52 protein-coding genes, 5 tRNA genes and 1 other RNA gene (1 of these 58 running past the window's edge) are annotated in these 57,671 nt (G+C 53.6%); 41 read left to right on the top strand and 17 right to left on the bottom strand.

The features are described 5' to 3' along the window. The 3 genes from glnS to chiQ form a co-directional block, all read left to right on the top strand. Positions 1-1,444, top strand: partial view of a glutamine--tRNA ligase gene (gene glnS / locus ACKI5T_RS02755; RefSeq protein ID WP_407435366.1) — the 3' portion only. 224 nt of this gene lie to the left of the window's left edge; 1,444 of the gene's 1,668 nt are visible here — the last part of the coding sequence; the start codon falls outside the window, past its left edge; it ends in the stop codon at positions 1,442-1,444. 440 nt (positions 1,445-1,884) lie between these two features. Continuing rightward, entirely contained in the window at positions 1,885-3,282 is a 1,398-nt protein-coding gene (gene chiP, locus ACKI5T_RS02750; protein WP_012016596.1) for a chitoporin ChiP, read from the top strand. 54 nt (positions 3,283-3,336) lie between these two features. Then, a complete protein-coding gene (chiQ, locus tag ACKI5T_RS02745) occupies positions 3,337-3,666 on the top strand; it encodes a ChiQ/YbfN family lipoprotein (RefSeq protein WP_133631132.1) in 330 nt (109 codons plus the stop codon). Positions 3,667-3,792: 126 nt separating this feature from the next. On the opposite strand, the gene fur is transcribed toward chiQ, so the two are convergent. The 4 genes from fur to ybfF all read right to left on the bottom strand — a co-directional run bounded on the left by fur (position 3,793) and on the right by ybfF (position 6,408). Next, positions 3,793-4,239 carry a ferric iron uptake transcriptional regulator gene (gene fur / locus ACKI5T_RS02740; RefSeq protein ID WP_012016598.1) on the bottom strand — a complete coding sequence of 149 codons (447 nt, stop codon included), beginning with the start codon at positions 4,237-4,239 and terminating at the stop codon, positions 3,793-3,795. A 291-nt stretch (positions 4,240-4,530) separates the two neighbouring features. Further along, positions 4,531-5,061: a flavodoxin FldA gene (gene fldA / locus ACKI5T_RS02735; RefSeq protein ID WP_012016599.1), complete on the bottom strand. Its 531-nt coding sequence runs from the start codon at positions 5,059-5,061 to the stop codon at positions 4,531-4,533. A 157-nt stretch (positions 5,062-5,218) separates the two neighbouring features. Beyond that, complete coding sequence (gene ybfE / locus ACKI5T_RS02730) at positions 5,219-5,506, bottom strand: LexA regulated protein (protein ID WP_012016600.1); 288 nt, start codon at positions 5,504-5,506, stop codon at positions 5,219-5,221. Positions 5,507-5,634: 128 nt separating this feature from the next. After that, on the bottom strand, positions 5,635-6,408 hold the full coding sequence (gene ybfF / locus ACKI5T_RS02725; RefSeq protein WP_407435363.1) for an esterase: 774 nt from the start codon (positions 6,406-6,408) through the stop codon (positions 5,635-5,637). 183 nt (positions 6,409-6,591) lie between these two features. On the opposite strand from ybfF, the gene seqA reads away from it, so the two are divergent. Both seqA and pgm read left to right on the top strand, forming a co-directional pair. Next, the gene (gene seqA, locus ACKI5T_RS02720) at positions 6,592-7,134 is read left to right on the top strand and encodes a replication initiation negative regulator SeqA (RefSeq protein WP_407435360.1); all 543 of its coding nucleotides are present in this window, start codon (positions 6,592-6,594) and stop codon (positions 7,132-7,134) included. Between the two features lie 24 nt (positions 7,135-7,158). Beyond that, positions 7,159-8,799, top strand: a complete 1,641-nt coding sequence (gene pgm / locus ACKI5T_RS02715; RefSeq protein WP_407435358.1) for a phosphoglucomutase (alpha-D-glucose-1,6-bisphosphate-dependent) — start codon at positions 7,159-7,161, stop codon at positions 8,797-8,799. Between the two features lie 111 nt (positions 8,800-8,910). Here pgm and potE read toward each other — a convergent pair whose 3' ends face one another. From potE to kdpF, 9 genes are all read right to left on the bottom strand, one after another. Then, positions 8,911-10,224 carry a putrescine-ornithine antiporter gene (potE, locus tag ACKI5T_RS02710; RefSeq protein ID WP_407435356.1) on the bottom strand — a complete coding sequence of 438 codons (1,314 nt, stop codon included), beginning with the start codon at positions 10,222-10,224 and terminating at the stop codon, positions 8,911-8,913. Next, complete coding sequence (speF, locus tag ACKI5T_RS02705) at positions 10,221-12,419, bottom strand: ornithine decarboxylase SpeF (RefSeq protein ID WP_407435354.1); 2,199 nt, start codon at positions 12,417-12,419, stop codon at positions 10,221-10,223. The genes potE and speF overlap by 4 nt, the downstream gene beginning before the upstream one ends. Positions 12,420-12,674: 255 nt before the next feature. Continuing rightward, positions 12,675-12,779 carry a leader peptide SpeFL gene (gene speFL / locus ACKI5T_RS02700; protein ID WP_106875989.1) on the bottom strand — a complete coding sequence of 35 codons (105 nt, stop codon included), beginning with the start codon at positions 12,777-12,779 and terminating at the stop codon, positions 12,675-12,677. A 276-nt stretch (positions 12,780-13,055) separates the two neighbouring features. Beyond that, a complete protein-coding gene (kdpE, locus tag ACKI5T_RS02695) occupies positions 13,056-13,733 on the bottom strand; it encodes a two-component system response regulator KdpE (RefSeq protein ID WP_407435352.1) in 678 nt (225 codons plus the stop codon). Beyond that, positions 13,730-16,417, bottom strand: a complete 2,688-nt coding sequence (kdpD, locus tag ACKI5T_RS02690; protein WP_407435350.1) for a two-component system sensor histidine kinase KdpD — start codon at positions 16,415-16,417, stop codon at positions 13,730-13,732. The genes kdpE and kdpD overlap by 4 nt, the downstream gene beginning before the upstream one ends. Next, complete coding sequence (gene kdpC, locus ACKI5T_RS02685) at positions 16,418-16,993, bottom strand: potassium-transporting ATPase subunit KdpC (RefSeq protein WP_407435348.1); 576 nt, start codon at positions 16,991-16,993, stop codon at positions 16,418-16,420. Positions 16,994-17,005: 12 nt separating this feature from the next. Then, complete coding sequence (gene kdpB / locus ACKI5T_RS02680) at positions 17,006-19,054, bottom strand: potassium-transporting ATPase subunit KdpB (protein WP_407435346.1); 2,049 nt, start codon at positions 19,052-19,054, stop codon at positions 17,006-17,008. A 19-nt stretch (positions 19,055-19,073) separates the two neighbouring features. Beyond that, entirely contained in the window at positions 19,074-20,753 is a 1,680-nt protein-coding gene (kdpA, locus tag ACKI5T_RS02675) for a potassium-transporting ATPase subunit KdpA (RefSeq protein WP_407435344.1), read from the bottom strand. After that, positions 20,753-20,842 carry a K(+)-transporting ATPase subunit F gene (kdpF, locus tag ACKI5T_RS02670; RefSeq protein ID WP_071818723.1) on the bottom strand — a complete coding sequence of 30 codons (90 nt, stop codon included), beginning with the start codon at positions 20,840-20,842 and terminating at the stop codon, positions 20,753-20,755. Before kdpF ends, kdpA begins: the two co-directional genes overlap by 1 nt. 308 nt (positions 20,843-21,150) lie before the next feature. Between kdpF and ACKI5T_RS02665 the strand changes: the two genes are divergently transcribed. The 10 genes from ACKI5T_RS02665 to nei all read left to right on the top strand — a co-directional run bounded on the left by ACKI5T_RS02665 (position 21,151) and on the right by nei (position 29,329). Then, positions 21,151-21,357 (top strand): YbfA family protein, encoded by a 207-nt coding sequence (locus tag ACKI5T_RS02665; protein WP_012016611.1) that lies wholly within the window; start codon positions 21,151-21,153, stop codon positions 21,355-21,357. Positions 21,358-21,618: 261 nt separating this feature from the next. Further along, on the top strand, positions 21,619-23,031 hold the full coding sequence (gene phrB, locus ACKI5T_RS02660) for a deoxyribodipyrimidine photo-lyase (RefSeq protein WP_407435341.1): 1,413 nt from the start codon (positions 21,619-21,621) through the stop codon (positions 23,029-23,031). A gap of 10 nt (positions 23,032-23,041) precedes the next feature. Further along, positions 23,042-23,785, top strand: coding sequence for a type 2 GTP cyclohydrolase I (locus ACKI5T_RS02655; protein WP_407435777.1), 744 nt, complete (start codon positions 23,042-23,044; stop codon positions 23,783-23,785). Between the two features lie 14 nt (positions 23,786-23,799). Then, positions 23,800-24,456 (top strand): 5-oxoprolinase subunit PxpB, encoded by a 657-nt coding sequence (pxpB, locus tag ACKI5T_RS02650; RefSeq protein ID WP_407435339.1) that lies wholly within the window; start codon positions 23,800-23,802, stop codon positions 24,454-24,456. Beyond that, complete coding sequence (gene pxpC / locus ACKI5T_RS02645) at positions 24,450-25,382, top strand: 5-oxoprolinase subunit PxpC (RefSeq protein ID WP_407435337.1); 933 nt, start codon at positions 24,450-24,452, stop codon at positions 25,380-25,382. The genes pxpB and pxpC overlap by 7 nt, the downstream gene beginning before the upstream one ends. Beyond that, complete coding sequence (gene pxpA / locus ACKI5T_RS02640) at positions 25,372-26,106, top strand: 5-oxoprolinase subunit PxpA (protein WP_407435775.1); 735 nt, start codon at positions 25,372-25,374, stop codon at positions 26,104-26,106. Before pxpC ends, pxpA begins: the two co-directional genes overlap by 11 nt. 40 nt (positions 26,107-26,146) lie before the next feature. Continuing rightward, entirely contained in the window at positions 26,147-26,866 is a 720-nt protein-coding gene (locus tag ACKI5T_RS02635; RefSeq protein WP_407435335.1) for a DUF969 domain-containing protein, read from the top strand. Further along, positions 26,863-27,858 (top strand): DUF979 domain-containing protein, encoded by a 996-nt coding sequence (locus ACKI5T_RS02630; protein WP_407435333.1) that lies wholly within the window; start codon positions 26,863-26,865, stop codon positions 27,856-27,858. The genes ACKI5T_RS02635 and ACKI5T_RS02630 overlap by 4 nt, the downstream gene beginning before the upstream one ends. 9 nt (positions 27,859-27,867) lie before the next feature. Continuing rightward, on the top strand, positions 27,868-28,512 hold the full coding sequence (gene pcp / locus ACKI5T_RS02625) for a pyroglutamyl-peptidase I (RefSeq protein WP_407435332.1): 645 nt from the start codon (positions 27,868-27,870) through the stop codon (positions 28,510-28,512). A 25-nt stretch (positions 28,513-28,537) separates the two neighbouring features. Continuing rightward, the gene (nei, locus tag ACKI5T_RS02620) at positions 28,538-29,329 is read left to right on the top strand and encodes an endonuclease VIII (RefSeq protein WP_407435330.1); all 792 of its coding nucleotides are present in this window, start codon (positions 28,538-28,540) and stop codon (positions 29,327-29,329) included. 115 nt (positions 29,330-29,444) lie between these two features. Here the strand turns inward: nei and ACKI5T_RS02615 are convergent, their stop codons facing one another. Next, complete coding sequence (locus ACKI5T_RS02615) at positions 29,445-30,728, bottom strand: citrate synthase (RefSeq protein WP_012016621.1); 1,284 nt, start codon at positions 30,726-30,728, stop codon at positions 29,445-29,447. A gap of 876 nt (positions 30,729-31,604) precedes the next feature. Here ACKI5T_RS02615 and sdhC point away from each other — a divergent pair. The 8 genes from sdhC (at position 31,605) to sucD (ending at position 41,369) form a co-directional block, all read left to right on the top strand. Then, the gene (sdhC, locus tag ACKI5T_RS02610; RefSeq protein WP_041689345.1) at positions 31,605-32,009 is read left to right on the top strand and encodes a succinate dehydrogenase cytochrome b556 subunit; all 405 of its coding nucleotides are present in this window, start codon (positions 31,605-31,607) and stop codon (positions 32,007-32,009) included. Continuing rightward, on the top strand, positions 32,003-32,350 hold the full coding sequence (sdhD, locus tag ACKI5T_RS02605) for a succinate dehydrogenase membrane anchor subunit (RefSeq protein WP_012016623.1): 348 nt from the start codon (positions 32,003-32,005) through the stop codon (positions 32,348-32,350). Before sdhC ends, sdhD begins: the two co-directional genes overlap by 7 nt. Then, the gene (gene sdhA, locus ACKI5T_RS02600) at positions 32,350-34,116 is read left to right on the top strand and encodes a succinate dehydrogenase flavoprotein subunit (RefSeq protein ID WP_407435327.1); all 1,767 of its coding nucleotides are present in this window, start codon (positions 32,350-32,352) and stop codon (positions 34,114-34,116) included. The genes sdhD and sdhA overlap by 1 nt, the downstream gene beginning before the upstream one ends. A 15-nt stretch (positions 34,117-34,131) precedes the next feature. Further along, positions 34,132-34,848, top strand: a complete 717-nt coding sequence (locus ACKI5T_RS02595) for a succinate dehydrogenase iron-sulfur subunit (RefSeq protein WP_012016625.1) — start codon at positions 34,132-34,134, stop codon at positions 34,846-34,848. Between the two features lie 347 nt (positions 34,849-35,195). Beyond that, positions 35,196-38,003 carry a 2-oxoglutarate dehydrogenase E1 component gene (gene sucA, locus ACKI5T_RS02590; RefSeq protein WP_012016626.1) on the top strand — a complete coding sequence of 936 codons (2,808 nt, stop codon included), beginning with the start codon at positions 35,196-35,198 and terminating at the stop codon, positions 38,001-38,003. Between the two features lie 14 nt (positions 38,004-38,017). After that, positions 38,018-39,247, top strand: a complete 1,230-nt coding sequence (odhB, locus tag ACKI5T_RS02585) for a 2-oxoglutarate dehydrogenase complex dihydrolipoyllysine-residue succinyltransferase (protein WP_407435325.1) — start codon at positions 38,018-38,020, stop codon at positions 39,245-39,247. 86 nt (positions 39,248-39,333) lie between these two features. Continuing rightward, entirely contained in the window at positions 39,334-40,500 is a 1,167-nt protein-coding gene (sucC, locus tag ACKI5T_RS02580; protein ID WP_012016628.1) for an ADP-forming succinate--CoA ligase subunit beta, read from the top strand. Then, positions 40,500-41,369, top strand: a complete 870-nt coding sequence (sucD, locus tag ACKI5T_RS02575; protein WP_012016629.1) for a succinate--CoA ligase subunit alpha — start codon at positions 40,500-40,502, stop codon at positions 41,367-41,369. The genes sucC and sucD overlap by 1 nt, the downstream gene beginning before the upstream one ends. 82 nt (positions 41,370-41,451) lie before the next feature. Here the strand turns inward: sucD and ACKI5T_RS02570 are convergent, their stop codons facing one another. The 3 genes from ACKI5T_RS02570 to ACKI5T_RS02560 are packed head-to-tail and all read right to left on the bottom strand — an operon-like array spanning position 41,452 to position 45,901. Beyond that, a complete protein-coding gene (locus ACKI5T_RS02570; RefSeq protein ID WP_407435322.1) occupies positions 41,452-43,386 on the bottom strand; it encodes a heparinase II/III family protein in 1,935 nt (644 codons plus the stop codon). A gap of 17 nt (positions 43,387-43,403) precedes the next feature. Continuing rightward, positions 43,404-44,615, bottom strand: coding sequence for an alginate lyase family protein (locus tag ACKI5T_RS02565; RefSeq protein ID WP_407435320.1), 1,212 nt, complete (start codon positions 44,613-44,615; stop codon positions 43,404-43,406). Between the two features lie 26 nt (positions 44,616-44,641). Next, positions 44,642-45,901, bottom strand: coding sequence for an MFS transporter (locus ACKI5T_RS02560; protein ID WP_407435773.1), 1,260 nt, complete (start codon positions 45,899-45,901; stop codon positions 44,642-44,644). Between the two features lie 363 nt (positions 45,902-46,264). On the opposite strand from ACKI5T_RS02560, the gene ACKI5T_RS02555 reads away from it, so the two are divergent. The 18 genes from ACKI5T_RS02555 to ACKI5T_RS02470 all read left to right on the top strand — a co-directional run bounded on the left by ACKI5T_RS02555 (position 46,265) and on the right by ACKI5T_RS02470 (position 57,647). Beyond that, a complete protein-coding gene (locus ACKI5T_RS02555; protein ID WP_407435318.1) occupies positions 46,265-47,020 on the top strand; it encodes an oligogalacturonate-specific porin KdgM family protein in 756 nt (251 codons plus the stop codon). Between the two features lie 795 nt (positions 47,021-47,815). Beyond that, the gene (cydA, locus tag ACKI5T_RS02550; protein ID WP_012016630.1) at positions 47,816-49,384 is read left to right on the top strand and encodes a cytochrome ubiquinol oxidase subunit I; all 1,569 of its coding nucleotides are present in this window, start codon (positions 47,816-47,818) and stop codon (positions 49,382-49,384) included. 15 nt (positions 49,385-49,399) lie between these two features. Further along, a complete protein-coding gene (gene cydB, locus ACKI5T_RS02545; RefSeq protein ID WP_012016631.1) occupies positions 49,400-50,539 on the top strand; it encodes a cytochrome d ubiquinol oxidase subunit II in 1,140 nt (379 codons plus the stop codon). A gap of 14 nt (positions 50,540-50,553) precedes the next feature. Next, positions 50,554-50,667 carry a cytochrome bd-I oxidase subunit CydX gene (gene cydX, locus ACKI5T_RS02540; protein WP_012016632.1) on the top strand — a complete coding sequence of 38 codons (114 nt, stop codon included), beginning with the start codon at positions 50,554-50,556 and terminating at the stop codon, positions 50,665-50,667. Next, positions 50,667-50,960, top strand: a complete 294-nt coding sequence (gene ybgE, locus ACKI5T_RS02535) for a cyd operon protein YbgE (RefSeq protein ID WP_131487663.1) — start codon at positions 50,667-50,669, stop codon at positions 50,958-50,960. Before cydX ends, ybgE begins: the two co-directional genes overlap by 1 nt. Before the next feature lie 148 nt (positions 50,961-51,108). Beyond that, the gene (gene ybgC / locus ACKI5T_RS02530; protein WP_012016634.1) at positions 51,109-51,513 is read left to right on the top strand and encodes a tol-pal system-associated acyl-CoA thioesterase; all 405 of its coding nucleotides are present in this window, start codon (positions 51,109-51,111) and stop codon (positions 51,511-51,513) included. Then, complete coding sequence (gene tolQ, locus ACKI5T_RS02525; protein WP_071818725.1) at positions 51,510-52,202, top strand: Tol-Pal system protein TolQ; 693 nt, start codon at positions 51,510-51,512, stop codon at positions 52,200-52,202. Before ybgC ends, tolQ begins: the two co-directional genes overlap by 4 nt. 3 nt (positions 52,203-52,205) lie before the next feature. Then, positions 52,206-52,637 carry a colicin uptake protein TolR gene (tolR, locus tag ACKI5T_RS02520; RefSeq protein WP_012016636.1) on the top strand — a complete coding sequence of 144 codons (432 nt, stop codon included), beginning with the start codon at positions 52,206-52,208 and terminating at the stop codon, positions 52,635-52,637. Positions 52,638-52,665: 28 nt separating this feature from the next. Continuing rightward, positions 52,666-53,886, top strand: a complete 1,221-nt coding sequence (tolA, locus tag ACKI5T_RS02515) for a cell envelope integrity protein TolA (RefSeq protein WP_407435315.1) — start codon at positions 52,666-52,668, stop codon at positions 53,884-53,886. 131 nt (positions 53,887-54,017) lie between these two features. Then, the gene (gene tolB / locus ACKI5T_RS02510; RefSeq protein ID WP_012016638.1) at positions 54,018-55,310 is read left to right on the top strand and encodes a Tol-Pal system beta propeller repeat protein TolB; all 1,293 of its coding nucleotides are present in this window, start codon (positions 54,018-54,020) and stop codon (positions 55,308-55,310) included. 35 nt (positions 55,311-55,345) lie between these two features. Next, positions 55,346-55,867, top strand: a complete 522-nt coding sequence (gene pal, locus ACKI5T_RS02505; protein WP_012016639.1) for a peptidoglycan-associated lipoprotein Pal — start codon at positions 55,346-55,348, stop codon at positions 55,865-55,867. Positions 55,868-55,876: 9 nt separating this feature from the next. After that, a complete protein-coding gene (gene cpoB, locus ACKI5T_RS02500) occupies positions 55,877-56,671 on the top strand; it encodes a cell division protein CpoB (RefSeq protein WP_012016640.1) in 795 nt (264 codons plus the stop codon). Positions 56,672-56,832: 161 nt separating this feature from the next. Further along, positions 56,833-56,908 (top strand) — tRNA-Lys (locus tag ACKI5T_RS02495). A 122-nt stretch (positions 56,909-57,030) separates the two neighbouring features. Further along, a tRNA-Val gene (locus ACKI5T_RS02490) sits at positions 57,031-57,106 on the top strand. Positions 57,107-57,109: 3 nt separating this feature from the next. Next, positions 57,110-57,185, top strand: a tRNA-Lys gene (locus ACKI5T_RS02485). Positions 57,186-57,313: 128 nt separating this feature from the next. Next, positions 57,314-57,389: transfer RNA gene (locus tag ACKI5T_RS02480), tRNA-Lys, on the top strand. Between the two features lie 30 nt (positions 57,390-57,419). After that, a tRNA-Lys gene (locus tag ACKI5T_RS02475) sits at positions 57,420-57,495 on the top strand. Between the two features lie 29 nt (positions 57,496-57,524). Then, a non-coding RNA gene (locus ACKI5T_RS02470) (RtT sRNA) lies at positions 57,525-57,647 on the top strand. Positions 57,648-57,671: the final 24 nt, after the last annotated feature.

Below are 57,671 nucleotides of genomic sequence, written 5' to 3'. Positions count from 1 at the left end.
CATCGAATACGTTGAGTCCATTAAGAATGATGTGCAGTGGTTAGGATTCAACTGGTCGGGCGACATTTGCTACTCTTCAGACTATTTTGATCAGCTCTTTGCCTATGCGGTGGAGCTGATCAACAAAGGTCTGGCCTACGTTGACGAACTGTCTGCTGACGAAATCCGTGAATATCGCGGTTCTCTGACCGCGCCGGGCAAAAACAGCCCATACCGCGATCGTAGCGTCGAAGAAAACCTTGCACTGTTCGAAAAAATGCGTGCGGGTGGCTTCGAAGAAGGTAAAGCGTGTCTGCGTGCCAAAATCGACATGGCATCGCCCTTTATCGTGATGCGCGATCCGGTTCTGTACCGTATTAAATTTGCCGAGCACCATCAGACCGGCAACAAGTGGTGCATCTACCCGATGTACGACTTCACCCATTGCATCAGCGATGCGCTGGAAGGCATTACGCACTCTCTGTGTACGCTGGAATTCCAGGACAACCGTCGTCTGTATGACTGGGTGCTGGATAACATCACCATTCCTGTGCATCCGCGTCAGTACGAGTTCTCTCGTCTGAATCTGGAATACACCGTGATGTCCAAGCGTAAGCTGAACCTGCTGGTGACGGATAAGCACGTTGAAGGCTGGGATGATCCGCGTATGCCGACCATTTCCGGTCTGCGTCGCCGTGGTTACAGCGCCTCATCGATCCGCGAATTCATCAAGCGTATCGGCGTGACTAAGCAAGACAACACCATTGAAATGGCGTCGCTGGAATCCTGTATTCGCGAAGATTTGAACGAAAACGCGCCACGCGCAATGGCCGTTATCGATCCGGTTAAACTGGTTATCGAAAACTATCCGCAGGGCGAAAGCGAGCTGGTGACGATGCCTAACCATCCGAGCAAACCGGAAATGGGCAGCCGCGAAGTGCCATTCAGTGCTGAAATCTGGATCGATCGCGCCGATTTCCGCGAAGAAGCCAACAAGCAGTACAAACGTCTGGTGATGGGCAAAGAAGTGCGCCTGCGCAATGCCTACGTGATCAAAGCTGAGCGCGTAGAAAAGGACGCAGAAGGCAATATCACGACGATTTTCTGCAGCTATGATGCGGAAACACTCAGCAAAGATCCGGCTGATGGCCGTAAAGTGAAAGGCGTTATTCACTGGGTCAGTGCTGCGCATGCGCTGCCGGTTGAAATTCGTCTTTACGATCGTCTGTTCAGCGTGCCAAATCCGGGCGCTGCGGAAGATTTCCTGGCGACGATCAATCCGGAATCACTGCTGATCAAACACGGCTACGCTGAGCCGTCGCTGAAAAATGCCGAAACCGGCAAGGCTTACCAGTTTGAGCGTGAAGGGTATTTCTGTCTCGACAGTCGTTATGCAACCGCTACCAAACTGGTCTTCAACCGTACAGTAGGTCTGCGTGACACGTGGGCCAAAGCTGGCGAGTAATCCAGGTCAATGAGAGACAAACGCCGCATATTGCGGCGTTTTTTTTGCTTGTCGATCAGGCTGTTAGTATTTCATCTAAAAAGAGACGTTTAACATTGAGGTCAATGAGCTGCTACTTATTTTATTAAATAAAATTTGATGCGCGTGAGGAGAGGAAAATAAAACGATGTAATCGCTATCAATAATTATTAGTGATTGAATTTAGTTGATTTTTTAATTGAAAAACCCTTCCTGATCTATATGTTACAAATCACTACCAATTATGTGCACTTCGTCATAATCCTGCATTTTGCCCACTGAAAAGCATTGATAATTCGCGTCGCGAAAAATAGTCTAAAGACGGTAGTTAATTCGAGGGTATTTATAACTACCCCTGACCGTTTGGTCTTTTTAGATTTTTCGCCGTTTAAGGCGCTTTAATTCGTCAAAGAGGAACAACTATGCGTACGTTCAGTGGCAAACGTAGTGCGCTGGCGCTGGCTATTGCCGGTGTGACAGCAATGTCTGGCTTTATCGCCTCTCCGCAGGCTCAGGCAGCAGGCTTTATCGATGATTCCACGCTCACGGGCGGTATCTATTACTGGCAACGTGAACGTGACCGTAAAGACGTCACCGAAGATAAATACAAAACCAACTTGTCCCATTCCACCTGGAACGCAAACCTCGATTTCCAGTCAGGTTATGCTGCGGACATGTTCGGGTTGGATATTGCGGCGTTCACTGCCATTGAGATGGCAGAAAATGGCGACAGCGCGCACCCGAACGAAATCGCGTTCTCCTCAAGTAACAAAGCCTACAAAGAAGACTGGTCGGGTGATAAGAGCGGAATAAGCCTCTATAAAGCGGCCGCTAAGTTCAAATACGGTCCGGTTTGGGCTCGCGGCGGGTATATTCAGCCAACCGGTCAGACGCTGTTAGCCCCACACTGGAGCTTTATGCCGGGTACGTATCAGGGCGCTGAAGCCGGGGCAAACTTTGACTACGGTGATGCAGGCGCATTGAGTTTCTCCTACATGTGGACCAACGAATATAAAGCCCCGTGGCATCTGGAGATGGACAAGTTCTATCAGAATGACAAGAAAACCAAAGTCGAATACCTCCACTCATTAGGGGCGAAATATGACTTTAAAAACGATTTAGTGCTGGAAGCGGCTTTTGGTCAGGCAGAAGGATACGTGGATCAATACTTCGCTAAAGCCAGCTATAAATTCGATATCGTCGGCGGCCCGCTGTCCACCAGCTATCAGTTCTACGGCACGCGTGACAAAGTCAGCGATGGTAGCGTGAACGATCTGTATAACGGCACGGCATGGCTGCAAGCATTGACCTTCGGCTACAAAGTCGGGCAAGTTGATTTGCGCCTGGAAGGGACATATGTGAAGGCCGAAGGCCAGCAGGGCTACTTCCTACAGCGTATGACGCCGACCTACGCGTCATCAAATGGTCGCCTGGATATCTGGTGGGATAACCGTTCGGATTTCAACGCCGATGGTGAGAAAGCTGTGTTCTTTGGCGCCATGTATGACCTGAAAAACTGGAATCTGCCGGGGTGGGCGGTTGGCGCATCTTACGCGTATGCATGGGACGCAAAACCTGCAGATATGGCGACGCCAGATGCTTATTATGACCCGAACTATCGCCTGAAAGAGTCCTCCTACAGTCTCGATGCGATCTACACCCTCCAGGAGGGTCGCGCGAAGGGCACGATGTTCAAACTGCACTTCACCCAGTACGACAACCACTCCGATATTCCAAGCTACTCGGGCGGTTACGGCAACATCTTCCAGGATGAGCGTGACGTGAAATTCATGGTCATCGCGCCATTCACTATTTTCTGATGAACGCGCCGGCGGGGTGATTCCCCCCATCCCGCCGGAATGGAGACTGAAATGCTGAAAAAATTGATTATCGTCGCGGTGCTCGCATCGGGACTGGTCGCCTGCGCACAGCCTCAGGCACCAAAAGAAGACTCACGACTGAAAGAGGCGTACAGCGCCTGTATTAACACCGCCGAAGGATCGCCAGAAAAAATCCAGGCCTGTCAGAGCGTGCTGAATGTGCTGAAAAAAGAGAAAGCGCACGAGCAGTTTGCGACGCAGGAAAATGTGCGGGTGCTGGATTACCAGGCTTGTATTCAGGCTCGTCAAACCGGTAACGATCAGGAAGTGGCAAAGCGCTGTGACAAGATCTGGCAGGAGATCCGCAGCAACAATAGCAAGTAATCTTCTTTTGCCACGCCCGGTTGTGCTCCATCCTTAAGTTCTCAGGATGAAGCACAACCGGGCTTTTTCATTTATAGCAGGCAAAAAAAAGCCAACCGTTAGGTTGGCTCAGAGTATGAGACACGATTATTTGGTGTCGTGCGCGTGATCGTTTTCGCGGCAATCGCCTTCTGCACAGTGACCGTAGAGGTACAGGCTGTGGTTGGTCAGACGGATACCATGACGAGTGGCAATCTCACGCTGACGAGATTCGATAGATTCATCGCTAAACTCAATCACCTTGCCGCAATCCAGGCAAATGAGGTGATCGTGGTGATGCTGTTGTGTCAGTTCAAAAACGGATTTACCGCCTTCAAAATTATGACGGGTGACAATCCCGGCGTCATCAAATTGGTTCAGAACGCGATAAACGGTCGCCAGGCCAATCTCTTCGCCCATGTCGATCAGACGTTTATACAAGTCTTCCGCACTGACATGGTGATTGTCCGGCCCTTGCAGTACTTCCAGGATTTTTAAACGAGGAAGCGTCACTTTCAGGCCAGCCTTCTTTAATGCGGTATTGTTGTCAGTCATGCGGAATCTGTCCTGTTGCTAAACGATTCACTTCTAAAGAAGAAGTGACAGAAAATGCACTTGGGATAATGCGTTTCATTATAGAACTGCCATGCTTAAATGAAAACTGCAAGTCTCAAGCAAAGTATGCTTATAAAAACGTGGTATCGCCAACAAAGTTGAGCGAAGGCATCCACTTTAACCTGGGATATTGTACAGGTATGAAAGCAAAAGTTAAAAATTTGTAGCAATTATTTTAATTGGAAATACCTATCAATGCGGCGCAACAGTTTTGCAGCGCCGCACGATCAATCAGGCATTCAGGATATCGTCGAGGTGAAGTTCTTCGCGGATCTGCTTAACCCATTGGTTTACGCGTTCTGCGGTGAGTTCTGGTTGACGGTCTTCGTCAATCGCCAGGCCCACAAAGTGATCGTCATCCGCCAGCCCTTTAGACGCTTCAAAGTGGTAACCCGCCGTTGGCCAATGACCGACAATCGCCGCGCCGCGCGGTTCGATGATGTCGCGGATGGTGCCCAGCGCATCACAGAAGTACTCTGCGTAATCTTCCTGGTCGCCGCAGCCGAACAGCGCGACCAGCTTACCGTTGAAGTCGACTTCTTCCAGCGTTGGGAAGAAATCATCCCAGTCACACTGCGCTTCGCCGTAGTACCAGGTTGGAATGCCCAGCAGCAGAATATCGTAACCTTCGAGGTCTTCTTTGCTGCTCTTCGCAATGTCATGGACGTCGGCAACGTCTTTACCAAGCTGTTTTTGAATGTTTTTTGCGATGTTTTCGGTATTACCGGTATCGCTGCCGAAGAAAATGCCGATGATTGCCATGAGTAAAATAACCTCTTGAAACTTAATGGTATGGTGGCACAAATTGTCCACGGATAAGGGCAATCATAGCAGAACAGGGAAGTCAGCGGAAACAGCTATCACGCGGGACTGCACTCTGTGCTACATGAAAGTGGGATAAGGGCGGATTTTCAGACTTTTACTGAGAATGGCGCAATGCCTGCAGTTGCAGCATAAGCATCTCTTCGATCAGCTCGCTGCGGCTGATTTCACGGGCCTCAGCCAGTTCGCTTAGAGCGTCGACGGCGTCCGCATTGAGTTTTAACTCGACGCGTTTAAGCCCACGACTTTTGTCGCGTTTAAGCTGGTTGCGCTTATTGATGCGCAACTGTTCATCGCGCGAAAGCGGATTGGTTTTAGGTCGTCCCGGTCGACGTTCAGTCGCGAACAGATCTAATGTCGTACGGTCCGTTTGTTCTTTGGCCATGATTCAGAGACTTCGGGGAAAACGAGCGGCCCTGCTATTGCCGGGGCGATGAGCGCGACATCATACATTACTGATATCAGCACGCCAACGACTGGAGGCCAACAGGCGTCCAGTCGCTGACATTTTAATCAAATCGCGTTCTCAGAGAGATAACGACGGATGGCGCGCAGCACCGCTTCCGGTTTTTCGGCGTGAACCCAGTGGCCTGCACCGGCAATCACATGCGCACGCGCCTGCGGGAATTGCGCCAGCAGCGCATCGCGATAGGCTTCGGTGACATACGGTGAATTACCGCCGCGAATAAAGAGCGTAGGGGACTGCCAGGCGGGAACCGGCTGCCAGCCGACAATGTTATCGTACTGATCCCACAGGACCGGCACGTTAAATCGCCACGCGCCCTCGACGAACGACTTCAGCAGAAATTGCACCACGCCTTCTTCATCTAACTGCGCGCGCATAATCGCTGCAGCCTGCTGGCGGGTTGCCACGCCCGCCTCTGTAACCGCATTGATCGCCGCAAAGATTTCATCGTGGCGACGCACATCGTAATCCACGGGCGCCACGTCAATCACCACCAGCTGGTTGATGCGCTCTGGCGCAATTGCCGTCAGGGCCATCACCGCTTTACCGCCCATTGAATGCCCAATCAGCGTCGCTTTTTCAATGCTATTCGCATCGAGCGTATCCAGCAGATCCTGGGCCATGGCCGCGTAGGTCATCTCCGGATCGCGGGCTGAAGTTCCGTGGTTGCGCATATCGACCTGCAAAATATCGTGATCGGTAACCAAATCGCGCGCCAGCACGCCCAAATTATCAAGGCTGCCAAAAAGGCCGTGAACCAGTACGATGGGAGAATTATTGTTCGGCGATTGTGCAGATTGCGCTCGGCTATTCAATTTCATGGCAAAGTTCTTTTTTTACGTATGTCAGGTTAGGGTATTATGTTGACCATTCTGCCGCCCGGCTGCAAGGATCCAGTTTATTCTGACTTTTGCCGCCACCCTGGCTTGACCCTATCCGCGGTTGGGATTAGCCCCTATAATCCCAACGACTTGTATTCAGATAAGATATTGCACTGGATTAAGATGAAAACAATCGAAGTTGATGATGAGCTCTATGCGTATATTGCCAGCCACACGCGACATATTGGCGAGAGTGCGTCCGACATTTTACGTCGCATGCTGAAATTTTCTGCCGCTTCACAGCCTGCAACTCCGGTTTCAAAAGAGGTTCGCGCGTCGAACGTCGTGGCGGAAGCAAAAACCGTTGCGCCTGTTAAAGACAAAGTGCGTGCGGTACGTGAACTGCTGCTCTCCGACGAATACGCAGAGCAAAAGAAAGCGGTTAACCGTTTTCTGCTGGTGCTGACTACACTTTATTCACTGGATAACAAAGCGTTTGCTGAGGCGACTGAGTCGCTCCACGGCCGTACGCGCGTGTACTTCGCGGCGGATGAGCGGACGCTGATTCAAAACGGTAACCAAACCAAACCAAAACAGGTTCCGGGTACCCCCTATTGGGTCATCACCAATACCAACACCGGACGCAAACGCAGCATGGTCGAACACATCATGCAGTCGATGCAATTCCCGGCGGAATTGATTGAAAAGGTTTGCGGAACAATTTAACCCTTGCATAAGAAGGACCAGGCAATGGCAAATCACGAACGTGCGGGTCAGCCTGCACAACAAAGCGATTTGATTAACGTCGCTCAGCTTACCTCTCAGTACTATGTATTGAAGCCGGAAGTGGGCAACGCAGAACACGCAGTGAAGTTTGGTACATCTGGCCACCGCGGCGGCGCGGCACGCCACAGCTTTAACGAACCGCATATTCTGGCCATTGCTCAGGCCATCGCTGAAGAACGCGCCAAAAACGGTATTACCGGTCCGTGCTTCGTCGGTAAAGACACCCACGCACTGTCCGAACCGGCCTTCATTTCCGTGCTGGAAGTGCTGGCAGCGAATGGTGTGGATGTCGTGATCCAGGAAGACAACGGCTATACGCCAACGCCTGCGGTCTCGAACGCTATTCTGGTGCACAACAAAAAAGGCGGCGCGCAGGCGGACGGTATCGTTATCACGCCATCGCACAACCCACCGGATGATGGCGGTATCAAATACAACCCGCCTAACGGTGGCCCGGCTGATACTAATGTCACTAAAGTGGTTGAGGACCGTGCGAACGCGCTGCTGGCTGATAGCCTGAAAGGCGTTAAGCGTATTTCTCTGGATGCTGCGATGGCCTCTGGTCACGTGAAAGCGATCGATCTGGTTCAGCCATTTATCGAAGGGCTGGCGGATATCGTGGACATCGCGGCGATCCAAAAAGCGGGACTCAAGCTGGGCGTCGATCCGCTCGGCGGCTCCGGTATCGAATACTGGAAACGCATCGCTGAGTTCTACAAGCTGGATCTGACCATCGTTAACGATCAGGTCGATCAGACGTTCCGCTTTATGCATCTGGATAAAGATGGCGCAATCCGTATGGACTGCTCTTCCGAGTGTGCGATGGCTGGTTTGCTGGCACTGCGCGACAAGTTCGATCTGGCATTTGCTAACGACCCGGATTATGACCGTCACGGTATCGTCACGCCAGCGGGTCTGATGAATCCAAACCACTATCTGGCGGTGGCGATTAACTATCTGTTCCAGCATCGCCCTCAGTGGGGCAAAGACGTTGCGGTAGGTAAAACGCTGGTGTCATCGGCGATGATCGACCGCGTGGTGAACGATCTGGGCCGTAAGCTGGTGGAAGTGCCGGTTGGTTTTAAATGGTTCGTTGACGGTCTGCATGACGGCAGCTTCGGTTTTGGCGGCGAAGAGAGCGCGGGCGCTTCCTTCCTGCGTTTCGACGGCACGCCGTGGTCGACGGATAAAGACGGGATCATCATGTGCCTGCTGGCCGCCGAAATCACCGCCGTCACCGGCAAAAATCCGCAGGAACATTATAACGAACTGGCTGCGCGATTTGGCGCACCAAGCTACAACCGTATTCAGGCTAGCGCAACCTCCGCTCAGAAAGCGGCGTTGTCTAAGCTCTCTCCAGAGATGGTGAGTGCAAACACGCTGGCGGGTGACCCGATCACCGCGCGTTTGACGGCAGCGCCGGGTAACGGTGCGTCCATCGGCGGTCTGAAAGTGATGACTGAAAACGGCTGGTTCGCAGCACGTCCGTCCGGTACGGAAGATGCGTACAAAATCTATTGCGAAAGTTTCCTCGGCGACGAACACCGTCAGCTGATTGAGAAAGAAGCGGTAGAGATTGTCAGCGAAGTGCTGAAAAACGCGTAAATGTGTTTGATTGCGCGGGGCTGATACTCTCCCCGCAACCTTCTTCCACGGAAGAGGGGAAAAAAACGGCAACCCCAGGGTTGCCGTTTTATTTTTATCTTAACTGCTATCTTAACTGTGCTTATTTTTTAGTTCAAAACGCGGTGACACCAGACCGTATAGCGTCCAGCCCATAAACGTCACCATCGCGCCATACAGCATCGCTTCCTGGCCGGAAGAGTACAATGCATAGAAACTGTAAATGGCCCCGACCAGCGCCACAATATTGGCCACTTTTGCTTTGCCGGGTTCGACATTGGCCATTTTCTGAATGATCACCAGCGCCGCCATCGACAAGATATACGGAATGATATTAGTCACCACGGCCAAATTGACCAGCACGTTGAATTGACTGTTCAGCGACGGGCTAATGGTCATCAGCGACAAACCGCTCTGGAAAATAACAATCGCCAGCATTCCCTGAATCGGCGCTTCTGACTTGCTCACACGCGAGAAGATTTTTGGGAAATAACCGGAGTCCGCGGAGGATTTGAACACCTGCGCAATCGTGAACTGCCAGCCGAGCAGTGAACCGCAGCAGGACATCACCATCAGCCCCATGATCACTTTCCCGACTTCCGGCGTAAACATCTGCGCAAAGGCCAGACCAAACGGCGCGGTAGAGTTTGCCAGATCCATATTCGGCACAATCCCGGCGATCACGTTGGTTGAAACGATGTAAATCACTGCGGCACCCAGCGTACCGCCCAGCACCGCAATCGGCACGTTGCGCTCTGGGTTTTCCACCACTTCGGCGTTGGCACACGCCGACTCCAGCCCAAGAAATGCCCACAGCGTCATGGCAATCGACGACCCGACCGCGGTAAAGAACGGTACGTGATGTGGGTTCCAGGAGTTGGCGTACAGCGTTGGGCTAAACCAGAACCAGCCGATAATGCACAGCCCGACGACCGGGATGATCACTCCCCAGACGGTCACGCTGCTGATTTGCCCGGTAATGCGCGCACCACCAAAGTTGGCAATAGTACAAAGCCACAGTACGCCAATAGTCGCGAGGCCGATCTGCACCGGCGTAAGCGCGGCACCAAACAGCTCCGTGCCGTAGCCGACAGCAGAAATAGCAATCGCCACGTTAGCGATCAGCAGCGACACGCCGTAGGTGTAGTTGGCCATAAAATTGCCCGACTTACCGAAGGCATATTCGGCGTAACCGCCCATCCCGCCGGTCTTGCGGCTGAACATTCCGCATTTAGCAAACGCCCACGCCAGCGCCATCGACCCGACGGCTGTGACCAGCCAGGAGATAATCGAGACCGTCCCCACTTCCGCAAGTTTGGTGGGTAGCATGATGATGCCTGATCCCATCATGTTCACCATTGTCAGAATAGTGAGCTGCGCCACCCCCATCTTATTGGATTTGCTCATAGTTTTTCCCCTTTCAGCAGCGCTGGCTGCGCAACGGGTTGTTTAATCACGTAGCAACGTACCTGTTTACGTCCGTCACACTCTTCGATATACACGCCCTGCAGTTCCGGCGCGAAGCCCGGCAGCAGGTTGATGCCTTCTTCCAGCGCGGTGAAATAGCGCAGGACCGCATCGCCCCAGATTTCACCAGGGACGACACACAGCACGCCCGGTGGGTAAGGGAGCGCGCCTTCAGCGGCAATTCGACCTTCGGCATCGCGCAGAGAAACCAGCTCTACTTCACCGCGCAGATAGGCGTAGTTGGCCTCCTGCGGATTCATCATTACCTGCGGGAAATGCGCTTTGCGGAACATCTCTTTTTGCAGCTGTTTCACGTTGTGACGGGCGTAGAGATCGTGCATCTCCTGGCAAATCTGGCGCAGTGAATAATCGGCGTAGCGTTCAGGATGCTGTTTATACAGCGACGGAAGCACCTCTTTCAGCGGTGCGTCGGTTTCCAGGAGTTTTTCGAAACGCACCAGTTGCGCAATGAGCTGCTGCAGCTTGCCCATATCTTCGGCTGGCGTGAGCAGGAACAGAATCGAGTTGAGGTCGCATTTCTCCGGGACAATCCCGTTCTCGCGCAGGAAGTTAGCCAGGATGGTGGCGGGCACGCCGAAATCATCGTACTCACCGGTACGCGCGTTGATGCCCGGCGTCGTGAGCAGTAATTTGCACGGGTCGATAAAGTATTGATGCTCGGCATAGCCCTCAAAGGCGTGCCACTGTTCGCCGGGAACGAAGTGGAAGAAGCGCAAATCCGATGAAATATCGGCCGTCGGCCAGCTTTCCCACGCTTTGCCCTCCACCGTTTCCGGAACAAACGGACGAATAAACTGGCAGTTTTGCAGGATCAGTTTGCGCGCCTCAATACCATTGACCACGCAGTCCATCCACATGTTGCGCCCACTCTGCCCCTCGTGCATGCGGGCGTTAATATCCAGCGCCGCAAACAGCGGGTAGAACGGACTGGTGGAGGCGTGCATCATAAAAGCGTTGTTCAACCGTTTGTGCGGCACGTAACGCTGCTGACCTTTGATGTGACTGTCTTTCTTGTGGATCTGCGAGGTTTGCGAGAATCCGGCCTGCTGTTTATGCACGGACTGCGTCACCAATATTCCCGGATCGTTTTCATTCAGATCCAGCAGCAGCGGGGAACAATCTGCCATCATAGGGATAAACTGTTCATAGCCGACCCATGCGGAATCAAACAGAATGTAGTCGCAGAGATGACCAATTTTATCGACCACCTGGCGGGCGTTATAAATGGTGCCGTCATAGGTTCCCAGTTGAATCACCGCCAGACGGAAAGGGCGCTCATCGCGGGCGCGGCCAGGCGCCACTTCACTCACCAGCTCGCGCAGATAATTTTCTTCGAAACAGTGCGCGTCGATACCGCCAATAAAGCCGTACGGGTTGCGTGCAGTTTCCAGATAAACCGGCGTCGCGCCTGCCTGAATGAGCGCACCATGGTGGTTAGATTTGTGATTATTGCGGTCGAAAAGCACTAAATCGCCCGGCGTAAGCAGGGCATTCAGCACCACTTTATTGGACGATGACGTTCCGTTCAGCACGAAATAGGTTTTATCTGCATTGAACACTTTTGCGGCGTGTTTTTGGGCCGTGCATGGCGCGCCCTCGTGGATCAACAGATCGCCCATTGCCACATCGGCGTTGCACAGATCGGAGCGGAACAGCGTCTCACCGAAGAAATCCACGAACTGATTGCCGGCTGGATGGCGGCGGAAGAACTGGCCGCCCTGATGCCCCGGACAGTCGAACGCGCTGTTGCCCTGTTTGACGTAGTCCACCAGCGCGCGGAAGAACGGCGGGCGCAGCTGAATTTCGTACTTCTGCGCGGCGGCTTCCAGTTGGCGTCCGTAAAAGTCGTTACTGGTGTCATTGCACTCAAACACGCCCTGAATGCGTGACAAATATTCTGCCGGAACCATTTCTTCTTTATGAGTAGCAATAAATACCGGAATGCCAAATCCGGTGGCTTCTATTTCTTCTATTGTGCCGTTGAAAATATCACTGACGGCCAGAACCACGGCGGCGATATCAATATAATCGGAGGCGCTGATATCGATCATTTCACGTGTGGTGGTAAAACAATCTGGACAGGCGCGGCTGACGGCAATTTTTAGCAATTTCATATTCATCTCTTTATTTTTGGCAATATTCACCCATCGGTTTCTTTTAAATAAGAAATCGATATTCCCCGGAAAAAAACAAAATGTGGCCGCTGATAAAATAATCAGTGAATTTGCTTTTTTGATGAGTTAAACCCTAATCGTCCGGTGACGAAGATCTCAGGATTTAAAAGAATGAGCGTGCGCGTTCACAGACATATGCCTGTAAAACAAAGGGTTCAGGATGACCTGTGTACGGACACGCCAGCAGAAGGGTCTCTACCGGGCGTTGAAGAAATGAAAATCAAAGCTGTTGCGGTGGGCGAACATCATAATATGCGTTGTCCGCCTGATGTGAGGCATTAAACGATTATTGTTTTCCATGCTTATTTTCCTTTCAGTAATTGAAAGCACGGTCATTTTATCCAGGAAAAGGCTACAAACCGTGAGGATGATCACCCTTAACCGATCAAATTAGAAATAAATATTCGTTTTGAGTGAATAGTGCAGATCAAAATTCTGTATTGTAGTGATGGTGTTAACACCATGTTTAATGGATGTGTTGTTTATCCTAAATAAAGCATCTATAAACTTTTCGTTATTATGGGAATATAAAAAGAGAGATTTGAAGTTGGCGATTTAAATAAAGTGAATATTTATTCAAAGCATAAAGCGATAACCGATACCGGTTTCAGTTAATAAATGGCGGGGGCGCGCAGGGTCAACTTCGAGTTTCTGACGAAGGTGGCCCATATATATGCGTAAATAATGACTATGCTCGACGGCGTTCGGACCCCAGACCTGATTCAGGAGCTGGCGTTGCGTCAGCACCTTGCCGTGGTTATTCAAAAGAATAGCCAGCAGGCGAAATTCAATCGGGGTGAGGTGAATCTCTTGCGCGCCGCGAAGAATGCGTCGCGCGGCGAGATTAACCTGAATGTCTGAGAAGGTAAACACCGGCTCATCGGGCGTCGTGGCGCTGTGGCGACGTAATGCGACGCGCAGCCGCGCCTGAAGTTCACCGATGCCAAACGGTTTGCTGAGATAATCATCGGCACCGGCATCCAGCGCGGCAATTTTATCTGTCTCTTCCGCGCGGGCAGAAAGCACAATAATCGGCATCTGACTCCACTGGCGAACCTCGCGGATAAAATCGATACCGTCGCCGTCTGGCAAACCTAAATCGAGGATCACCAGATCGGGTTTGCGCGTCGCGGCTTCAATCAGGCCACGCTGTAACGTTCCGGCGTCAAACACGCGCAAGCCGTCTCCTTCCAGCGCGGCGCGCAGGAATCGGCTAATAGCATGTTCGTCTTCGACAATCAGAACGTTAATCACAAATCCTCTGGTAATTCATCCAGTTCCGGCGGGGCTTCCAGCGGAAGTGTAACACAAAAACAGGCCCCGCCTTCCGGACGGTTATGCGCGGCGATCGTCCCACCGTGAACCTCGACAATGGCCTGGCAGATCGCCAGCCCAAGCCCGACTCCCGGAATGGCCGACTCTTTATTCCCACGGGCAAATTTCTCAAAAATAGCGGCTTCCTGCCCAAGCGGAATGCCGGGGCCATCGTCCCAAATCTCAAGGCGTAATGCCTGATTTGCCACGTCTGCATTCAGCCCGATCTCTGCTTTGGAACCGGCATATTTCGCCGCGTTTTCCAGCAGATTAATCAGCACACGCTCAAACAGCGGCCCGTCGACGTGAATCAGCGCCAGCGGCTCCGGCATGTTCAGAGAAATGTGGCGTCCGCCGAGGCCAGGCTCCAGCATTTTCAAGGCGCTGCCAACCACCTCTTCCAGCGTGAGCCACTCTTTTTTGAGGTTAAATCCGCCGGACTGAATGCGCGCCATATCCAGCAGATTATTCACCAGTCGCGTGGTGTTGAGCACGTGCTGGCGGATCTCACTGGCCTGCGGTGCGTGCGGGGAATTTTCAGCCGCCAGATCGAGCGTTAAAATTTCCGCCTGGCCAAACAGAACGGTCAGCGGCGTGCGCAGATCGTGAGAGAGCGCCGCCAGCAGGGAGTTGCGGATGCTTTCGCGCTCGCTCGCCATCCGCGCCTGTTCTTCGCTGGCTGTCAGCGCCAGGCGTTCAAGGGCGCTGGCGACCAGCAGCGTGAAGGTTTCCAGAAGACGCTGCTGTTCCGGGATCATTAGCTGTCGCAGATGGGTCGGTTCAACGATAACCAGCCCCAGATTCTTGTCGGCGCTGCGCAGTGGCAAAATCAAATAGGGCACACCGGGTAAGGTGTCCGTGCCTGCGCCTGCGGGTAAACCTTTATCAAAACTCCAGCGGGCAATCGCGTCATCCCACGGCGTCATGCCGCTTGCCGAGGTCAACGGGCGCAGTTTCCCGTGCTCATCGGGCAGCAAAATCAGGCTGTTAGCGTGGAACGTTGAGCGGATAAACTGCTCGCTGGTCTGCACGATATCGTGCGACGTGCGGCCCACCGCCAGTGATTTTGACATCTCATAAAGATGACGTGTGCGCTGCTCGCGATAGCGGGCGATTCGTGCCTGATAACGCACGCCCGCGGTGAGATTCCCGACGATAAGCCCGACGGTGAGCATCACCGCAAACGTCAGAATGTACTGCACGTCCGACACCGCCAGCGTTCCGCGCGGCGCAATAAAAAACAGATCAAAGCTGGCGACGTTTATCACCGTGGCGAGCACTGACGGCCAGCGTCCGTAAAGCAGAGCGACAATCACCACGCCAAGCAGATAAATCATCACCAGATTGGCCGCGTCAAACGCGACAAGCCACTGGCTGGCCACGAACGTGATCAGCGCGCACAGGACCGTCGCAACCAGACAGCCACGAAGCTGAATGCGCCATTTCTCACCGAAAGGGCGCACATCTGTTGTCCGGTTTGGCAGGGGAGCGGGTTTGTCGTCAAGGGCGACTATCACTAAATCCAGGTCGGGCGCGCGTTTTGCCAGTTTGTCGGCGAACGACTCGCGGCTAAACCAGCGGCGGTGATGGCGACGGCCAATCACAATTTTGCCCAGGTTGTGTTCGCGGGCGTAGCGGAGAATGGCTTTGTCTTCAGCGGGATCGGACAGGGTGGCGGTTTCTGCACCCAACTCTTGCGCCAGACGTAAGGCGCTCAAAATTGCGCGACGTTGATGCTCAGGCAGTGCATGCAGATGCGGCGTTTCGACATAAACCGCATGCCAGACGCTGCCGAATTTTGCCGCCAGCCGGGCGGCGGTGCGCACCAGCTTTTCGTTGCCACTTCCGTGGCCGATGCACAGTAAAACCGCGTCGCGGGTGTGCCAGACGCGATCCTGTCCCTGCCGGTCACGCCAGGCACGCATCTGATCGTCCACCCGATCGGCGGTGCGTCTGAGCGCCAGTTCACGCAGGGCGATCAGATTCCCCTTGCGAAAGAAATGTTCGATGGCCCGTTCGGCCTGCCCGGTAATATAGACTTTGCCCTCGTGCAGACGCTGGCGCAGATCGTCCGGCGGCAGATCGACCAGCACCACTTCATCGGCGGAATCAAAAAAGGGATCGGGTACGGTTTCGCGCACCTGAATGCCGGTGACGCCGCTGACCACATCGTTCAGGCTTTCCAGATGCTGCACGTTAACGGTGGTAAAGACGTCGATACCCGCTTCCAGCAGCTCCTCGACATCCTGCCAGCGCTTTGGATGACGTGAGCCAGGCGCATTGCTGTGCGCCAGTTCATCCATCAGGATCAGCGCCGGGCGGCGGGCGAGGGCGGCGTCGAGATCAAATTCCGTCACCAGACGACCGCGATGGCTGGTTCGCCGGGCGGGCTGCGTGGCTAATCCTTCCAGCAGCGCTGCCGTTTCTTTGCGTCCGTGCGTTTCCACCACGCCGATCACAATGTCTAAACCCTGCGCCCGTAACCGCTGCGCTTCCGCCAGCATGGCGTAAGTTTTCCCGACGCCCGCGCAGGCACCAAAAAACACCTTAAGCTTGCCGCGATGAGGGGCGGCTGTCTGTTCCAGCAGTCGGTCAGGATCCGGGCGCACAGGCTCGTCGGTCATTTAGTTTTTCCTTTGCGCGTCCAGCGCCAGATTCAGCTCAACAATATTCACTACCGGCATACCGATAAAATTGACCAGCGGTTTTTGCGTATGTTCCTCTACCACCTTGCGCACCTGTTCGGTGGTCAACTGGCGGGCAGCCGCCACGCGCGGGATCTGCCATGCGACCGATTCGGGCGTCAGGCTGTAATCCAGCCCGCTGGCTGAGGCCGTAACCAGCTCAACCGGCACATCACGGCTGGCCTGCGGATTGGCAGCGCGCAGTGCAGCAACGCGTTCGCCGATCGCGTTATCCAGCTCGGGATTGCTCCCTGCCAGATTACTCCCGCCAGACGCCATCGGATTATACGGGCTTTCCGCAGTGGCGGAAGGACGTCCCTGAAAGTAGCCCGCGTCGTTAAAATTCTGCCCAATCAGGCGCGAACCGCGATTTTCACCGTTCTGAATGATCAGCGAACCGTTGGCCTGATCGGTAAACCACCACTGGCCAAGCGCCGTCGTGAGCAGCGGATAAAGCCCACCGGTCACCAGCGTTAACAGAATAAACAGCAGTATAGCGGGGCGTAACATAGTCATTTGATTTACCTTTTAAACCAGCCCGAACACGGTCAGCAGCATGTCGATAATCTTGATACCGATAAACGGCACCACAAGTCCACCCAGACCATAAATCCACAGGTTGCGGCGCAGCATAGCGGCTGCCGTCAGCGGTTTATAGCTCACACCTTTTAGCGCCAGCGGGATCAGGAAGACAATAATCAGCGCGTTAAAAATCACGGCGCTGAGAATGGCCGACGCCGGAGAGTGCAGGTGCATCACGTTCAGGGCGTTGAGCTGCGGATAGGTCGCCGCAAACGCCGCAGGAATAATGGCAAAATACTTTGCCACGTCGTTGGCGATACTGAACGTGGTCAGCGATCCGCGCGTCATCAGCATCTGTTTGCCGATGTGCACCACTTCAATCAGCTTGGTCGGGTTAGAGTCGAGATCAACCATGTTGCCCGCTTCTTTCGCCGCCTGAGTGCCCGAGTTCATCGCTACCGCCACGTCCGCCTGCGCCAGTGCGGGGGCGTCGTTGGTGCCGTCGCCGGTCATTGCCACCAGGCGTCCTTCTGCCTGGTACTGACGAATCAACGCCAGTTTGGCTTCCGGCGTGGCTTCAGACAGGAAATCGTCCACGCCCGCTTCGGCAGCGATTGCGGCGGCGGTCAAACGGTTATCCCCGGTGATCATCACCGTTTTGATCCCCATTTTACGCAGCTGGGCAAAGCGCTCTTTAATGCCGCCTTTCACGATATCTTTCAGGGCAATCACGCCGAGTACGGTTGCGCCTTCGGCGACCACCAGGGGCGTTGCACCCTGACGCGCCACGTTCTCCACCAGACGGTCGACTTCCGGCGGGAAGTGGCCGTTGTTGGCTTCAATGTGGCGACGAATGGCGTCAACAGAGCCTTTGCGAATCATGCGATCCTGGATGTTAATCCCGCTCATGCGCGTTTGCGCCGTGAACGGCACAAAGGTGGCCTGCAGGCTTTGCACATCCCGCTGGCGCAGGTTAAAGCGCTGCTTTGCGAGGATCACGATACTGCGGCCTTCCGGCGTTTCATCGGCCAGTGATGAGAGCTGTGCGGCGTCGGCCAGCGTTTTTTCATCCACGCCGGGCGCGGGCAAAAATTCGGATGCCTGGCGGTTGCCGAGGGTAATGGTCCCGGTTTTATCCAGCAGCAACACATCCACGTCACCCGCCGCTTCTACGGCACGACCGCTGGTGGCGATGACGTTTGCGCCGAGCATCCGGCTCATCCCCGCCACGCCAATCGCCGACAGCAATCCGCCGATGGTCGTTGGGATAAGGCAGACCAGCAGTGCCACCAATACCGTAACGCTGACCGCCGTGCCGCCGTAGGCGGAGAACGGCCACAGGGTGGCGGTTGCCAGCAGGAAAACAATCGTCAGGGCCACCAGTAAAATGGTCAGCGCAATTTCGTTTGGCGTTTTGCGACGCTGTGCCCCTTCGACCATCGCGATCATGCGGTCGAGGAAGGTTTCGCCAGGGTTGACGCTGCACTGGACAACCAGCCAGTCGGAGAGAATCCGCGTCCCGCCGGTGACGGAGGCGAAATCACCGCCAGACTCACGGATCACCGGTGCAGATTCCCCGGTGATCGCGCTCTCATCGACCGATGCACCGCCTTCGATGACTTCCCCGTCGCACGGGATAATATCGCCCGCTTCGACCAACACGACGTCGCCTTTGCGCAGCTCGTCAGCCGGGACGTGGTCCATCTGCGCACCATATTTTGGCTCGCGCAGTTTGCGGGCAAATGCCGTCTTATTGATGCCTTTCAGGCTGTTGGCCTGCGCCTTACTGCGGCCTTCCGCCAGCGCTTCGGCTACGTTGGCGAAAAGCACCGTAAACCACAGCCAGACGCTAATCGCGCCGGTAAAGCCCGCATCGCCCACCAGATGCCCGGTTGCCATCGCCACTGCCAGCGCGGTGGTGACCACGCTGCCAATCCAGACAATAAACATCACCGGGTTGTGCCACTGCACGCGCGGGCTGAGTTTTTTGACCGCATCCATCAACGCCTGGCGAACCAGCGAGGGTTCTAAAAGGGCCAGTTGTTTACGACTCATGACTTATGTCTCCGCTCAATTAGCGTAAAGAAAGATGTTCCGCGACCGGGCCTAACGCGAGGGCGGGGATAAAGGTCAATGCCCCCACCAGCAGCACGGTACCAATCAGCAGGCCGACAAACAGCGCCCCGTGGGTTGGCAGCGTTCCGCTGGAGGTGGGCTGAATGTTTTTGCTGACAAGCGATCCGGCGATAGCCATCACCGGGACGATCACCCCAAAGCGACCGACGAACATGCAGAACGCCAGCAGGCAGTTCCAGAACGGAGAGTTAGCGCTTAATCCGGCGAAGGCGCTGCCGTTGTTGTTGGCGGCAGATGAGACGGCGTACAGCACTTCGCTAAAGCCGTGAATGCCAGGGTTGAAAATGCCGCTGCGTCCGGCGTCGGTCATCAGCGCCAGCGCCGTGCCCATCAGCACCAGCGTAGGGGTCACCAGAATCGCCAGCGCGGTCAGCTTCATCTCCCGCACGTCGATTTTTTTACCCAGATATTCTGGCGTGCGGCCAATCATCAGCCCGGCGATAAACACCGCCAGCAGGACAAACAGCAGCATGCCGTACAGCCCGGATCCCACCCCGCCAAACACCACTTCACCGATCTGCATCAGCCACAGCGGGATCATGCCGCCGAGCGCGGTGAAGGAGTCATGCATCGCATTCACCGCGCCGCAGGAGGCCGCCGTGGTGACCACCGCGTACAGACTGCTGGCGAGTATGCCGAAACGGCTCTCTTTGCCTTCCATATTGATGTTGCTGTCGACACCGAGCTGCATAAAGTGCGCGTTGCCATGCCATTCAGCCCACATCACCAGCGCGACGCAGACCACGAAGATAATTGACATCGCCCAGAGCAACGTGCGCCCCTGGCGGCGGTCGTTCACCACATCGCCAAAGGCAAAGCAGAGTGCGGCGGGGATCAGGAAGATCGCCAGCATCTGCACAACGTTAGTCAGCGCGGTTGGGTTTTCGAACGGGTGCGAGGAGTTGGCATTGAAGAATCCGCCGCCGTTCGTTCCGAGGATTTTGATGGCTTCCTGCGAGGCCACCGGCCCCATCGGCAGCATCTGTTTTACCCCCTCAAGCGAGGTGTAAGACGCATACGGCAGCAGGTTTTGCAGCGTACCTTGCTGGATAAAGAACAGGGCGATAACCAATGAAATGGGCAGCAGCACCCACAGCGTAATTCGCGTGAGATCGACCCAGGCGTTGCCGAGTGTGTTCACTTTTTGCCGGGCAAAAGCGCGCGTCAGGGCAAAAATCACCGCGATGCCGCTGGCTGCCGACAGGAAGTTTTGTACGGTTAACCCCACCATCTGGCTGAAATAGCTGAGCGTGGTTTCACCTGCATACGATTGCCAGTTGGTATTGCTGACGAAACTGACGGCGGTATTCAGCGCCAGATGCCAGCTTAACCCCGGCAACTGCTGCGGGTTGAGCGGCAAAAAGCCCTGCAACATCAGCATCGAGAACAGGACAAAAAGGCCGAACACATTCAGCAGCAGAATAGCGAGCAGATATTGCCGCCAGTTCATCTCCTGATTTTGGATGCCGAGTACGCGCCACACTCCGTTTTCCACACCGCCAACCAGAGGCAGCGGGACGCCGTTAATCATTCGCGCCAGCACGTTTCCCAGCGGTCGTGCCAGCAGGAATAGCAGCAATAAAAAACTGGCGATAAGTAAAAATCCTTGAGCGGCCATCAGAATGCCTCCGCATTAAACAAGGCGTAGACCAGATACCCTAATAACAGGAAAACCAACACGATGCCGGCAATCAGACCTGCACTCACAATTCACCTCCGGGTGACATTTGTCTTTGTGCAAAAGGTAGGATTTACGGCGCAAAGATTTTGCAAAAATCGGCGGGGGAGGTGTAAAAAAAGTATAAAAACGCTAAAACCATAATTTAACTATTGGTAAGTATCTTGTTAACTTTTTCGTAACTTAATTACAGGTGAAGTGTAAATATTCATTAAATGAATACAAATAAGTGGTCGGATGAGTAGTAAAATTACAAACAAAACGGTACTATTTTAGCCAGATAACCACTTTTGAATTTTCCGGATAACGTTTCCGGCCAACTATAGGGGAGAAAATAATGGACCTTTACAAAGAGTATCCAGCACATGTTGTCTTTTTACGTCGCACCTTCGCTGTAGTGGCGGGTGTTCTGGCGTTACCGGTGATGCTTTTCTGGAAAGACCGTGCCCGTTTTTACAGCTATCTGCACCGCGTCTGGGCGAAAACCAGCGAGAAACCGGTCTGGATGGATCAGGCGGAAAAAGCGACCTGCGACTTCTATTAATACAAAGATGACACACAGCAATGTCAGAGCCGCCACAGAGATGTGGCGGTTTTTTTATGCCCGCGCTTGAGGTTTATCCCTTCAGATTGTCAGGAATCTTCCGCCGTTAAGCTGAATTAACGGTGTTGTACTGCTTGCTCCAGTAACATAACTTAAACATTATAGCGTCAGGTATTCCGACGCTGTTTCGGACGACGACGCGATGTTAGCGTGCGACCGGAAACGCTACGCTTAGGTTATGGACAATTATTCAGGAGTGTTATGACCACGCATCTGGTCTGGTTTCGCGCGGATCTGCGCCTTCATGACAATATCGCCCTCGCGGCTGCCTGCCGGAGTCAACACGCGCGGGTGCTGGCCGTGTTTATCGCCACACCCGATCAGTGGCGATTGCATGACATGGCCCCGCGACAGGCGGCATATCTGCGCGTGCATCTTAATGGATTGCAGCAGGGGCTGGCGGAGAGAGGCATTCCGCTCATCTATGAAGAGGTGAGTGATTTTGCGGCGCAAAGCGCAAAAGTGCAGCAGCTCTGTCAGCAATACGACGTCACCCATCTTTTCTACAACTATCAATACGAATTCAACGAACAGCAGCGCGACCGGCAGCTCGAAAAAACGCTCGACGGCGTGGTCTGTCAGGGCTTTGACGACAGCGTGATGATGCCGCCTGGCAGCGTCATGACCGGGAATCACGAGATGTACAAAGTGTTTACCCCGTTCAAAAATGCGTACGTCAAGCGCCTGAAAGAGGGGCTGCCGGAATGCGTGGCCGCGCCCGCTGTCAGAGAACAAAAGCTGCCGCCATCCGCTGAAATCGAATTCAACTACCCGCAGCTGGATTTTGATGCTGAGCTGTTTCCTGCCAGCGAGAAAGCCGCTATCGCGCAGCTTCGCCATTTCTGTCAAAACGGCGCGGGTGAGTACGAAGCGCGACGCGATTTCCCTTCTATCGACGGCACCAGCCGGTTATCGGCCTGTTTAGCGTTGGGCGTGCTCTCGCCACGTCAGTGTTTACACCGTCTGCTCGCGGAGCAGCCCAGAGCGCTGGACGGTGGTGAGGGCTCGGTGTGGCTGAACGAACTTATCTGGCGAGAATTTTATCGCCATCTGATGACCTATCATCCTGATTTATGTAAACATCGGCCCTTCATTCGCTGGACCGACAACGTGCAATGGCAGCACGACGATGTGCTGTTGCAGGCCTGGCAGGACGGGAAAACGGGCTATCCGATTGTCGATGCGGCAATGCGCCAGCTCAACGAAACGGGATGGATGCACAATCGTCTGCGGATGATTGTGGCGAGTTTTCTGGTGAAAGACTTGCTTATCGACTGGCGTGCCGGAGAGCGATATTTTATGGCACAGCTGATTGATGGCGACCTGGCCGCCAACAATGGCGGCTGGCAGTGGGCGGCCTCAACCGGAACGGACGCTGCGCCCTATTTTCGTATTTTTAATCCGACCACTCAGGGGCAACGGTTTGACGCCACGGGCGAGTTTATCCGTAAGTGGCTGCCATCACTTCGTGATGTGCCGATTAAATCCCTTCATGAACCCTGGGTGTGGGCCGATAAAGCGGGCGTGACGCTCGATTATCCGCGCCCGATTGTCGATCATAAACAGGCGCGCGTCGCCACACTGGCGGCCTATGAAGCCGCCCGCAAAGTGTAAGAGAGTCATGATGAAAAACACCGAACTTGAACAACTGATCAACGAAAAACTGAACAGCGCCAGCTTTAGCGACTATGGCCCGAACGGCCTGCAGGTGGAAGGGCGCGACACAGTGCAAAAGATTGTCACGGGCGTCACGGCAAGCCAGGCGCTGCTGGATGAAGCCGTGCGTCTGCAAGCTGATGCAGTGATCGTGCATCACGGTTATTTCTGGAAAAACGAAGCGCCCGTGATTCGCGGCATGAAGCGCAATCGCCTGAAAACGCTGCTGGCAAACGACATCAACCTGTATGGCTGGCATTTGCCGCTGGATGCGCACTCGGAGCTGGGTAATAACGTGCAGCTGGCCGCGCTGCTTGGCATCACCGTGATGGGCGAAATTGAAGAGTTGTTGCCGTGGGGCGAACTGTCAATGCCGGTCCCTGGCCTGGAGCTGGCCTCCTGGATCGAGGCGCGTCTGGGGCGTCGTCCGCTGTGGAGCGGTGATACTGGCCCGGATCTGGTCAAACGCGTCGCCTGGTGTACGGGCGGCGGCCAGGGCTTTATCGACAACGCCGCGCGCTTTGGCGTTGACGCGTTTATTACCGGTGAAGTGTCTGAACAGACGATCCATTCCGCGCGTGAACAGGGCCTGCATTTCTATGCCGCGGGGCATCACGCCACTGAACGCGGCGGCATTCGCGCCCTGAGCGAGTGGTTGACGGAAAATACCGATCTGGACGTGACCTTTATTGATATTCCTAATCCTGCCTGATGAGAGGTACGTAAGTGCAGCGAGCGCGTTGTTATTTATTAGGCGAAACCGCCGTGGTGCTGGAGCTTGAGCCTCCGGTCACGCTGGCGACGCAAAAAAGGATCTGGCGCTTAACGCAGCGGCTAGCGGAGATCCCCGAAGTGGTGGAAGCCATTCCGGGGATGAATAACATTACGGTCGTATTACGCAATCCGCAGTCCCTGGCGCTGGATGCAATCGAACGGTTGCAACTCTGGTGGGAAGAGAGCGAGGCGCTGGAGCCGGAATCACGCTTTATCGAAATTCCGGTGGTGTACGGCGGGGCGTCAGGCCCGGATCTGGGCGAGGTGGCGCGACATGCCGGACTGTCTGAAAAACAGGTGGTCGAGCTGCACAGCGCGAATGATTACGTGGTGTGGTTCCTGGGCTTCCAGCCGGGATTCCCCTATCTGGGCGGGTTGCCGGAACAGCTGGCCACGCCGCGTCGCGCTGAGCCGCGCCTGCAAGTCCCGGCCGGTTCGGTCGGTATCGGCGGAGCACAGACCGGGATTTACCCGCTGGCCTCGCCGGGCGGCTGGCAGCTGATTGGCCATACCAGCCTGCCGCTATTTGATTCCAAACGCGATGAGCCGGTGCTGTTGCGACCGGGAGATACCGTGCGGTTTGTGCCGCAGAAGGAGGGGGTATGTTGAAAGTGATTCGCGCGGGGTTGTACACCTCGGTTCAGGATGAGGGCCGTGTCGGCCTGCGTCAGTCGGGGATCAGCTATTGCGGTGCGCTGGATAAACCGGCGTTGCAGATTGCGAATCTGCTGGTGGGCAACGATCCGAATACGGCGGCGCTGGAAATAACACTGGGTCAATGCAGCGTCGAGTTTGAGCGCGACAGCTGGTTCGCCCTGACCGGCGCAGGCTGCGACGCGACGCTTGATGGCGCAGCGGTCTGGACCGGCTGGCGATTAAAGGCTAAAGCCGGGCAGCGCCTGACGCTGAATCGCCCGTTACACGGGATGCGCAGCTATCTGGCTGTTGATGGCGGCATTGACGTACCGGAAGTGATGAACTCATTCAGCACCGATCTCAAAACGGGAATCGGCGGGTTTGAAGGCCGTTTGCTGAAAGATGGCGACCGATTGCCGCTTCGTCCAGGTTTGCGGGAATTTGCTGAAACGCAGGGGGTTAAGCAACTGCTGTGGACCAACCGCATTCGCGCGCTGCCGGGGCCGGAATACCACGAGTTTGACCAGCCTTCGCAGGATGCTTTCTGGCGTCTGCCGTGGAAGCTCAGCCCGCAAAGTAACCGCATGGGGTACCGTTTACAGGGCCAACAGCTGGCGCGCACTACCGATCGCGAAATGCTGTCACATGGTCTGCTGCCGGGCGTGATTCAGGTACCGCACAACGGCCAACCGATTGTCCTGATGAATGATGCTCAGACCACGGGGGGCTATCCGCGTATCGCCTGCATCATCGAGGCGGATATGTACCATCTGGCGCAAATTCCGCTGGGTCAGCCGATTCACTTTGTGCAGTGCACGCTGGAAGAGGCGCTCGAAGCGCGACGCGTACAGAAACAACATATCGAACAACTGGCATGGAGGCTGAATGATCGTCGTTGATTTGAATGCGGATTTAGGTGAAGGCTGCGCGAGCGATGCTGAATTATTGACGCTTGTTTCTTCCGCCAATATTGCCTGTGGCTTTCACGCCGGGGACGCGCAAACCATGCAGGCGTGCGTTCGCGAGGCGTTAAAAAATGGTGTGGCAATAGGCGCGCATCCGAGCTTTCCCGATCGGGAAAACTTTGGTCGTACGGCGATGAACCTGCCACCGGAAACGGTGTACGCGCAAATGCTGTATCAAATTGGTGCGCTAGTGGCTATCGCGCGCGCCGAAGGAGGGCAACTTCGTCACGTTAAGCCGCACGGGATGCTCTATAACCAGGCGGCAAAAGACGCCGCGTTGGCGGATGCTATCGCGCGTGCGGTTCATGCCATTAGTCCGACGTTGATTCTGGTGGGACTGGCGGGCAGCGAACTGATTCGCGCCGGGGAGCGCTATGGTTTGGTGACGCGCGAGGAGGTGTTTGCCGATCGCGGTTATCAGGCGGATGGAAGTCTCGTGCCGCGCACTGCGCCGGGCGCGCTGATTGAGGATGAAGAACAGGCGCTGGCACAAACCCTGGAAATGGTGCAACAGGGTCGGGTGAAAAGTATCACCGGGGAATGGGCCAGCGTGCAGGCGCAGACCGTCTGTCTGCATGGCGATGGCGAACACGCCCTGGCGTTTGCCCGTCGCCTGCGCAAAGAATTTGACGCTAAAAATATAAAAATCAGTGCATAACGCACAAACGCAAACACAACTTAACAACAGGAAAGAGAACATGGCAGAGACGCTATCGCTCTGGCCACTCATCGGTATCGCGGTGATTGTGGTCGGTTTTTTATTACGTTTTAATCCGGTGCTGGTGGTGATTGTCGCCGGTATCGTGACCGGCCTGGCGGCGCATATGCCGGTCACGACTATCCTCGAAAAGCTCGGCGAGGGGTTCCTGAACACCCGTAACCTGCCGTATATCCTGCTGATTCCTCTTGCGGTGATCGGTCTGCTGGAGCGCCACGGGCTGAAAGAGCGCGCGCAGGCGTGGATTGCCAAAATTCACAGCGCCACCGCGGGCCGCTTGCTGATCGTCTATCTGTTCGTGCGTGAAGCGTCAGCCGCGATGGGTCTCACTAGCCTCGGTGGTCATCCGCAGATGGTGCGCCCGTTGCTGGCACCGATGGCGGAAGGTGCGGCAGAGAAAAAATACGGCGAACTGCCGGGAGCGGTGCGTTACCGTCTGCGCGCCATGTCGGCGGCGACTGATAACGTCGGGCTGTTCTTCGGCGAAGACATTTTTGTCGCCTTTGGCGCGATCATCTTTATGCATAACTTTATGCTTGAGTCTGGCGGTATTCAGACCGAGCCGCTGCACATTGCCTTGTGGGGCATCCCGACGGCGATCTGTGCCTTTATCATTCACGCCACTCGCCTGTGGCGGCTGGATAAGCATCTTGAACGTGAGCTGGCGAAAACCACGCCTACGCAGGGAGATGCCTCATGAATTTCCAGCAAAGCTATTTGTACTGGCTGGCAGGGCTGATCCTGCTGATCGTCGCGGTGATGTCATTTCGCGATAAAGCTAATCCGCGCCGCGTGACGACTGGAATATTCTGGGGTATTTACGGCCTGATGTTCCTGTTGGGTGACTGGACGTATCAGCTGGTGGGCGATAAGCGCACCGTGCACATTGCGGTGGGCGTTGCGGTGGTGGGGCTGGCACTGATTGCCGGTTTCGGCGGCGTGCGTCTGGGCAGCTATCATCAACGCAAGCAGGAAGAACGTGAAGCCAGCGCAACGCGTCTGGGTAACCGACTGTTCTTTCCGGCGCTCGCCATTCCCGTGGTGACCGTTGTCGGCGTGCTGATGTTCAACAATATTCCTGGAATGCAGGAAACGCTGTTTGGGCCAGGCAACCATTCGACGCTGGTGACGCTGTTTTCCATGACCGTTGGCTCGCTGATTGGTCTGGCGATGGCGGTAAAAATGACGCACGAAAAAGTGCATCAACCGCTACAGGAGGCGCGTCGTCTGCTGGACTCCATCGGCTGGGCGTTTATCCTGCCGCAAATTCTGGCGACGCTGGGGCTGTTGTTTACCGCCGCAGGCGTGGGCGATGGAATTTCCTGGCTCACGAAAACCTATCTCGCGGTAGATAGCCGCTTTATCGCCGTGGCGGTCTACGCGATTGGCATGGCTGTGCTGACGATGGTGATGGGCAATGCGTTTGCCGCGTTCCCGATTGTGACGGCGGGGATCGGTATTCCGATTCTGGTGCTGCAACACGGCGGTAATCCGGCCGTGATGGCGGCGATTGGGATGTTCTCCGGTTATTGCGGAACGCTGATGACGCCGATGGCGGCGAACTTCAATATTGTGCCCGCTGCGCTGCTGGAATTGCCGGATAAAAATGCGGTGATTAAGGCGCAGATACCGACCGGCGTGCTGTTGCTGATCGTCAACGTGTTCCTGATGTACTTCCTGATGTTCTTATAAGGAGGCGCGATGCGTCATATTTTAGTCACCGGTTTTGAGCCTTTTGGCGGTGAGACCGTTAACCCTTCCTGGGAAGTGGTTAACCAGCTCGAGGGGATGACCATTGATGACTGTCGCGTGGTGACGCGGCAGTTGCCTTGCGTGTTTGGCGAGTCGCTAATGGTGCTCAATTCTGCTATCGACGAATTGAATCCGACCGTGGTGATTGCCGTTGGGCAGGCGGGCGGTCGTGTGGATATTACCGTCGAACGTGTCGGCATAAACGTCGATGATGCGCGTATTCCTGATAATCGTGGGCAGCAACCGATTGATGTCGCCATTGTGCCCGACGGGCCTGCGGCGTGGTTTAGCTCGCTGCCCATTAAAGCAATGGTGGCGGCGATGCGCGAAAAAGGCATTCCCGCTTCAGTGTCGCAGACGGCGGGGACATTCGTCTGTAATCACGTGATGTATGGTTTGCTGCATAAAATCCGTGAACGCACGAACGTGAAGGGCGGGTTTATTCATATTCCGTACTTACCGGAACAGGCCGCGGCACATGCTGGCGCACCGAGTATGGCGGCACAGACGGTGAAAGCGGCGCTGAAAATCGCCTTGACCGTGGCGCTGCGTCAGTCATCTGACATCAACGCCGTGGGCGGCGCAACGCACTAACGATGCACTAAAAAAGGATGTAAACATGCCAGAAGGACCGGAGATCCGCCGTGCGGCGGATAGCCTGGAGGCGGCGATAAAAGGCAAACCCCTCACCAATGCGTGGTTTGCTTTTCCTCAGTTAAAATCTTTCGAGTCGTCGTTAATTGGGCAAAAAGTCACGCAGATTGAAACGCGTGGCAAAGCGTTGCTGACGCATTTTTCCCATAACCTGACGTTATATAGCCACAATCAACTTTATGGAGTCTGGCGGGTGGTTGATGCAGGTGAGCACCCACAAACTTCAAGGATATTGCGCGTCAGGCTGCAAACGGCGGATAAAGCGATTTTACTCTACAGCGCATCTGACATAGAGATGTTAACGCCGGAGCAACTGCTCACTCACCCCTTCCTGCAACGCGTCGGGCCGGATGTACTGGATATGCGATTGACGGCAGAAGAGGTGAAAGCGCGTTTGTTGTCGCCGAAATTCCGCAATCGACAGTTTTCAGGATTGCTGCTGGATCAGGCCTTTCTTGCCGGATTGGGCAATTATTTGCGTGTCGAAATTCTCTGGGAAGTGGGGCTGGCGGCGCAGCGTAAGGCTTCCCAGCTCAGCGAGGAACAGCTTGATGCGCTTTCACATGCCTTGCTGGAAATTCCGCGTCTGTCGTACAACACGCGTGGCGTGGTGGATGACAATAAGCATCACGGCGCGTTGTTTCGCTTCAAGGTGTTTCATCGAGAGGGCAAAGCCTGCGAGCGGTGCGGCGGGGTGATTAAACGCAGCACGCTTTCTTCAAGACCGTTTTACGGGTGTCCGGGGTGTCAAAAGTAAAACGATAACCTAAGGGTTACCGTTTTTGATATTTTCACATTATCCCGGTGAGAGGGCATCCGATCGTACAAATAAAAAACGCGCCAGCCGGCGCGTTTTTAACAGACAAATCGAATTATTGCTTGATGTCTGATTTGAAATCACGCTGCTCGTAGCCGGTGTACAGCTGACGAGGACGGGCGATTTTCATGCCGTCGGTGTGCATTTCGTTCCAGTGTGCAATCCAGCCCACGGTACGCGCCATGGCAAAGATCACGGTGAACATGGTAGACGGAATGCCCATCGCTTTCAGAATAATGCCAGAGTAGAAATCGACGTTCGGGTACAGTTTTTTCTCGATAAAGTACGGGTCGTTCAGCGCGATGTGTTCCAGCTCCATCGCCACTTCCAGCAGATCATCTTTCGTACCCAGCTCTTTCAGCACTTCGTGGCAAGTTTCACGCATGACGGTTGCGCGCGGGTCGTAGTTTTTGTAAACACGGTGGCCGAAGCCCATCAGACGGAAGGAGTCATTTTTGTCTTTCGCACGACGCACGAATTCAGGAATGTGCTCAACAGAGCTGATCTCTTCCAGCATCTTCAGTGCGGCTTCGTTCGCGCCACCGTGTGCCGGTCCCCACAGGGAGGCGATACCGGCAGCGATACAGGCGAACGGGTTCGCGCCTGAAGAGCCTGCGGTACGGACGGTGGAGGTCGATGCGTTTTGCTCGTGGTCGGCGTGCAGGATCAGAATACGGTCCATCGCGCGCTCAAGCACCGGATTAACCTCGTAAGGCTCGCACGGCGTGGAGAACATCATGTTCAGGAAGTTGCCTGAATAGGAGAGGTCGTTGCGCGGATAAACGAATGGCTGACCGATAGAATATTTGTAACACATCGCCGCCATGGTTGGCATTTTGGACAGCAGGCGGAACGCTGCGATGTCACGATGGCGTTGGTTATTGACGTCCAGCGAGTCATGGTAGAACGCCGCCAGCGCACCGGTAATACCGCACATCACAGCCATCGGGTGAGAGTCACGACGGAAGGCGTGGAACAGACGGGTAATCTGCTCGTGAATCATGGTGTGGCGAGTGACGGTCGTCTGGAATTCATCGAACTGTGCCTGCGTCGGTTTTTCGCCGTTCAGCAGGATATAGCACACTTCCAGATAGTTGGATTGAGTGGCTAATTGATCGATGGGGAAACCGCGGTGGAGCAGGATACCTTCGTCACCGTCGATGAAGGTGATTTTGGATTCGCAAGATGCGGTAGAAGTGAAACCAGGATCAAAGGTAAACACCCCTTTTGAGCCCAAAGTACGAATATCAATAACATCCTGACCGAGCGTGCCTTTTAGCACATCCAGTTCAATAGCAGTGTCACCATTTAGGGTGAGCGTTGCCTTTGTATCAGCCATTTACGGTCTCCTTAGCGCCTTATTGCTTAAGACTGCCAAAACACTTCGTTTTCACGCTATCTCTGCGTTGGCAACGCCACGAAACCGGGTCACACCGCGATGGATGATGCCTCGGATTCACCGACTTGCCGCCTTGATCTAGGGCGAATGACGTTGTGTTGGGATTTGCATTCAGCTGTTAATCACCGTTACCAGTTTGTTATTTGGCTTGCCGCTCAGCTCGCGAGGAGAAACCAGGGTACAGAGCTATGGCGCCTTGCAGGTAAACGAATGAAAAATCAGAGAAACAACAGCAAATCAGTGTCTTCGCAGTCCGAATTATTCAAACCTGTATACCACTAATAACTGTCCTGATAACTTCGGTCAATACCATCACACTGTTACATAACTAAATCTCAGGTGAAAGAGAGACCTCATAACTTTTGCGCATTATATGCCTTTTCCGCTGACGTTTGTAACAATATTGTTTAATCTTTGTCAAATCCGATGATTAAAATTTAAAATAATGTTGTTATCGTGACTGTGATCACTGTTCCGCATAAAACCCGACAAACTGTATGTAGGTTAATTGTAATGGTTTTGTGAACGACCTATACTGCCGCCAGGTCTCCGGAACACCCTGCAATCCCGAGCCACCCAGCGTTGTAACGTGTCGTTTTAGCATTTGGAAGCAATGTTTTGCATGACGCGCAGTTATAGAAAAGGACGCTGTCTGACCCGCATCGCAGCCGGAGTAAGGAAATCCCATAGTCTTTCACGCTACAGGTGCGTTGGCTGCGCCCGCTCACCCCGGTTACATAGTTCACTATGATCTCGGGTTTCCCGGACTTGCCGCCTTCCTGTTACGCGAAATCCAAAGGGAATAATAAGAACAGCATGTGGGCGTTATTCATGATAAGAAATGTGAAAAAACAAAGACCTGTCAATCTGGATCTGAAAACGATCCGGTTCCCTGTAACGGCAATAGCGTCCATTCTCCACCGTGCATCCGGTGTGATTACGTTTGTGGCGGTCGGCATTTTGCTGTGGTTACTGGGAACGAGCCTCTCTTCTCCTGAAGGATTCCTCCAGGCTTCGGCCATCATGAGCAGCTTCTTCGTGAAATTTATCATGTGGGGCATTTTGACCGCGCTGGCATTCCACGTGGTTGTGGGTGTTCGCCATATGTTGATGGACTTTGGTTATCTGGAAGAAACATTCGAAGCAGGGAAACGCTCTGCCTATATTTCGTTTGCCATTACTGTCGTGTTTTCAATTCTCGCAGGAGTCCTCGTATGGTAAGCAACGCCTCCGCATTAGGACGCAACGGCGTACATGACTTTATTCTGGTCCGCGCTACCGCCATCGTCCTCACGCTTTACATCATCTACATGATCGGTTTCTTTGCGACCAGCGGCGAGCTGACGTGGGAAATCTGGAGCGGGTTCTTCGGATCTGCCTTCACCAAAGTGTTCACCCTGCTGGCGCTGTTCTCAATCCTTATTCATGCCTGGATTGGCATGTGGCAGGTGTTGACCGATTACGTTAAACCGTTGGCGATTCGCCTGCCTCTGCAACTGGCTATCGTCGTTGCTCTGGTGGTTTACGTTATTTATGGATTTGTTGTGGTGTGGGGTGTGTGATGAAACTGCCAGTCAGAGAATTTGATGCTGTTGTGATTGGTGCGGGTGGCGCAGGTATGCGCGCAGCACTGCAAATTTCCCAGAGCGGCCAGACCTGTGCGCTGCTCTCAAAAGTTTTCCCAACCCGCTCGCATACGGTTTCTGCCCAGGGTGGCATCACCGTTGCGCTCGGTAATACCCATGAAGATAACTGGGAATGGCACATGTATGACACGGTGAAAGGCTCCGATTATATCGGTGACCAGGACGCCATTGAATATATGTGCAAGACCGGCCCTGAAGCGATTCTCGAGCTTGATCACATGGGCCTGCCATTCTCCCGTCTGGATGATGGCACCATTTATCAGCGTCCGTTTGGCGGCCAGTCGAAGAACTTCGGCGGCGAGCAGGCGGCACGTACCGCCGCAGCGGCTGACCGTACCGGTCACGCGTTGCTGCACACGTTGTATCAGCAGAACCTGAAAAACCACACCACGATTTTCTCCGAGTGGTATGCACTCGATCTGGTGAAAAATGAAGATGGCGCAGTGGTCGGGTGTACCGCGCTGTGTATCGAAACCGGGGAAGTGGTTTATTTTAAAGCGCGCGCAACAGTGCTGGCCACCGGCGGTGCAGGCCGTATTTATCAGTCCACCACGAACGCGCACATCAACACCGGTGACGGCGTTGGTATGGCGATCCGCGCCGGTGTTCCGGTGCAGGATATGGAAATGTGGCAGTTCCACCCGACCGGTATCGCTGGTGCGGGCGTACTGGTCACAGAAGGCTGTCGTGGTGAAGGCGGATATCTGCTGAACAAACACGGCGAGCGCTTCATGGAGCGTTACGCGCCAAATGCTAAAGACCTGGCGGGTCGTGATGTGGTGGCGCGTTCCATCATGATCGAAATCCGTGAAGGCCGTGGCTGCGACGGCCCATGGGGTCCGCATGCCAAACTGAAACTCGATCATCTGGGTAAAGAGGTTCTGGAATCCCGTCTGCCGGGCATCCTGGAATTGTCCCGTACCTTTGCTCACGTTGACCCGATCAAAGAGCCTATCCCGGTTATCCCAACCTGCCACTACATGATGGGCGGTATTCCGACCAAAGTGACCGGTCAGGCGTTGACCGTGAATGAGCAGGGCGAAGACGTGGTGATTCCTGGCCTGTTCGCAGTCGGCGAAATCGCCTGCGTATCGGTACACGGCGCTAACCGCCTGGGCGGTAACTCTCTGCTCGACCTTGTGGTGTTCGGTCGTGCGGTGGGGATACATCTGCAAGAGTCGATTGCCGAGCAGGGTGTCTTGCGTGATGCGACTGAGGCGAATATTGACGCTTCTCTTGAGCGCCTGAACCGCTGGAATGGCAACCGTGACGGTGAAGATCCGGTCGAAATCCGCAAAGCGCTGCAGGAATGTATGCAGCACAACTTCTCGGTCTTCCGTGAAGGTGACGCGATGGCGAAAGGGCTTGAGCAGTTGAAAGCCATCCGCGAGCGTCTGAAAAATGCGCGCCTGGATGATACCTCCAGCGAGTTCAACACCCAGCGCGTTGAGTGTCTGGAGTTGGATAACCTGATGGAAACCGCCTACGCGACGGCTGTATCCGCAAACTTCCGTACTGAAAGTCGTGGCGCGCATAGCCGCTTTGACTATCCGGATCGTGATGATGCTAACTGGCTGTGCCATTCCCTGTATCTGCCAGAGTCGGAATCCATGACACGACGTGAAGTCAATATGGAACCGAAACTGCGTCCGGCGTTCCCGCCGAAGATTCGTACCTATTAATGCGGAGACAGGACAATGAAACTCGAATTCTCAGTTTATCGTTATAACCCGGATGTCGATGACGCTCCGCATATGCAGGATTACGTCCTGGAGGCGGAAGAAGGTCGCGATATGATGCTGCTTGACGCATTAATGCTGCTGAAAGAAAAGGATCCGACACTGTCGTTTCGTCGTTCCTGCCGTGAAGGGGTGTGTGGCTCCGACGGTCTGAACATGAACGGCAAAAACGGTCTGGCCTGTATCACCCCGATTTCAGCATTGCAGCGTGCGGGACAGAAAATTGTTATCCGTCCTTTACCTGGTCTGCCGGTCGTGCGCGATTTGGTGGTGGACATGGGACAATTCTATGCACAATATGAGAAGATTAAGCCTTACTTGTTGAATAATGGGCAAAATCCACCGGCTCGCGAGCATTTACAGTCGCCAGAACAGCGTGAAAAACTCGATGGTCTGTATGAGTGTATTCTTTGTGCATGTTGTTCGACGTCTTGTCCGTCCTTCTGGTGGAATCCGGACAAGTTTATCGGCCCTGCGGGTCTGCTGGCTGCGTATCGTTTCCTGATCGATAGCCGCGATACCGAAACCGATAGTCGTCTGGAAGGGTTGAGTGATGCTTTCAGCGTATTCCGCTGCCATAGCATAATGAACTGCGTCAGTGTATGTCCTAAAGGACTGAACCCGACGCGCGCCATCGGCCACATTAAGTCGATGCTGTTGCAACGCAGTGCATAAGTAAGAAGAGGGGAGCGTTTTCCCCTCGCCTGACCCTCTCCCAACAGGAGAGGGAACGGAAAAGCAGGAAATCTTTAAAAACCGCCACATGGCAGTTCCAGTCATCGAGTCGTTCTGAGCGAGACAAGACGGCAACTGAGCGCATTCCCAGGAGCATAGTTAACTATGTGACTGGGATAAGCGAAGGCAGCCAACGAAGTCGCAGACTGAACGACAAAGATGAATGGCAGTTTTTAAAGGTTCCTTCGCGAGCCAACAAGAGCTCGCAGGTGAACCCCGGCACGTACACGAGGTGTGCGTGGTAGTTTCTACGGCGAAATAAGCATAAACATGCTTAAGGGATCACGATGCAGAACGGCGCAATGAAAGCCTGGCTGGACTCTTCTTTCCTCTCTGGTGCAAACCAAAGCTGGATTGAACAGCTCTATGAAGACTTCTTAACCGATCCTGACTCAGTGGACGCTAACTGGCGTTCCATGTTCCAGCAGTTACCTGGAACGGGAGTCAAACCGGATCAATTCCATTCCAAAACACGTGATTATTTCCGTCGTCTGGCGAAGGATGCCTCACGTTACTCCTCCTCGATCTCTGACCCTGATACCAATGTGAAGCAGGTTAAAGTCCTGCAGCTCATCAATGCTTATCGCTTCCGCGGTCACCAGCATGCGAACCTCGATCCGCTGGGGCTGTGGCAGCAAGAACGTGTCTCGGATCTCGATCCGGCTTACCACGATCTGACCGAGGCCGATTTCCAGGAAACCTTTAACGTGGGCTCTTTTGCCAGCGGCAAAGACACGATGAAGTTGGGCGAACTGCTTGACGCGCTTAAACAAACCTACTGCGGCTCGATCGGTGCGGAATACATGCACATCATGTCTACCGACGAAAAGCGCTGGATCCAGCAGCGTATTGAGTCAGTAGCCGGCCGTCCGAGCTTTAGCACGGATGAGAAAAAGCGCTTCCTGAATGAACTGACTGCAGCGGAAGGCCTTGAGCGTTACCTTGGTGCGAAATTCCCGGGTGCAAAACGCTTCTCTCTGGAAGGTGGCGATGCGTTAGTGCCGATGCTGAAAGAGTTGATCCGCCATGCGGGCAACAGCGGTACTCGCGAAGTGGTGCTGGGTATGGCGCACCGCGGTCGTCTGAACGTGCTGGTCAACGTGCTGGGTAAAAAACCGCAGGACCTGTTCGACGAATTTGCAGGCAAACATAAAGAACATCTCGGTACGGGCGATGTGAAGTACCACATGGGCTTCTCGTCTGATATCGAAACCGACGGTGGTCTGGTTCACCTGGCGCTGGCGTTTAACCCGTCGCACCTGGAGATCGTCAGCCCGGTGGTTATTGGTTCCGTTCGTGCGCGTCTGGACAGACTCGACGAGCCAAGCAGCAATAAAGTGCTGCCAATCACCATTCACGGTGATGCCGCGGTAACCGGGCAGGGCGTGGTTCAGGAAACCCTGAACATGTCTAAAGCGCGTGGTTACGAAGTGGGTGGTACGGTTCGCATCGTTATCAACAACCAGGTGGGCTTTACGACCTCTAACCCACTGGATGCGCGTTCCAGCCCGTACTGTACCGATATCGGTAAAATGGTGCAGGCGCCGATCTTCCACGTTAATGCCGATGATCCGGAAGCGGTCGCTTTCGTGACCCGTCTGGCACTGGATTTCCGCAATACGTTCAAACGCGATGTGTTCATCGACCTGTTCTGCTATCGCCGTCATGGCCATAACGAAGCGGACGAACCGAGTGCAACTCAGCCGCTGATGTATCAGAAAATCAAAAAGCATCCGACGCCGCGTAAGATCTACGCTGACAAACTGGAAGCTGAAAAAACGGCGACGCTGGAAGATGCCACTGAGCTGGTGAATCTTTACCGTGATGCGCTGGACGCGGGCGAATGTGTGGTGAAAGAGCTGCGTCCGATGAATATGCACTCCTTTACCTGGTCGCCGTACCTGAACCACGAATGGGACGAGAGCTACCCGAACAAGGTTGAAACTAAGCGCCTGCAAGAGCTGGCGAAGCGTATCAGCACCGTGCCAGACGCTATCGAAATGCAGGCGCGCGTGTCGAAAATCTACACCGATCGTCAGTCCATGGCGGCAGGTGAGAAGCTGTTTGACTGGGGTGGCGCAGAAAATCTGGCCTACGCCACGCTGGTCGATGAAGGCATTCCGGTACGTCTTTCCGGTGAAGATGCGGGCCGTGGCACGTTCTTCCACCGCCATGCGGTGATTCACAACCAGACTAACGGTTCAACGTACACCCCGCTGCAGCATGTGCATAACGGTCAAGGGTCGTTCAGAGTCTGGGATTCCGTGCTGTCTGAAGAAGCCGTGCTGGCCTTCGAATACGGTTACGCCACGGCTGAGCCGCGCACGCTGACCATCTGGGAAGCGCAGTTTGGTGACTTTGCCAACGGTGCGCAGGTGGTTATCGACCAGTTTATTAGCTCCGGCGAGCAGAAATGGGGCCGGATGTGTGGCCTGGTGATGCTGCTGCCGCACGGCTACGAAGGACAGGGCCCAGAGCACTCCTCTGCGCGTCTGGAACGTTATTTGCAACTCTGCGCTGAGCAGAATATGCAGGTTTGCGTGCCGTCAACGCCAGCGCAGGTTTACCACATGCTGCGTCGTCAGGCGCTGCGCGGTATGCGCCGTCCACTGATTGTGATGTCGCCGAAATCTCTGCTGCGTCACCCGCTGGCGGTGTCGACGCTCGATGAACTGGCGAACGGTGCCTTCCAGCCAGCGATTGGCGAGATTGATGCGCTGGATCCGCAGGCCGTGAAGCGTGTTGTGATGTGTTCTGGTAAGGTTTATTACGACCTGCTTGAACAGCGCCGTAAAAACGATCAGAAAGATGTCGCCATCGTGCGCATCGAGCAGCTTTATCCGTTCCCGCACCAGGCGGTGCAGGAAGCGCTGAAACCGTACGCACACGTACATGATTTTGTCTGGTGCCAGGAAGAGCCGCTTAACCAGGGCGCATGGTACTGCAGTCAGCATCATTTCCGTGATGTGATTCCATTTGGGTCTGGTCTGCGTTATGCAGGTCGCCCGGCCTCCGCTTCACCCGCGGTAGGGTATATGTCCGTTCACCAGAAGCAACAGCAAGATCTGGTCAATGACGCGCTGAACGTCGATTAATTAAAGGATACATAATGAGTAGCGTAGATATTCTTGTTCCCGACCTGCCTGAATCCGTGGCTGACGCAACGGTAGCGACCTGGCATAAAAAACCGGGCGATAGCGTTAAGCGCGATGAAGTGCTGGTAGAAATCGAAACTGACAAAGTGGTACTGGAAGTACCGGCATCGGCGGATGGCATTCTGGATGCAGTGCTGGAAGATGAAGGCACGACCGTGACCTCTCGCCAGATCCTGGGTCGCCTGCGTGAAGGCAATAGCGGTGGTAAAGAGTCCAGCGCCAAGTCTGAAAGCAAAGAGTCCACGCCGGCTCAGCGTCAGCAAGCCTCTCTGGAAGAGCAGAGCAACGATGCACTTAGCCCAGCGATCCGTCGCCTGCTGAGTGAACATAACCTCGAAGCCAGCGCTATCAAAGGCACTGGCGTGGGTGGCCGTCTGACGCGTGAAGATGTTGAAAAACATCTGGCGAAAGCACCAGCCAAAGAAGAAGCCAAAGCGCCGGCAGCCGCGCCTGCTCCAGTTGCCGCACAGCCTGCTCTGGGTGCACGTAGCGAAAAACGCGTGCCGATGACGCGCCTGCGTAAGCGTGTGGCTGAGCGTCTGCTGGAAGCGAAAAACTCCACCGCGATGCTGACGACCTTCAACGAAGTCAACATGAAGCCAATCATGGATCTGCGTAAGCAGTACGGTGATGCGTTTGAAAAACGCCACGGTATCCGTCTGGGCTTTATGTCTTTCTATGTGAAAGCGGTTGTTGAAGCGCTGAAACGCTATCCGGAAGTCAACGCGTCTATCGACGGCGAAGACGTGGTGTATCACAACTATTTTGACGTGAGCATGGCCGTTTCTACACCGCGTGGCCTGGTGACCCCAGTTCTGCGTGATGTGGATACCCTGGGCATGGCTGACATCGAGAAACGCATCAAAGAACTGGCCCTGAAAGGCCGTGACGGCAAACTGACCGTTGAAGACCTGACTGGCGGTAACTTCACTATTACCAACGGCGGTGTGTTCGGTTCGTTAATGTCTACGCCAATTATCAACCCGCCGCAGAGCGCGATCCTGGGCATGCACGCCATTAAAGATCGTCCAATGGCGGTCGACGGTAAAGTAGAGATCCTGCCAATGATGTACCTGGCGCTCTCTTACGATCACCGTCTGATTGATGGCCGTGAGTCGGTTGGTTATCTGGTGGCGATTAAAGAGCTACTGGAAGATCCAACTCGTCTTCTGCTGGACGTGTAGTTTTTGCAGTATTGCCCGGCAACACAGCGTTTGCCGGGCCTATAAAAAGCCTCACCTAACGATTACCTGAAGGATGGATAGAACACATGAACTTACATGAATATCAGGCCAAACAGCTGTTTGCCCGGTATGGCTTACCGGCTCCGGTGGGTTATGCTTGTAATACCCCACGCGAAGCAGAAGAAGCCGCATCTAAAATCGGTTCCGGCCCTTGGGTAGTTAAGTGTCAGGTTCACGCTGGCGGTCGCGGTAAAGCGGGCGGCGTGAAAGTGGTTAAGAGCAAAGAAGAGATTCGTGCTTTTGCCGAGCATTGGCTTGGCAAACGCCTGGTGACGTATCAAACAGATGCGAACGGCCAGCCGGTCAATCAGATTCTGGTGGAAGCGGCGACCGATATCGCCAAAGAATTGTACCTTGGCGCAGTGGTAGACCGTAGCTCACGTCGCGTGGTGTTCATGGCGTCTACCGAAGGCGGCGTGGAAATCGAAAAAGTGGCGGAAGAAACGCCTCACCTGATTCACAAAGTGGCTATCGATCCGCTGGCAGGCCCTATGCCTTACCAGGGACGCGAGCTGGCATTCAAACTGGGTCTGGAAGGTAAACTGGTTCAACAGTTCACCAAAATCTTCATGGGCCTGGCGAAGATTTTCCTCGAGCGCGATCTGGCACTGATCGAAATCAACCCGCTGGTTATCACCACGCAGGGCGATCTGATCTGCCTCGATGGCAAACTCGGCGCTGACGGAAACGCACTGTTCCGCCAGTCTGACCTGCGCGAAATGCGTGACCAGTCTCAGGAAGACCCTCGTGAAGCGCAGGCTGCACAGTGGGAACTGAACTACGTGGCGCTGGATGGCAACATCGGTTGCATGGTTAACGGTGCGGGCCTGGCAATGGGCACCATGGACATCGTTAAGCTGCACGGCGGCGAGCCGGCTAACTTCCTCGATGTGGGCGGTGGCGCAACCAAAGAGCGCGTGACCGAAGCGTTCAAAATCATTCTCTCTGACGACAAAGTTAAAGCCGTTCTGGTGAACATCTTCGGCGGTATTGTGCGTTGCGACCTGATCGCTGACGGCATTATCGGTGCGGTCGAAGAAGTGGGTGTAAACGTCCCGGTTGTGGTTCGTCTGGAAGGGAACAACGCTGAACTCGGCGCGAAAAAACTGGCTGACAGCGGCCTGAATATTATTGCAGCGAAAAGTCTGACGGATGCAGCTCAGCAGGTTGTTGCCGCCGTGGAGGGGAAATAATGTCCGTTTTGATTGATAAGAACACTAAAGTTATCTGCCAGGGCTTCACCGGTAGCCAGGGGACTTTCCACTCCGAACAAGCGATTGCTTACGGAACGCAGATGGTTGGCGGTGTAACGCCAGGCAAAGGCGGCACCACGCATCTGGGCCTGCCGGTGTTTAACACCGTGCGTGAAGCCGTAGAAGCAACGGGCGCTACCGCGACCGTTATCTACGTTCCGGCTCCGTTCTGCAAAGATTCCATTCTGGAAGCCATCGACGCAGGCATTAAGCTCATCATCACCATCACCGAAGGCATCCCGACGCTGGATATGCTGACCGTGAAAGTGAAACTGGATGAAGCGGGTGTGCGCATGATTGGCCCGAACTGCCCTGGTGTTATCACCCCAGGCGAATGCAAAATCGGCATCATGCCTGGCCACATTCACAAGCCGGGCAAAGTGGGTATCGTTTCTCGCTCCGGTACGCTGACCTATGAAGCGGTTAAACAGACCACGGATTACGGTTTTGGCCAGTCCACCTGTGTGGGCATTGGCGGTGACCCGATCCCTGGCTCTAACTTCATCGACATCCTGAAGCTGTTCCAGGAAGATCCGCAGACCGAAGCGATCGTGATGATCGGCGAGATCGGCGGTAGCGCGGAAGAAGAAGCGGCTGCGTATATCAAAGATCACGTGACCAAACCTGTTGTGGGTTATATCGCGGGTGTGACTGCGCCGAAAGGCAAACGTATGGGCCACGCGGGCGCTATCATCGCGGGTGGTAAAGGCACTGCGGATGAAAAATTCGCTGCGCTGGAAGCGGCAGGCGTGAAAACCGTTCGCAGTCTGGCGGATATCGGCGACGCGCTGAAAGCTATCATTAAGTAAATCCTCTCTGCTCTTCGGAAGGGGAGCTTTGACATAATAAATGTCCGTTTCGACATGGTTGGCCGCTGAAAAGCGGCCTTTTTTATGCCTGGTATTCCCGCTGCAAACCTTTATCCGTCACGATGATTTCACCTTCGTGTAACTCAATTTTTACTTCACTTTCGCCACTTAAATCCGTCACAAACACCCAGCAAACACGCGTGTCGTGGCTGCGCAAAATCAGATACTCCAGTTCAGACGTCGAGGGATTGTCCGGCCCTTTGGCCTGAATGATGTGCGCGTTGCTGAGCGAAAAACAGCTGATTGTCACGGGCTTATCAGCCTGAAAGCGTAAGTCAGTCTGACCATTCAGTGGCATTTCCGTGGCCTGGTGGACGTAGGGATAACACAGGCTAATCCCGGTTTGTGGCCTATACGGCTGGAATTCACCGCGAATCAGATAGATCGCATCCACGCACTGGGCGTGCGGGTTCTCGACATCCCACCGGTCGATAAGCAGATTCTCCGTGACCTGCACGCTGCGGCGGAAAACTACATCGCGGTAGGCGTCCTCATCCCACTCTACGCGCGTTTTGCTGTCCGGCAGGGCGGCGGGGGATCTCCAGTCCACTTCGGTAATCAGGCGCGTAGCAGCAGCTGTTTCCTCATACCGAATTACGCGCGGGACGGCGGGCGGCTGGTTCAGCCCGTTCAGGCATAATGTATTGTGTGAAAAAGAGTTTTTGTAGTAGCCGTAGTGCAGCGGTGCGCCGTAGCCCGTGGTGCCGAGATCGGGAAACAGTGCTTTGCCCCGGTTGAGAACGATCAGGTTCAGACGATCGTAATGATCGTGCTCCCCGCCGTAAGGACCGTGTTTGATACACACCGCCCGTCCGGGCGCGTTTCGGATCAGGGTAAAACCTGCGCCGGGATGGTGCTCGCTGGTGGTCGGAGCTTGCAGGGCGTCAGCGGGCAGCGGCTGGCCGTAAAACAACGCGTCGATATGATTGCGCGGCGTGGTGCGATAGAGACAGGCCAGCAGCTGCCCGTACGCCTCTTCGCCATAATAAAAATATGCGAATTCATAGATATCCGCATGACCGAGCCGCTCCTGGCCGTTCACGCAATCATTCACTTTCGGCAGCGTCATATCCGGTAGCAGGAATTGCATCGGCAGGCTGAGCATCTGCGGATAGAACGGCTGATCCAGCAGGCTAAACGCGCTGTTTTTCGCCAGTTTCTCAAAAGCGAAAAAGGCTTCCAGGGCGTAGTAGTGATAGTGCAGCGAGCCTTCAAACCATAATCCGCCCGGCAGCAGGGCGTGCTCCAGCTGATAACGCAGGCCGTAGGGGCTGTTAACGGCAAACTCCAGATAAGCATTCTCTTCCAGCACGGCGCCGATGATGCCGACGGTGGCGCTGATCTTCACTTCATGGTTGTGGATCTGATTGCTGCGGTGCTGCATCAGAAACTCTGCGCCGCAGCGGAGCAGACGGGTGGCTATGTATTCGTCCTGTTGGGCTGTCAGTTCGCAACGAATCAGATCAAAACCGCGGGCAAAATCGGCATGACAGTTCGCCTCGCACAGCGTCTGGGCGTTGGCTTTGCCGGGGCCGTTGTAGGGAATACCGCCATGCTCCTGATAATCGGGATAGTACTTCGCATACTGCATCAGAATATCGATGACTTTATCCCGGTAGAGCGTCTCGCCGGTGAGCAGCCACAGCAGGCTCAGTTCATAGGTTGCTTTCGCGTTCAGCCCGTTGAGCCAGCGCCACCAGGCGCCGTAGTACGGTTCGCCGGTAAAAACGGCCCCGTCCACGGGGCAGCGATGTTTGTTGGGGGAGTGCCGGTTCCACTGCAGACGCACGCTGTGTTGCGGGCAGAAAAAGTAGTGGTTCCAGGTGGCGCAGCCGGTTTCGGGCACCAGCGTGTCGCTGTTGATGACGTCGCGGTTGCCCTCAATCAGCCCGGCGAGGATCGCCGGGGTCACGTTTCGACGGGCGGCGGCAAGTTGTTCTGCGGTAAATTGTTTCACTCTGCACCTGTACCCGATTATTTTACCAGCGGAGAGCCGGGCATTAAGAAGTTGATATTATCGGCATTCTCTTTGCTCAGAATGGCGACGCTCTGCGTAAAGGTGGCATCTTTATAGGCTCGTGCCGCAGCCAACATCGGACCGGTAGCTTCCTCCGGGGTGTATTTCAGCTCTTTGTAAGGCCAGTTGCTGGCTGGTTTGCCAATTTGCTCGCTGATGAAGACAAATGCGCTTTTGGTGGTGCGGCTGTCGAGCTCGAAATTCCACACGTCATTGCCGGTCTGCTCCCCGTAACGCCCCATTCGGCCATAGGCGGCGAGGGCGAAACTGGAGTAATGGAAGGAGCGAGTGCGCTCAAGCTCCGCAGAAAGTTCGCCCTTGCTGTTGATCTGCGAGATCAGATGACGATGCTTAAAGATCTCAATCTGCTCTGTCGCCTGTTTTTTATCCCCGGTGAACAGCGAGAACGCGGTAACCTGGGTGTCGTACCAGGCTCCATGATTGTTGTACCAGTTCGCTTCTTCATGCCCGTTCTGACTGGTTTTCAGCCAGCGAGTGTAGTCAGCGTACCAGCGCTGGTAGCGTTTAAAATCCTGATCCGAAAGTGTTTTAGCGTTGTGTAACAGCACAATGCTGTCGGCGACATCAATCAGCACGCGGGTGTCGATAATGCCAATTCCCCGTCCGTTCACGATGCCCGGAATGGCCTGGGCATAGTTGAGATTCGGGTTCATCCGGGTTTCTTTGTGCAAGAACCAGGTTTGCAACTGAGTATTCGCCTTTTGCGCATACTTAGGGTCGCCGCTGTAGAACGCAGCCAGGGCTAACGCGCGGATGTCATCAGAGAAATGGGCCATCCTCTCGCTGTCCGTATCATCGGTTTTGGAGGACGGATTGATATGACCGTCGTCGCGGACGTAGGGGAGGTGGTCTTTGGTGTCCGGGTTTGGCCACCAGTAAGGGCCAAAACTGTAGTAATCGTGTTTGTTGCCGGAGGCCGGTAGCAGCTTTTTCTGCGTCACGCTGTACGGCGGATGCTGCAGGGCCGCATCGGCTTTTTTCATTAGCGCCTGAAGGGCTGGCGTGTAGGCGGCGTCATTCTGGGCGATCTTCGTTTTGATCTCCAGAATCTGCTGGCAGTCGTAAGTCAGGCAGGAATCCACAGCAGACTGGGCATACAGGGGGGCTGCACACAGCAGGCCGGTGAAACACAGTGTCAGAATTTTCATTTTTATCTCCCTCTTGATAATGCTATTCACGCGACCACAGGTTTCAATGCCGCGGCAGGATTTTTGATGAGCAGCCACAGGAATGCGGCACCGATCAGATCGAAAACACCCAGGCCGATAAAGAACGCGTTGTAGCCAACTACCGCGACCATCGCGCCGAGGAACAGGCTAAACGCAAAGTTGCCCATGCTGCCGGTAAAAGCAGCAAAGCCGGTGGCGGTGGCGACTTTTTGCTTCGGGAAAAGGTCAGACGACATGCTGATCACGGTAATCGACAGACACTGGTGGGCAAAACCGGCGATACAAAAGAGTGCAATGGCAGCATAGACGTTTTCGACGTAGCCGACTGCGGCCATGGACACCATCAGCAGTGCTGCGAAGGTAAAGGTGATGCGTTTGGCGTTGATAATGTGTACGCCGCGATTGTTGAGAAACTTCGAGATGTATCCGGCAGCCAGACAGCCCAGGTCTGCCGTCAGGAATGGCAGCCAGGCAAACATCGCGATTTCACTCAGATTCATATGACGCACGGTGACCAGATACAGCGGCATCCAGTAGTGCAGGGTTCCCCACGCCGGATCGGCCATAAAGCGCGGGAGTGAAATGGCCCACAGGTTTTTATCTTTGATCATCGAGCTGAGAGTCGCTTTCTCCGTCGTCACGACCAGACTGTTGTCCGCCTGAACTTCGTCATACTCCGCTTTGAGCAGCGCCGGATGGCTTTCCGGCGATCGATAGCACGCCAGCCACAAAATACTCCACAGAATCCCCATCCCGCCGGTGACCACAAACGACATCTCCCAGTTGTAGTTGAGGATTGCCCAGACCACCAACGGAGGCGCGAGCATCGCCCCGAGTGAGGTGCCGAGACTGTAGATCCCGCAGGCCAGCCCGCGCTCTTTCGCCGGGAACCACTCGGCGGTCACTTTCATACCCGCCGGATTAAATGCTGCTTCGGTCAAACCGAGGCCGCCACGCAGGCAGGCTATCGGCAGCCAACTGCTGAATAGCGCCGTCAGCATGTTGCATAACGACCACAGCGCCGCCAGCACGGCAAAGCTGATGCGCAGACCAAATTTATCGATGATGAAGCCGCAGGCGATCCCGCCTATCGCGTAGGTGAAGGGAAAGACGGAGACGATCCAGGAGTACTGCTCGCTGGACAAGTTCAGGGTTTTCATCATTTCTGGGGCCGCCACGCCCAGAGTACTGCGTGCCAGGTAGTTGATTATTGTGCCCAGCATGACCAGGGAAATAATATACCAGCGTAGTTTCTTTATCTTCATCATCGCTTCCATGAGTTGGTTGAAATTTCGTTGTTTTAAAAATGAAATGTAATTTCAATTTATCGTATGGAAAAATTTTATGATCATAATTGATAAGGGTCACAAATTTAAAAATAGGATGGGTAATAAATTATTTAAAAAACATATAGGCGGCATGAATTAGTTTTATTAAATCATTTACACAAATGATCTATTTTTCATAAATATAAAAACGAAACAGTATTTCAATGAAAAATGTGGGATTGATCTTATTTTTAAAAATATGCGGGTGAACTGTTTGTATTAATGAATATGATGCCTTCCTGTTGTCAACACCGAGTTCAATACTGCAACACGTTTAATAAAATATAAAAGGGATGAATTATGCAAAAGAAATGGCTATGGACATTACTGGCTTGTGTTACCGCATGCCCGGTGGTTTGTCAGGCGCTGACGTTTGACGTACGGGGCGGCTACAGGGCAGGCAGTCACTCGTATGAATCGCGGTACAAGGTCAGCGAAAGCTGGAAAACGGGTTGGTGGGCAAGTATTGAAACCGATAATAAAAACAATAAGAGTAATGGCCGGGGAGCCAATGGGGGTGATAAATCTGACGGTGCTCATTCATTAGGTGACAGCAAAACCGATTACAATGAAATAGAATCTAATTACACGATTCCGTTATCGGAAAAATGGAGTTTCCAGCCCGGTGGAATTTATCACTGGAGCAGTAACGGAACGCAAATACGCCCTTATCTCCGGCTGAATTATAAAATCACTCAGGATTTAAGTACGAGTTTACGTTATCGCTATGATTATAATACCTATGAAACCACGAATAGTGCAGGAGAGTCTCATCGGGATAGCGTTAACCGTCTGGACTTGTATCTGGGCTATAAAATCAACCCCAAGTGGAGTGTGCTCTGGCAGGGAACAGTATATAAACATGTTAATGATGATTATAAATATAAGAATGACAAATCCTGGTCAACGGAAAATGCCGTTACGCTGCGTTATAAATGGAACAGCTGGTTTAGCCCGTATGTGGAATATGATTATCTCGATAAACAGGGTTTCTACGAAGGGGAAGGGTGCATTGCTGAGTCGCGCTACCGCATCGGTATGACGTTTACGCTCTAAGCGGCAGCAAATCTGCCCGGCAGATGTGCCGGGCAGGAAGTGCGATGAACATCGGCATTTCTGTCGGCATGAGTCTGCACATGTCACCCTCAGCAGTACCCAACCTGACTAAAATTTACACGAACGGACCGGCTGAGACGTTTCGATGATCATTTCGTTAACGTTATAGTTGCATGACGGTGTTAATTGAAAGATGGCGTTGGGTGAAATAAATGTTATTTTTGCCTGGGCTATTGCCGTAATGGAAAAAGAAGTCTAAGCCACTATCCTTAAATGTTTGTCAGTTTTATAAAGCGAGACGACAAGCAACGTTAAAAAAAAACACTGTTGTTTATATCCCATTTCGCATTTGCTAACCAATGCCTCGATCAAATCTACATCTCATTAACATTGCATTTACTATGGCTAGTGCATTTAAACACCTTTAACAGAATCGCGCGTTTTTGATTTAAATCAATGTTTAATCCTTGGAAAAAGGCCACAAAAGGCGTTAAATTGTCCCCGATCAAATTGGCTGAAAAGTAGTAAATTCGCTATATATTGATCACCGTCGTAAAACGTAAATCTGATTCAATAAAAACCTGTTTATTGTAAGGGCTTTGCAGCGTATTATATTTACGGGATCAATTTGAGTTTTTAATTAACGTATTTGCAACCTTTCATCATGACTTTCTTCTTTTGCTGAAGTGAGTGACGAAGTAGGGACGCAGATAATTTTGTATTGGGGCATGCGTGTGAACCGCTTTAGGGCGTGATTCACTCTCGGAGTCTTCATGCGATGAGCAAGGAGTCATGATGTTAGATATAGTCGAACTGTCGCGCTTACAGTTTGCCTTGACCGCGATGTACCACTTCCTTTTTGTGCCACTAACGCTCGGTATGGCGTTCTTGCTGGCCATTATGGAAACGGTCTACGTCCTCTCCGGCAAACAGATTTATAAAGATATGACCAAGTTCTGGGGCAAGTTGTTTGGTATCAACTTTGCACTGGGCGTGGCGACCGGCCTGACCATGGAGTTCCAGTTCGGGACTAACTGGTCTTACTATTCGCACTATGTTGGGGATATCTTCGGTGCGCCGCTGGCCATTGAAGGTCTGATGGCCTTCTTCCTCGAATCCACCTTTGTAGGTCTGTTCTTCTTCGGTTGGGACCGTCTGGGCAAAGTCCAGCATATGGCCGTAACCTGGCTGGTGGCACTCGGTTCTAACCTGTCCGCACTGTGGATTCTGGTGGCGAACGGCTGGATGCAGAACCCTATCGCGTCTGATTTCAACTTCGAAACCATGCGTATGGAGATGGTTAGCTTCTCTGAGCTGGTCTTGAACCCGGTCGCACAGGTGAAATTCGTTCACACCGTAGCATCTGGCTACGTGTGCGGCGCGATGTTTGTTCTGGGCATCAGTGCCTACTATATGCTGCGCGGTCGTGACTTCGCTTTCGCCAAACGTTCTTTCGCCATTGCGGCGAGTTTCGGCATGGCGGCAATCCTCTCCGTTATTGTTCTGGGTGATGAATCCGGTTACGAAATGGGCGACGTACAGAAAACCAAACTTGCCGCTATCGAAGCAGAATGGGAAACCCAGCCTGCACCGGCAGCCTTTACCCTGTTTGGTATTCCTGACCAGGATGCGCAGGAAAACCGCTTTGCAATCCAGATTCCTTACGCGCTGGGCATCATCGCAACCCGCTCGGTCGATAAGCAGGTGACTGGCCTGAAAGATCTGCTGGTGCAGCATGAAGAGCGTATCCGTAACGGGATGAAGGCTTACGCGCTGCTCGAACAACTGCGTTCTGGTTCTACCGATCAGTCTGTTCGTGACCAGTTTAATGATGTGAAAAAAGACCTGGGTTACGGCCTGCTGTTGAAACGTTATACACCAAACGTTTCCGATGCGACCGAAGCGCAGATCCAACTGGCCACCAAAGACTCGATTCCTCGCGTTGCACCGTTGTACTTCGCCTTCCGTATCATGGTGGGCAGCGGCATCATTATGTTGCTGATTATTGGTGCGTCGTTCTGGTCCGTGATTCGTAACCGTATTGGCCAGAGAAAATGGCTGCTGCGCTCCGCGCTATATGGTATGCCGCTACCGTGGATTGCTATCGAATCAGGCTGGTTTGTTGCGGAGTATGGTCGTCAGCCATGGGCGATTGGTGAGGTGCTGCCAACGGCAGTGGCTAACTCGTCCCTGACCGCAGGCGATCTGATCTTCTCCATGCTGCTGATTTGTGGTCTGTACACCCTGTTCCTGGTGGCTGAACTGTTCCTGATGTTCAAGTTCGCACGCCTTGGTCCGAGCAGCCTGAAAACCGGTCGCTATCACTACGAACAGTCCACTGTGGCTACTCAGCCGGCACGCTAAGACAGGAGTCGTGAAATGATCGATTATGAAGTATTGCGTTTTATCTGGTGGCTGCTGGTCGGTATTTTACTGATTGGTTTTGCGGTCACTGACGGTTTCGACATGGGGGTGGGCATGCTCACCCGTTTCCTCGGTCGTAATGACACCGAGCGTCGAATCATGATCAACTCCATCGCCCCGCACTGGGACGGTAACCAGGTGTGGCTGATCACCGCAGGCGGCGCGCTGTTTGCTGCCTGGCCGATGGTCTATGCCGCTGCGTTTTCTGGCTTCTATGTTGCAATGATTCTGGTGTTGGCGTCTTTGTTCTTCCGTCCGGTCGGTTTTGATTACCGCTCCAAGATTGAAGACACTCGCTGGCGCAACATGTGGGACTGGGGCATCTTCATCGGTAGCTTTGTGCCGCCGCTGGTGATTGGCGTTGCGTTCGGCAACCTGTTACAGGGCGTGCCGTTCCACCTCGACGAGTATATGCGTCTGTACTACACCGGTAACTTCTTCCAGTTGCTGAACCCGTTCGGCCTGCTGGCAGGCGTAGTTAGCGTAGGGATGATCATTACTCAGGGCGCAACCTATCTGCAGATGCGTACTGTTGGTGAGCTGCACCTGCGTTCACGTGCTACTGCGCAGGTTGCTGCGCTGGTGACACTGGTTTGCTTCGCACTGGCTGGCGTTTGGGTTGTGTACGGTATTGATGGTTACGTGGTGACATCTGCCATTAATCACGCGGCGCCGTCTAACCCGCTGACGAAAGAAGTGGCTCGCCAGGCGGGTGCATGGCTGGTGAACTTCAACACTATGCCAGCGCTGTGGGCCATCCCGGCTCTGGGTGTGTTGCTGCCGTTGCTGACTGTATTGATGTCTCGTCTGGAAAAAGGGGCGTGGGCATTCGTGTTCTCTTCACTGACCCTGGCATGCATCATCCTGACTGCCGGTATTGCGATGTTCCCATTCGTGATGCCGTCCAGCACGATGCTTAATGCAAGCCTGACCATGTGGGATGCGACATCCAGCCAGCTGACGCTGAACTTGATGACCTATGTTGCTGGCGTGTTTGTACCGATTATTCTGCTGTACACTTCCTGGTGTTACTGGAAAATGTTCGGTCGAATCACCAAAGAAGACATCGAAAGCAACACCCATTCCCTGTACTAAGTAAGGAGCTGAATATGTGGTATTTCGCATGGATTTTAGGGACGCTTCTTGCCTGTGCATTTGGTGTCATCACTGCCCTGGCGCTTGAACATGTTGAAGCGTCTAAAGCGGGCGAAGAAAATCACTGATGATGAAAATTATCGCAATGCTTTATGCGGTAATGGATAAGCGCCCGTTAAGGGCGCTTTCCTTAGTGATGGCATTACTGCTGGCAGGTTGTATTTTTTGGGATCCTTCGCGCTTTGCAGCGAAAACAAGTGACCTGGAAATCTGGCATGGGTTACTCATCATGTGGGCGGTTTGCGCAGGTATCATTCACGGCGTGGGATTTCGTCCAAAAGCGGTACACTGGCAGGGGATCTTCTGCCCACTGATCGCAGATGTGGTGCTCCTTGCAGGATTGATCTTTTTCTTCAACTGAATAAGAACTGTCCGTTAATCTTATGGGCTTACCTGAGCCCATAAAAATTTACTCTCCGTTTACTTTCCCCCATTCCAAACCATCATTCCCGCGCGTATAGTAGCGAAGTTTGAAAGCTCCAACTTTTGTTGCATTACCGGGATGTAAAGTGAATACAACGCTGTTTCGATGGCCGGTTCGGGTCTATTACGAAGATACTGATGCCGGTGGTGTGGTTTACCACGCCAGCTACGTTGCTTTCTATGAACGAGCACGCACTGAGATGCTGCGCCATCATCATTTTAGCCAGCAGGTTTTGTTGGCTGAGCGTGTTGCCTTCGTGGTACGCAAGATGACGCTGGAGTATTTTGCACCCGCCAGACTCGACGATATGCTCGAAGTCCAAACGGAAATAACATCTATGCGCGGAACCTCAATGGTGTTCACGCAACGGATCGTCAATGCAGAGAATACAGTGCTGAACGAAGCAGAAGTACTGATTGTTTGTGTTGATCCACTCATTATGAAGCCTCGTGCGCTTCCTAAGTCTATTGTCGCGGAGTTTAAGCAGTGACTGACATGAATATCCTTGATTTGTTCCTGAAGGCAAGCCTTCTGGTTAAACTTATCATGTTGATTTTGATTGGTTTTTCAATCGCATCCTGGGCCATCATTATTCAGAGAACCCGTATCCTCAACGCGGCCAGCCGTGAAGCTGAAGCCTTTGAAGATAAATTCTGGTCTGGTATTGAGCTTTCTCGCTTGTATCAGGAAAGCCAAGGGCGTCGCGAAAATCTTTCAGGCTCCGAACAAATTTTCTATAGCGGTTTCAAAGAGTTCGCTCGTCTCCATCGCGCTAACAACCATGCGCCGGAAGCCGTAGTAGAAGGCGCGTCGCGCGCGATGCGCATTTCCATGAACCGTGAGTTGGAAACGCTTGAAAACCATATTCCGTTCCTCGGCACAGTGGGTTCTATCAGTCCGTATATCGGCCTGTTTGGTACCGTGTGGGGGATTATGCATGCCTTTATCGCGCTCGGCGCGGTGAAGCAGGCAACGCTGCAAATGGTTGCACCGGGTATCGCAGAAGCACTGATCGCGACCGCAATTGGTCTGTTTGCCGCTATTCCTGCAGTTATGGCTTATAACCGACTGAACCAGCGCGTGAACAAACTTGAGTTGAACTACGACAACTTCATGGAAGAGTTCACTGCGATTCTGCACCGTCAGGCGTTTACCAGCACCGAGAGTAACAAGGGGTAAACCATGGCCAGATCGCGTGGACGGCGAGGTCGTCGCGAACTCAAGTCCGAAATCAATATTGTACCGTTGCTGGACGTACTGCTGGTATTGCTGCTGATTTTCATGGCGACAGCGCCCATTATCACCCAGAGCGTGGAAGTTGATCTGCCGGATGCAACAGAATCACAGGCGGTCAGCTCCAATGACAATCCACCGGTGATCATTGAGGTTTCCGGCGTAGGGCAATACAGCGTTGTGGTCGAAAAAGATCGTATGGATCAGCTTCCACCAGAGCAGGTTATCGCTGAAGCGCAGCGTCGTCTGGGAGCCGATCCGAAAACGGTCTTCCTGATCGGCGGGGCGAAAGACGTGCCTTACGATGAAATAATTAAAGCGCTGAACTTGCTTCATAGCGCGGGTGTTAAGTCGGTTGGCTTGATGACGCAACCTATTTGATCATCTGCACAGTTTTTGGGAACCGATAGTGTCAAAGGCAACCGAACAAAACGACAAGCTTAAGCGAGCGATAATTATCTCGGCAGTGCTGCACGTCATTTTATTTGCAGCACTGATCTGGAGTTCGTTCGATGAGCATATAGATGCAGCAGCTGGCGGTGGCGGTGGATCTTCCATCGACGCCGTCATGGTAGATCCTGGTGCGGTAGTGCAAAACTTTAACCGTGAGCAGCAGCAACAGGCGAGTGCGAAACGTGCTGAAGAGCAGCGTGATAAACAGGCGCAGCAGCAAGCCGAAGAACTGCGTGAAAAGCAGGCTGCGGAGCAAGAGCGTCTGAAACAGCTCGAGAAAGAACGTTTGCAGGCGCAAGAAGCGGCAAAAGAGCAGGCGGATCAGCAAAAACAAGCTGAGGACGCGGCGAAGAAAGCACAACAGCAGCAGAAGCAAGCTGAAGAGGCGGCCGCCAAAGCCGCAGCGGATGCAAAAGCGAAAGCAGATGCTCAGGCAAAAGTAGCCGCTGACGCAGCGAAGAAAGCTGCTGCCGATGCGCAAAAACAAGCCGAAGCTGAAGCCGCTAAAAAAGCTGCCGCTGATGCGCAGAAAAAAGCGGAAGCCGAAGCCGCTAAGAAGGCTGCTCAGGAAGCCGAGAAAAAAGCCACTGCTGATGCTGCTAAGAAAGCTGCAGCAGCAGAGAAAGCCGCCGCAGAAAAAGCGGCTGCTGCTGAGAAGGCTGTCGCCGATAAAAAAGCCGCGGCTGCAGAAAAAGCTGCCGCAGATAAGAAAGCGGCTGCCGATAAAGCTGCTGCAGCAAAAGCCGCCGCAGCCAAAAAAGCCGCGGCAGATAAAGCCTCTGCGTCAGATGTTGACGACCTCTTCGGTGATTTGAGCTCAGGTAAGAATGCACCGAAAACGGGCGGTGGAGCGAAAGGAAACAATGCGTCACCAGCAGGAAGCGGTAACACTAAGAATAACGGCGCTTCGGGTGCTGAAATAAGTGGTTATGCCGGGCAGATAAAATCCGCTATTGAAAGTCGATTTTATGATGCCTCATCTTACGCCGGCAAAACGTGTACGTTGCGTATAAAACTGGCGCCAGATGGTATGTTGCTCGATATTCAGTCCGAAGGGGGCGATCCAGCCTTGTGTACTGCAGCTCTTGCTGCGGCGCGCCAGGCGAAAATGCCAAAACCACCTTCGCAGGCGGTTTATGAAGTCTTTAAAAATGCACCGCTGGACTTCAAACCTTAAGTCATTTTTTCTGTGCAAAGTAGAAAAAATAGGCCAGGTTTAGTCGCAGGGTGTCGGTAGTTTTGTTTATTTGAGTTTGTTAACATTCTGCTAATTATCGTGGGTAATGTTACTCAGATAAGGGAGATATAATGAAGCAGGCATTACGTGTAGCTGTGAGTTTCTTTATGCTGTGGGCAGCTGTGCTGCACGCAGAAGTACGTATTGAGATCACCCAAGGGGTGGACTCGGCACGTCCGATTGGTGTTGTTCCGTTCCAGTGGGCGGGCCCTGGTGCCGCGCCTGAAGACATTGGCGGCATCGTCGCTGCTGACTTACGTAACAGCGGGAAATTTAACCCATTAGATCGCTCTCGTTTGCCACAGCAGCCGGGAACCGCGCAGGAAGTTCAACCTGCTGCATGGTCTGCGCTGGGTATTGATGCGGTGGTGGTAGGGCAAGTAACCCCGAGCCCGGATGGCGACTACAACGTGACTTACCAGCTGGTGGATACTGGTGGCGCACCAGGTACAGTGCTGGCTCAGAACACTTATAAAGTGAACAAGAAATGGCTGCGCTATGCGGGTCACACCGCGAGTGATGAAGTGTTCGAGAAACTGACCGGTATTAAAGGCGCTTTCCGTACCCGTATCGCTTATGTCGTTCAGACCAACGGCGGTCAGTTCCCGTACGAGCTTCGCGTTTCTGACTACGACGGTTACAACCAGTTCACCGTGCATCGCTCTCCGCAACCACTGATGTCACCGGCCTGGACTCCAGACGGTTCTAAGCTGGCATACGTGACTTTCGAAAGCGGACGTTCAGCACTAGTTATCCAGACGTTGTCTAATGGCGCGGTCCGTCAGGTCGCTTCGTTCCCGCGTCACAACGGTGCTCCAGCATTCTCTCCGGATGGCTCCAAGCTGGCGTTTGCCCTGTCTAAAACAGGCAGCCTGAATCTTTATGTCATGGACGTTGGTTCCGGTCAGATTCGTCAGGTGACGGATGGTCGCAGTAACAACACTGAGCCAACCTGGTTCCCGGACAGCCAGAATCTGGCGTTTACGTCCGATCAGGCGGGTCGTCCACAGGTTTACAAAGTTAACGTCAATGGCGGCACACCGCAGCGTATTACCTGGGAAGGTTCACAGAACCAGGACGCCGATGTTAGCAGCGACGGTAAAACGATGGTAATGGTGAGTTCAGCTGGTGGTCAGCAGCACATTGCCAAACAAGATCTGGTGACGGGTGGCGTACAAGTATTGTCGTCAACTTTCCTGGACGAAACGCCAAGTCTGGCACCTAACGGCACGATGGTAATCTACAGCTCTTCTCAGGGGATGGGATCCGTGTTGAATCTGGTTTCTACAGATGGGCGTTTCAAAGCGCGTCTTCCGGCAACTGATGGACAGGTAAAATCACCTGCCTGGTCGCCGTATCTCTAAATAATAATTAATTGATTACTAAAGGAATCTTAGAAATGCAACTGAACAAAGTGCTGAAGGGGCTGATGATCGCTCTGCCTGTAATGGCAATCGCAGCGTGTTCTTCTAACAAGAATGCAAGCAACGACCAGAGCGGCGAAGGCATGATGGGCGCTGGTACTGGTATGGACGCTAACGGTAGCGGCAACATGTCTTCTGAAGAACAAGCTCGTCTTCAGATGCAGCAGCTGCAGCAGAACAACATCGTTTACTTCGATCTGGATAAATTCGATATCCGTTCTGACTTCGCTGCGATGCTGGATGCACACGCTAACTTCCTGCGTAGCAACCCATCTTACAAAGTCACCGTAGAAGGTCATGCTGACGAACGTGGTACTCCAGAGTACAACATCTCCCTGGGTGAACGTCGTGCTAACGCCGTTAAAATGTACCTGCAGGGTAAAGGCGTTTCTGCTGACCAGATCTCCATCGTTTCTTACGGTAAAGAAAAACCTGCAGTACTGGGTCACGACGAAGCGGCTTACTCCAAAAACCGTCGTGCTGTACTGGTTTACTAAGAGAATTGCATGAGCAGTAACTTCAGACATCACTTGTTGAGTCTGTCGTTACTGATTGGTATAGCGGCCCCCTGGGCCGCTTTTGCTCAGGCGCCAATCAGTAGTGTCGGCTCAGGCTCGGTCGAAGACCGTGTCACCCAACTCGAGCGTATTTCTAATGCTCACAGTCAGCTTTTAACCCAACTTCAGCAGCAACTTTCTGATAACCAAAATGATATCGATTCTCTTCGTGGACAAATCCAGGAAAGTCAGTATCAGTTAAACCAGGTTGTCGAACGTCAGAAGCAGATTTTGTTGCAGATGGATAGCCTCAGCAGCGGTGCTGCGGGTGCGCAACCTGCGGCTGGAGATCAAACAGGCGCTGCAACAGCAACGCCTGCACCGTCAACAGGTGCGTCGGCCTCTGCTGGCGCTCCTGTACAAAGCGGTGACGCGAATACTGACTACAATGCAGCGATTGCCCTGGTTCAGGACAAATCTCGTCAGGACGATGCAATCGCGGCGTTTCAAAGCTTCGTGAAGAAATACCCTGATTCGACTTACCAGCCAAATGCAAATTACTGGCTCGGTCAGCTGAATTACAACAAAGGGAAAAAGGATGATGCGGCGTTTTATTTTGCCTCAGTGGTAAAAAACTACCCCAAATCACCAAAAGCATCTGATGCAATGTTTAAGGTCGGCGTGATCATGCAGGATAAAGGCGATACTGCAAAAGCGAAGGCAGTGTATCAGCAGGTGGTCAGTAAGTACCCAGGCACTGAAGGCGCTAAACAGGCGCAAAAACGTCTTGGTTCGATGGGATGAGTATCGCATGACCAGAAATCGCGTTTTTTCTGGTCGTGCCGCCTGATTCGTAAGCAGTTAAGTGATCTTCATCGAAATTTTTGTTGCGCTCAATTCTTAAATCAGTAATATATGCCGCCGTTGCCAAGGGATATCAAACACCCCAAAAGCAGCAAAATAGTGGGTCGTTAGCTCAGTTGGTAGAGCAGTTGACTTTTAATCAATTGGTCGCAGGTTCGAATCCTGCACGACCCACCAATCGTTCTGGTGGAACGCGATAGTAAAACGTGAAGGATAACGTTGCGTCAGCAACGGCCAGTAGGGCGAGGCGAAGCCGAGTCATCCTACATGACACACCACAAAAAATTACAGCAGTACAAGGGTGATTAGCTCAGTTGGTAGAGCACCTCCTTTACACGGAGGGGGTCGGCGGTTCGAGCCCGTCATCACCCACCATTTGGGTCGTTAGCTCAGTTGGTAGAGCAGTTGACTTTTAATCAATTGGTCGCAGGTTCGAATCCTGCACGACCCACCAATTTAATATCTGATTAAGATGTTAAACGTGAAGAGTAACTTTGCTTCAGCAACGGCCCGAAGCCGAGTCATTCTGCACGACTCACCAATTTAGATTGGTAAAATGTAAAATTCAGGCAGCACCCGAATGGGTCGTTAGCTCAGTTGGTAGAGCAGTTGACTTTTAATCAATTGGTCGCAGGTTCGAATCCTGCACGACCCACCAGCCTGAATAAAGAGAAGTAAATCCCGAAAGGGGTCGTTAGCTCAGTTGGTAGAGCAGTTGACTTTTAATCAATTGGTCGCAGGTTCGAATCCTGCACGACCCACCAATGTAAAAAAGCGCCCTAAAGGCGCTTTTTTGCTGTCTGCGATTTGAAAGATTCGAACCTGCTGCAGGTTCGAGCCGAACGCAGTGAGGCACCGGAGCCGCAGGCGACGGCCCGGAGGGTGAACAACGAGAATCATCCTGCACGACCCACCAATGTAAAAAAGCGCCCTAAAGGCG

The organism is Lelliottia sp., from assembly GCF_045627565.1.
Lineage (GTDB): Bacteria > Pseudomonadota > Gammaproteobacteria > Enterobacterales > Enterobacteriaceae > Enterobacter.
The sequence above is the reverse complement of the archived record's forward strand: the minus strand, read 5'-3'. Positions and strand labels throughout refer to the sequence as shown.

Coding starts and splice junctions, on each gene's coding strand:
- chiP (WP_012016596.1), top strand. CDS start 1,885: ATGCGTACGTTCAGTGGCAAACGTAGTGCGCTGGCGCTGGCTATTGCC.
- fur (WP_012016598.1), bottom strand. CDS start 4,239: ATGACTGACAACAATACCGCATTAAAGAAGGCTGGCCTGAAAGTGACG.
- fldA (WP_012016599.1), bottom strand. CDS start 5,061: ATGGCAATCATCGGCATTTTCTTCGGCAGCGATACCGGTAATACCGAA.
- ybfE (WP_012016600.1), bottom strand. CDS start 5,506: ATGGCCAAAGAACAAACGGACCGTACGACATTAGATCTGTTCGCGACT.
- ybfF (WP_407435363.1), bottom strand. CDS start 6,408: ATGAAATTGAATAGCCGAGCGCAATCTGCACAATCGCCGAACAATAAT.
- seqA (WP_407435360.1), top strand. CDS start 6,592: ATGAAAACAATCGAAGTTGATGATGAGCTCTATGCGTATATTGCCAGC.
- pgm (WP_407435358.1), top strand. CDS start 7,159: ATGGCAAATCACGAACGTGCGGGTCAGCCTGCACAACAAAGCGATTTG.
- potE (WP_407435356.1), bottom strand. CDS start 10,224: ATGAGCAAATCCAATAAGATGGGGGTGGCGCAGCTCACTATTCTGACA.
- speF (WP_407435354.1), bottom strand. CDS start 12,419: ATGAAATTGCTAAAAATTGCCGTCAGCCGCGCCTGTCCAGATTGTTTT.
- speFL (WP_106875989.1), bottom strand. CDS start 12,779: ATGGAAAACAATAATCGTTTAATGCCTCACATCAGGCGGACAACGCAT.
- kdpD (WP_407435350.1), bottom strand. CDS start 16,417: ATGACCGACGAGCCTGTGCGCCCGGATCCTGACCGACTGCTGGAACAG.
- kdpC (WP_407435348.1), bottom strand. CDS start 16,993: ATGACTATGTTACGCCCCGCTATACTGCTGTTTATTCTGTTAACGCTG.
- kdpB (WP_407435346.1), bottom strand. CDS start 19,054: ATGAGTCGTAAACAACTGGCCCTTTTAGAACCCTCGCTGGTTCGCCAG.
- kdpA (WP_407435344.1), bottom strand. CDS start 20,753: ATGGCCGCTCAAGGATTTTTACTTATCGCCAGTTTTTTATTGCTGCTA.
- ACKI5T_RS02665 (WP_012016611.1), top strand. CDS start 21,151: ATGGACCTTTACAAAGAGTATCCAGCACATGTTGTCTTTTTACGTCGC.
- phrB (WP_407435341.1), top strand. CDS start 21,619: ATGACCACGCATCTGGTCTGGTTTCGCGCGGATCTGCGCCTTCATGAC.
- ACKI5T_RS02655 (WP_407435777.1), top strand. CDS start 23,042: ATGAAAAACACCGAACTTGAACAACTGATCAACGAAAAACTGAACAGC.
- pxpC (WP_407435337.1), top strand. CDS start 24,450: ATGTTGAAAGTGATTCGCGCGGGGTTGTACACCTCGGTTCAGGATGAG.
- ACKI5T_RS02635 (WP_407435335.1), top strand. CDS start 26,147: ATGGCAGAGACGCTATCGCTCTGGCCACTCATCGGTATCGCGGTGATT.
- ACKI5T_RS02630 (WP_407435333.1), top strand. CDS start 26,863: ATGAATTTCCAGCAAAGCTATTTGTACTGGCTGGCAGGGCTGATCCTG.
- pcp (WP_407435332.1), top strand. CDS start 27,868: ATGCGTCATATTTTAGTCACCGGTTTTGAGCCTTTTGGCGGTGAGACC.
- nei (WP_407435330.1), top strand. CDS start 28,538: ATGCCAGAAGGACCGGAGATCCGCCGTGCGGCGGATAGCCTGGAGGCG.
- ACKI5T_RS02615 (WP_012016621.1), bottom strand. CDS start 30,728: ATGGCTGATACAAAGGCAACGCTCACCCTAAATGGTGACACTGCTATT.
- sdhC (WP_041689345.1), top strand. CDS start 31,605: ATGTGGGCGTTATTCATGATAAGAAATGTGAAAAAACAAAGACCTGTC.
- sdhD (WP_012016623.1), top strand. CDS start 32,003: ATGGTAAGCAACGCCTCCGCATTAGGACGCAACGGCGTACATGACTTT.
- sdhA (WP_407435327.1), top strand. CDS start 32,350: ATGAAACTGCCAGTCAGAGAATTTGATGCTGTTGTGATTGGTGCGGGT.
- ACKI5T_RS02595 (WP_012016625.1), top strand. CDS start 34,132: ATGAAACTCGAATTCTCAGTTTATCGTTATAACCCGGATGTCGATGAC.
- sucA (WP_012016626.1), top strand. CDS start 35,196: ATGCAGAACGGCGCAATGAAAGCCTGGCTGGACTCTTCTTTCCTCTCT.
- odhB (WP_407435325.1), top strand. CDS start 38,018: ATGAGTAGCGTAGATATTCTTGTTCCCGACCTGCCTGAATCCGTGGCT.
- sucC (WP_012016628.1), top strand. CDS start 39,334: ATGAACTTACATGAATATCAGGCCAAACAGCTGTTTGCCCGGTATGGC.
- sucD (WP_012016629.1), top strand. CDS start 40,500: ATGTCCGTTTTGATTGATAAGAACACTAAAGTTATCTGCCAGGGCTTC.
- ACKI5T_RS02565 (WP_407435320.1), bottom strand. CDS start 44,615: ATGAAAATTCTGACACTGTGTTTCACCGGCCTGCTGTGTGCAGCCCCC.
- ACKI5T_RS02560 (WP_407435773.1), bottom strand. CDS start 45,901: ATGAAGATAAAGAAACTACGCTGGTATATTATTTCCCTGGTCATGCTG.
- ACKI5T_RS02555 (WP_407435318.1), top strand. CDS start 46,265: ATGCAAAAGAAATGGCTATGGACATTACTGGCTTGTGTTACCGCATGC.
- cydA (WP_012016630.1), top strand. CDS start 47,816: ATGTTAGATATAGTCGAACTGTCGCGCTTACAGTTTGCCTTGACCGCG.
- cydB (WP_012016631.1), top strand. CDS start 49,400: ATGATCGATTATGAAGTATTGCGTTTTATCTGGTGGCTGCTGGTCGGT.
- cydX (WP_012016632.1), top strand. CDS start 50,554: ATGTGGTATTTCGCATGGATTTTAGGGACGCTTCTTGCCTGTGCATTT.
- ybgE (WP_131487663.1), top strand. CDS start 50,667: ATGATGAAAATTATCGCAATGCTTTATGCGGTAATGGATAAGCGCCCG.
- tolR (WP_012016636.1), top strand. CDS start 52,206: ATGGCCAGATCGCGTGGACGGCGAGGTCGTCGCGAACTCAAGTCCGAA.
- tolB (WP_012016638.1), top strand. CDS start 54,018: ATGAAGCAGGCATTACGTGTAGCTGTGAGTTTCTTTATGCTGTGGGCA.
- pal (WP_012016639.1), top strand. CDS start 55,346: ATGCAACTGAACAAAGTGCTGAAGGGGCTGATGATCGCTCTGCCTGTA.
- cpoB (WP_012016640.1), top strand. CDS start 55,877: ATGAGCAGTAACTTCAGACATCACTTGTTGAGTCTGTCGTTACTGATT.